This is a genomic window from uncultured Veillonella sp. (assembly GCF_934230905.1).
In the GTDB taxonomy this organism is placed as follows: domain Bacteria; phylum Bacillota; class Negativicutes; order Veillonellales; family Veillonellaceae; genus Veillonella.
The window spans coordinates 1-57,671 of record NZ_CAKQFJ010000013.1; the positions used below are offsets into that span (position 1 = coordinate 1).

Consider the following 57,671-nt stretch of genomic DNA (forward strand, 5'->3'; position numbering starts at 1 on the left):
TATCATAAATCTCGTTTGGCAGATGGTACAGAAATCAAAAAAGGTAAATTACGTGGTGTTGTATCAGAAGGTATGTTTTGCTCTGTTGCTGAATTCGGTATTTCTAGTGATTTGGTAAGACCGGAAGAAGCACAAGGCATTTATATTTTCCCTGAAGGCACACCAATCGGTTTAGATATTAAAGAAGCTCTCATGCTTAACGATACTGTGTATGAATTTGAATTGACAGCTAATCGTGCAGACTGCTTCTCTATGGTAGGTTTGTCCCGTGAATTCGGCATCATGACAAATCAAAAGGCTTTATTCCCAGTTATTATGGTGAATGAAAATGGTGAGTCCATCGAAGGTAAAGCATCCGTAGCTATCGAAGCACATGATCTTTGCACGCGATTTACATCTCGTCTTGTTACGAATGTTACCATAGAACCGTCTCCATTGTGGATGCAAAATCGTTTGCGTAACAGCGGCATTCGCCCTATCAATAACGTAGTAGACGTAACAAACTACGTTATGCTTGAATTAGGTCAACCAATGCATGCTTACGATTATGATTGTGTAGCGGACCATACCCTTATTGCACGTCGTGCAAAAGCTGGTGAAACACTTACTACACTAGACGGTAATGAACGTGAACTCAATGAGTCCATGCTTATCATTGCTGATACAAAAGGCCCAATCGGCGTAGCAGGCGTTATGGGTGGTCTTATAAGTGAAGTAACAGATAAGACCACGAACGTATTATTCGAAGCTGCTGTATTTAATGGACCATCCATTCGTCGTACATCTAAAGCATTAGGCATGCGATCCGAAGCATCTGGTCGTTTTGAACGCGGTGTAAACCATAAATATACAGCATATGCTATCGATCGTGCTGCACAATTGTTACAACAAATTTGTCCTTCTTGTAAGGTGAGTGTTGGCGTTATTGATGTATATCCAGAACCAGTAGAACAACGCACTGTAACTTTCACAGCAGAACAAATCAATGACTATCTTGGCACTTCTATTGAAAAAGATAGAATGATTGATATTTTAACGAAGCTTGACTTTGGCATTACTGAATTTGGCGATACCATCGAAGCACTCGTTCCAACATGGCGCGATGATGTCACTGTTATGCCTGATATTGCTGAAGAAGTGGCGCGCATCGTAAGCTATGATAATATTGCCCCTACAATTCCTGTAGCAATACTATCCTCTGGCGGTATGACACCTAAAAAAGCGTTAACTAAAGAGGTAACGCATTATTTAGCACATGCAGGTCTAAGTCAAATTATTACATTTAGTTTCATGCACAAAGATGGTCTAACGAATATGATGTTACCAGAAGGTGACAGTCGTTATACGGCTATTCCCATCTTAAATCCTATTTCAGAAGAATTCCCATATATGAGAACTACATTGGTTCCAGCTGTTATTGAAGCAGCGAAACGCAATATTGCACAACAAAACAAGGATTTATGGCTGTTTGAAACGGCTAATGTGTATGAACCAAAGGCATTGCCATTAACAGAAGTACCGCATGAACGCCCTATGGCATGTGGTATTATGATGGGCAAGGTTACAGAGGCAGCATGGAATCAAGCACAACGGGACACTGATTTCTATGATGTAAAAGGCGTAGTAGACGGTTTACTAGCTAAATTAGGGTTAACTCAATTTGATATTCAACCATCTAGTGAAAGCTATTACCATCCAGGCGTAAGTGCTCATTACACAGTCAATGGTGTAACGATTGCAAACTATGGTGAATTACATCCACAAGTGGTTAAAAACTTTGATTTGTCTGGTAAAGTGTATATGTTTGAAATCGATTTGGAAGCAATATTGTCCCTTACAGTACCACCATTTAGATATCAATCATTCAGTAAATTCCCAGGTACAAGTCGCGACTTGGCAATCGTAGCGCCAGTATCTGTTACAAGTGGTGAAATTGTAGCGCTTATTAAAGAACATGGTGGAGAATACTTAGAATCCGTATCTATCTTCGACGTTTACGAAGGGGAACATATTGAAGCAGGCTATCGTAGCTTAGCTTATAACTTACAATTTAGATCGATGGAAGGCACATTAAATGATGAAGACATCGATGGTGCAATTCAAGCGATTATTGATGCATTAGCAACTAAAAATTGTAAATTACGATAAGTCATTGTGAAAGGGTTTACCTTATGGTAAACCCTTTTATGTCTATCTATCCCCTGTTGTATAATAGAAGGTATAGGTAATGAGTCAGAAAGGATTTATTATGGAATTATTGGCACCAGCGGGTACGATGGAAAATTTTATGGCCGCCTTGGAATCAGGGGCGGATGCTATATATTTAGGAGGCAAGGTCTTTAATGCACGGGCTCATGCAGCCAACTTTGGTATTGATGAATTGCGCGAGGCCGTACGGTTAGCACATATTTTAGATGTGTCTGTATATGTAACTGTTAATATTTTAATTGGCGATACGGAACTGAAGGACCTTGAACAGTATATTAAGGATTTAGATTCTATTGGTGTAGATGCCATCATTGTACAGGACTTGGCTGTTGCAGAAATTGCAAAACGCGTTGCACCGAATATACATCTTCATGGGAGTACACAAATGACGGCGGCTACACTTGATGCGGTTCGTTTTTATGAAAGTCTAGGCTTTACACGCGTTGTTTTGGCTCGTGAATTAAGTCTTAAGGAAATTCAACATATATGCAAACATTGTAAGGCTGAAATCGAAGTGTTTGTACATGGTGCATTATGTGTATGTTACTCCGGTCAGTGCTTGATGAGTTCTTTTATCGGTGGACGCAGTGGTAATCGCGGTGCCTGTGCACAGCCTTGCCGGCTACCGTATGAATTATTGGATTCTAAAGGTGAAAGTGTATTACCTAAACATGAGGCATATTTGTTAAGCCCAAAGGACCTCAATTATAGTGAGCATATGAACGAACTCGTAGCGGCTGGTGTTACATCCTTTAAGGTAGAAGGGCGTATGAAAAAGGTATCCTATGTTCGTCAAGTGATAGGTACTTATAGAGAGATATTGGATGAAGCATCGATTCACGAAAACCAACGTAACGCATTAGCCTCTGGATTTAATCGTGGATTTTCCACAGCTTATTTAGAAGATACGGTAGGACGACAAATGATGACCGTAGTGGCACCAAATCACCAGGGTAAGCCAATCGGCGAATCATATACGAAAAAAGGGGACGTTTACTTATCTTTAACGGAGCCTATTGAAAGAGGTTCATTAGTTAAAATATTACAATCCAATGGCAGTGTTACCTATTATACGGTAGATGACGAATGGACACGTGTATCCGATACGCTGTATAAAGGGCGACCTGCAGAGGGTTTAGCAGTAGGTCAACTATATTTGGCATCTACTCCGAAAAATACAAAGTCTCGAGGCTTGCAAGAATTTACCCGTAAATATGATATGTCTGTATATCTCGGTGTAAGTTCTAATGGTGAAACAAATTATACTGAATTAACTGCCATCCTAGACTCTGGTCTTGGTGTGACTGTTACCAATGAGTATGTGCCAGCTATTGCTAATAAAGTGCCCACATCGTTAGAGAAGGTAACAGAACAGTTAGGTCGATTGGGTAATACATTATTTAGGCTTTCTTATGTAGATATTCCTGATGGCCCTTATATGTGGCCTGCTAGTGTTCTTAATGCACTACGTCGTGATGCCGTAACTGCATTAGAAACAGCGTTAATTACACATCATGTAGAATCATGGCAAGGATTGCAAGTTATAGGCGATGTAGATTATGATTTCAAGGCACAACACAGCTTATCCTATGATACTTGTCCTATGATTTCAGCTCGTGTCGATGAAATAGAAGGTGTGAAAGCAGCAATTTCTGGTGGAGCACAGAAAATCATTTTTGGTGGTGATAGACTTAGTCGTACACCATATGCGTTATCTATATATGATGAGGTGGCCCGTTTATGTGCTCAATCTGATGTGATTTGCACCTTTGCTACACCACGAGTTGTGAAAGATGATGAAGTAGAAGCATATAAACATACATTAGAGGCAATCGTACAGGCTCATCCAGATAGTATTTCTGTTCACGTTCCACAAGCATTATTATGGCTCCGTGAATTAGGATATACAGGTGCCATTGAGGCTGATACAGGTCTTAATATTTTCAATACACCTACATTACATTTCTGGGAACAGTTACACATAAGTTGTGTAAATCCATCACAAGAGTTGACCTTAAAACAAATTACAGATATAGCTAAACATAGTCAGATTCCTATTGAGACGATGGTACATGGCTATACGGAAATGATGATTTCCGAATATTGTGCTATTGCAAGCTTTGTTGGCACAGGCAGTAAAGTAAACTGTCCTATGCCGTGTGTTAAGGAATCGTATTCGTTAAAGGATAGAAAAGGCGAAATATTCCCAATTCGTACGGATCCATACTGTCGTATGCACATCATGAATAGCCATGAAATGGATATGCGAGCCTATGTACCTATGTTGTTACAAAAAGGTATTTCTATATTACGCGTAGATGGTCGTCATATGAGGCCAAGTTATGTGAAAGATATTGTATCCCAATATGTTGGCATAGCAAAGGGTACGATGGAGGCACCACCTAAGAAAATAGATTCCCAAGGCGAATCTATTACACGGGGACATTATTTTAGAGGTATTTTATAGAACGAGGTAGTACATTGTTTAATGAAGATGTATTAGATTTTATAAAAATTAAAGAAGAGTTGGCTGGTCATTGTAGCTCTATTATTGCTAAAGAAATGGCTTTAGCATTGGAACCTATGACGAATCGAGAAAAGATTCAAGAGTCTTTAGATGAAACAGCTGAAGCACTGCGCTCTTGGCAAACAGAAATCGAGCAACCTTTAGGGGGGACTCGGGATATACGTGAATCTTGTAAAAAGAGTCGTAAGGATTTTGTGCTTTCACGAGAAGCCATATGGGATGTCTATATAACAATAGGTGCCTATAAACGTATGGCAAAGTTCTTTAGAGCGAAGTATATGGAATACCCATTATTGTCTTTATGGATGCAAGACATGCCGAATATGGACCGTGTGGAACAACGGTTAAAACGTGTATTTGATGAAAAAGGAGAATTACTCGATACAGCATCCCCCAAATTAGCAAGCTTGCGAAATACGATTAGTAAGACGCGAGACCGTATTAAACATGACATTCAAGCCATATTGCATGACAAAGATAATCAAAAATATTTTCAAGAAGCGATTATTACGCAACGTAACAATCGCTATGTAATTCCTGTCAAGCAAGAGTATCGTCAATATTTTGATGGCTTAATTCACGATCGGTCTGCAACAGGACAAACATTATATATTGAACCGATGCGACTTGTAGAGCTAAACAATGATTTGCAAGAAGCTTTAATTGGTGAGGAGCAAGAGGTATTACGCATTTATAAGGAACTTTCAGCCCTTATAAAACAACATAGTAATGATCTGATGGATGCCTGTGAAAAGGTATCTCATGTTGAGTTGGTTTATGGTAAAGCCAAACTCGGTATGGCTCAAAAGGCCGTGCAGGCCACATTGAGCGAAGGGCGTGATGTAAATTTGATGCGTGCTCGCCATCCATTGATTCCTGCAAATGCAGTGGTGCCTACAGATATTCGTTTAGGGACAGATTACCGAATTCTATTGATTACCGGCTCCAACACGGGTGGTAAAACGGTGTCATTAAAAACACTTGGTTTATTATCTCTTATGAACCAAAGTGGTTTATTCATTCCTGCTGATCACGGTTCTATATTGCCGATTTTTCACAATATTTTTGCAGATATTGGGGATGAACAAAGCATTGAAGCTAGCTTGTCTACATTCTCTGCACATATGACACAAGTGATTTCTATTATTAAACATTGTGGTCCTAATGATCTTGTGCTACTCGATGAACTTGGATCCGGCACAGATCCGGAGGAAGGTAGCGCCTTAGCTGTATCCATACTTGAATTCTTCCGGCAAAAGGGAACTCTCATGATGGTTAGCACTCACTATAATGAGTTAAAGAATTATGCGTATCATACGGCAGGTATTGAGAATGGTCACGTTGAATTTGATGAGCGTACTTTAAAGCCGACCTATCGACTACATATTGGCGTAGCTGGTAGTAGTCATGCATTAAGCATTGCAGCGCGTTTAGGGCTGCCAAAGGAAATTGTCAATCGTGCACGCGATTACAAGTCTAAATTTGGTAGTAGTGAAATGGAAACTGTTCTAACCGATTTGAATGAACAACTACGTAAATCATCGGAGCGTGAACGAGCTCTAAAAAAAGAATTAGACGAAACACGTCGCATGCGGGGGCAATTGGAAAGAGAAAAGAAACAGTTCAATGAAAAGCGCAAACAGATGTTAGCTAAGGCACAAGCTGATGCGGAATCGATGAAACGTAGTCTCCGCGTAGAAGGGGAAGCCATCATTAAACAGTTAAAGGCTCAATTCTCTGAGACAAATAAGGATAAGCGCCTATCCGCCATCAATGCAGCTCGTAAAGGAATCTCTAATGTTCACGTGCCAGAGGCACCGGTGAACGATGATCGTAAAACCCTATCCATTGATGCAGTTGCTATTGGTCAAGTTGTCTATGTTACATCTCTACGATCGCTAGGTACGATTTTATCTATTAAGGGCAATCGTGTTACTGTCGATATTAATGGTTTATCTGCTACTGTAAAAGTAAATGAATTGCAATCTACTACAAGAGAAGAATCTAATAAGATTCAACGTGACAATACTAAGGCTCAACCTAAAACTCGTAAGCGAGCAGGTAGCTCTGCTGTACAACGTCAAAAAGAGGTGCGTACAGAGATTAATATTCTCGGTCAAACTGTAGATGAAGCGGTAGTTTCAGTAGGGCGTTTTATTGATCAAGCTTTACTTGGAGGTGTTAATCAGGTTCGAATCATTCATGGTAAGGGGACTGGTGCGCTTCGTGAAGGTGTTCATCAGTATTTGAGAACGTTGCCAAATGTAGCTCATTTTGAAACTGCTGGTTATGATGAAGGTGGTGCAGGAGCTACTAATGTAGTTTTAAAATAATATTGATATCATTAAGATATACAAAAAAGAGTAGATTAAAATATCTACTCTTTTTTTGGTAAAAGAAAAGAGGCAAAACGCTGTGGTTTTGCCTCAGGTATAACCTACTAGTGGTTAGCGGTCTTTCCTTTTTTCTTTTTTTGACTTAGATTGACTAGGTTTTGAATCGGATGATTCTACCTTAGATGAAGAATCATCATCTTTTGAGATTGCATCGTTTTTATCCTTATCATCCTTTTTGTCTTTGTCATCCTTTTTATCCTTGTCATCTTTTTTTGGTGCTTCTTTGGCCGGATTATAATGACCTTCGCTGACGGCTGCTTGAGCACTAGCAGGAACATTAAAGTCTGAAGCAGGAGTATTAGCTAATGCGGCTGACATAAATTGTCTCCACATCACTGCTGGAGTGGAACCACCAGTAATACCTAATGTTTCAGAACCGTAATCATCACCAATCCAAACAGCAGCAACTAAATCAGGTGTATAACCAACGAACCAAGCATCTTTTTCATCATCCGTTGTACCTGTTTTACCAGCTGCAGGTCTACCAATCGCTGCGTTACCACCAGTACCACCAGTAATAACAGATTCTAGCATATCTGTTATTATTGCAGCATCTTTTTCTTCAATGACACGTTTTTCTTGGATAGAATTTTCTTCCACAACTTGTCCATTACGATCTACAATTTTTATGATAGCTGTAGGCTGAACTTTGACACCACCATTGGCAAGTACACCATAGGCTTCTGTCATTTCTAATGGTGAAACACCATGAGTTAAACCACCAAGAGCAGTAGATAAGTTATTGTCTTCGTTCGTTAAAGTGGTGATACCCATTTTTTTAGCCAAATCAATAATCTTAGACATGCCGACTTCATCAGCAATTTTTACGGCCGGAACGTTACGTGAGTGTTGTAATGCATATCGATAAGTAATATTACCCTCGAAATTTCGTTCATAGTTTTGAGGACGCCATCCATTAAAATCGACAGGGCTGTCATCAACAATTGAACCTGGTGTTTTACCAGCTTGAATAGCTGCTAAGTATACAAATGGTTTCATAGCAGAACCAGGTTGGCGTTCTGCTTGTGATGCACGGTTAAAAGAGTCATCACCTCGACCGCCGACCATAGCAACAATATACCCATTATGTGGGTTCATAGCTACAATGGCACCTTGTGGTTGATGTAAACCATTTTTATCAGTATAAGCCGTTGGAAGATTTTGCATAGCTGCTACTGCAGCATTTTGAGCATCCATATCGAGAGTGGTATAAATTTTTAAACCATCTTTGTAGATTGCATCATCACCATATTTTTCAGAAATTTGAGCGATTACATAGTTGATAAAATAAGATGCATTATTATTTTCGTGAGTTTGTTCTTGTTTTGCAATCAAGCCTAAATCTGCTTCACGAGCTGCATCAGCTTTATCTTGAGTAAGATACCCATATTTAACCATTTGGCCCAATACAACAGCTTGGCGTTTTTTACCAGCCTCTAGATTATTAAATGGAGAGTAATAATTAGGGCTTTGAGGTAACCCAGCAAGCATAGCACATTGAGCTAATGTTAAATCGCGCACATCTTTACCAAAGTAAACATGAGCAGCTGATTGCACACCATATGCACCTTGACCAAAATAGATTTGATTCATATACATTTCAAGAATTTCTTGCTTAGTATAATGTTGTTCTATTTTTAGTGCTAATAAAGCTTCAGAAATTTTACGTTTAAGCGTTCTATCTTGTGATAGGAATGCATTACGTGCCAATTGTTGTGTGATTGTAGAACCGCCTTCGGCTACACCACTATGTACAACATTCACCCAAATAGCACGTAAAATACCGATAGGATCGATACCATGATGGCTATAAAAACGAGAGTCTTCAGTAGCTACAAAAGCATCTTGTAATTCCTTTGGTACTTCATTAATTGGAACTGGCAAACGATTCTCAGTGGAATGAACAGTAGTAATTAAATTCCCATGCACATCATAAATTTGAGAAGAAGCAGATGGTCGTACATTAGATACATCTGGCAGATTTGACATGGTAGCACTTATAAATCCACAACCACCACCAGCTACAATAAGAACAAGTAGTAATACAATCATCCAAACCGTTTTTTTAGGAGAAGCTTTTGGATTGCTCGGGGTAGGAGCTAGCTTACGACGAGCTCTTGTATTTGAGTTATTACTCATAGAGTCACCTCTTTTTTAAAGTAAATATAACGTAAAATATATTACGCAGTTATAAACATTATACCATAAATGACATAAAACAAACACTATATATAATTGTGAAAGCATACTTATAATGGTATACTATAGAGAACAGATTTTATGTAGGAGGATTTCCATGATTACAGCACAAGAACAAGTGCGCCAAATTACACATGGCGTATCTGGAATAATTAATGAAGAAGACTTAGTTAAAAAAATAGAACGATCCATTAAAGAAAATAAACCATTGGTCGTAAAATTGGGCCTTGACCCTACGGCTCCGGACATTCATTTAGGTCATACAGTGCCACTTCGAAAACTTCGTTTGTTCCAAGAGTTTGGCCATCAAGTGGTTATTGTAATCGGTGGCTTCACTGCACGTATTGGTGACCCTACTGGTAAAAGTGTAACACGCCCCCCACTTACCAAGGAAGAAGTATTAAAAAATGCGGAAACCTATAAGTCTCAAATCTTTAAAGTATTAGACCCTGAAAAAACAATCGTACGCGATAATAGCGAATGGCTGGAATCTATGAATTTTGCTGATGTACTTCGTTTGGCAAGTTCGTATACAGTAGCTCGTATGATGGAACGCGATGATTTTGACAAACGTTATAAAGAAGGTCGTCCTATCGGCGTGCATGAATTTATGTATCCATTGATGCAAGGTCAAGACTCTGTGGCATTGCATGCAGATGTTGAATTTGGCGGTACAGATCAAACTTTCAACTTACTTATGGGTCGTCATCTACAAGAATTGGCAGGACAAGAACCTCAAGTCGTTATTACTATGCCATTGCTAGAAGGCCTTGACGGCGTTCAAAAGATGAGTAAATCCTTGGGTAACTACATTGGCATCGATGAAGCACCTAAAGATATGTATGGTAAAGCAATGTCTATTCCTGATGAATTGATGATGCGTTACTTCATGCTCGTTACGGATATGTCTATTGAAGATCAAGAAGACATGGAAGAACGTTTGGAAAATGGTACATTACATCCACGGGATGCAAAAATGCAATTGGCAAAAACTATCGTTCGCTTATATCATGGTGAACAAGCAGCGCAAGAAGCGGAAGATGAATTTAAACGCGTATTCCAACAACATGCATTGCCAACAGATATTCCTGAATATGCTATTGATACACCTAGCGAAGCTATTTTCGTACCACAATTCTGTACGGATGCTGGTTTGACTGCTTCTAATGGTGAAGCACGCCGCTCCATTAAAGCTGGTGCGTTCAAAGTCAACGGCGAAAAATATGGCGAAGAAAACCTAGTTCTTGAAGATGGGATGATTGTTCAAGTAGGTAAGCGTAAATTTGTAAAAATTAAATTTAATTAGTTGATATTTTTGAGTCAATCATATTAATATAGAAACAATAGGGAGCTGATATAATTAGCTCCCTATTGTTTTAATTGAAGCTAATCTTTAATATTTTTAACACAAAAAACTTATAATTAAAGGCTATTTAGTTTAAAGTGGAGTATAGTATTGGAGAAACATTATACATGAAGAAATCGTTAGAATTATTGCTATTTAAACCTATATCTTCCGGTGCCACATATCTAATAAAAAATGAAACTATAAAATCAGCACTAACGTTATTTTGTATAGGTTGGATTACAGTACGTGGATTGTATTTAATAAATGGAATTCATGTTAAAGCTTGGCAAAGTATTCATATTTCATATCTAGATACATTTGTTGGTTTTAATTTATCATCCTATTTAATTGATTTTACTTATCGATTATTTCTTTCTATTTTGATTGCATTTATATGTTGGATTGTTATGCGAATTTGGGTTAAAGTAGACTTTTTAAAAGTTTTCATGGTAACCCTAGTAATATCTGCATTAAATTTTTTTGTTACTATTCCTAATATTTTAGTTTTTAATTTGGTTAAGAAGCTTTCTATTGATAGTCCTTTTTGGGGAAAAACTATATACGATTTTGTTCATTTTCTAGTAGGGCTATTTGAAATTTATGTATACTTTCTATTTACTGTACTCTTATACAGATTAACTAATTTAAACAAATGGAGCATAGCAATATTCTTAGCGTTATTGCTAGTAGGTATATCTATTGTTTTTAAGCCTTTAGTAGCTTTTTTCAGTTGACTATTAAATAAAGAGGAATTTAATGTTTCAAGATTCAATACGATTATTAGTACATCCTAATAAAGAGACGATACTAGATATAATTCAAAGTGTTACATTTAAAGGTGCAATATGCTTATATACGCTGGCTTGGGTTATCTTGCGAATAGTTATGGGGGATGCTGGTATTGATGTTCTTCATATTTTACCAATTCTTGATCATAAGCTAGTTTATGTTAATTACATAATAGTTTTTGTTGTAGATTATATTTACATAATGTTTAAAACTATAATATTAGCATTCTTGTTATGGTTATTATTAAAATGGTGGCATTCAACCTCATTAAAAAGTTTTATAGTAATGACAATATATTCAATGGGGCTTTGTTTTTTATTTGCTAGTATAAAATTTTATCTTCAGTTTTATTTTTTGAGTCTGAATTACTTAGATAATAATTGGAGTTTTATAATGTGGAATATTGCCGGTCTATTTGGTAATATTTTAATTTTCTATTCTTGGATATTATATTTAATGATATTGTATCGCTTAACAAATATTAATAAGTATTTATTAATCGTTTGCACTGCATTAATTTGTTATGCATTCTATGCAATGCAAATAACTATATCCATATAGTAGTTTTAGAGATGGCCGTTTATAATTTAAACGGTCATCTTCTTGTTTTTGTGATATATATTTGAAAATATGCCTATAAAAATTGACATAATTTTGATTAAGGTATACTATTTATATGTAAAAGGTTTAATGTGTTGCACTAATTACAAACAGGAGGTTCTCACATGAATCGCGAAACAGCTTATGTATTATGGTTTGATGAATTAAAACGTGAAGACGTAAATTTAGTAGGTGGTAAATCCTCATCCTTAGGTGAATTAACTTCCTCTACAAATGTACCTGTACCTTATGGTTTTGCAACAACTGCATATGGGTATCGTGAATTTATGAAAGAAACTGGCCTTGAAGATCGTATCCGTCAAGAGTTAGATGATTTAGATGATGTAGAAAACTCTGCATTACTTCGCGAAGTTTGTACAAAAATTCGCCGCATGATTTGCCAAGAAGAAATGCCTGCTGGATTGGCTGAAGCTATTCGCAAATCCTATGAAGAACTAGGTGAAAAGGTAGGCGAAAAAGATCCTTTCGTAGCTGTTCGTTCTAGTGCAACTGCAGAAGATTTACCAGATGCTAGCTTTGCTGGTCAACAAGATACATATTTAAATGTGCGTGGTGCAGATACAATTATTGAAAAAGTAAAAGAATGTTATGCATCTACATTTACTGATCGTGCAACATATTACCGTGTAAAACAAGGCTTTGACCATATGACAGTAGCGTTGAGTGCAGCTGTTCAAATGATGGTGTTCTCAAAAGCTGCTGGTGTTATGTTTACTGTAGACCTTGTAACAGGTAATGATAACAATATTCTTATTGAAGGTTCTTGGGGCCTTGGAGAATATGTAGTACAAGGTACTGTAACACCAGATAATTTCCATGTAGATAAACAAAAAATGGCTATTACTGATCGTATGATTAACGATAAAAATATTCGTCTTGTACGTAAAGCTGATGGTGATTGCATAGAAGAAATCGTTCCTGCCGACGAAGCTAAGCAACAAGTTATTTCTGATGAACAAGTATTAGAATTAGCTGAATACGCAAAAGCAATTGAAAAGCATTACGGTTGCTATATGGATATGGAATGGGGCGTAGATGAAAGAAATGGTAAAATTTGGATTCTTCAAGCTCGCCCAGAAACAGTATGGTCTAGAAAAGATAAGTCTAAACAAGTTGTAGATACAAGTGTGGCTACAACTACAGATCGTGAAATTTTAGTTAAAGGCTTACCAGCTTCTCCTGGTAAAGCTGCTGGTAAAGCACATGTCATCATTAATCCAGAGGATATTGATGAGTTTAAAGAAGGAGAAATCCTTGTTACTGCTATGACAGCACCTGACTGGGTTCCAGCTATGAAAAAAGCCAAAGCTATTGTTACAGATGCTGGTGGTATGACTTGTCATGCATCCATTGTTAGTCGCGAACTTGGTATTCCATGTATTGTTGGTACTAAGAGCCGTAGCCATGAAGCTACAACTTCTATAAAAGAAGGCCAAATGATTACTGTTGATGCAACTAATGGTATTGTTTACGATGGCGTGTTAGAAGATGTTGTTAAACCAGCTGCACCACAAGAACAAGCTGTTGTAGCGAGTGAATACATTCCTGTAACGGGTACTAAGATTTACATGAATTTAGGCGATCCAGATTTGGCTGAAAAATACGGTGTATTGCCTTGTGATGGTATCGGTTTGATGCGTGAAGAGTTCATTTGGACTACTTTCATTCATGAACATCCATTACATCTTATTGAAACAGGTCGCAGTGATGTAGCTGTTAATACATTGGCTGAAGGTATGCGTAAAGTGTGTCAAGCGTTAGCACCTCGTCAAGTAGTAGTTCGTTTAAGCGATTTTAAATCTAGTGAATACCGCGATCTTAAAGGTGGCGATAAATTTGAACCACATGAATCCAGTGCATTACTTGGCTGGCGTGGTGCTTCTCGTTACTATGATCCTAAATATACACCTGCTTTCAAATTAGAATTAGAAGCCATTAAAAAAGTACGTAATGAATTTGGTTTCAAAAATTTACAAGTTATGATTCCATTCTGTCGTACAGTTGAAGAAGCTGAATTAGTAACTAATTTGATGGCTCAAGAAGGCCTTGTACGTGGTAAAGACTTTAAAGTATGGCTTATGGCTGAAATCCCTGCAAATATTATTTTAGCGGATCAATTCAATAAATATGTAGATGGTTATTCTATTGGTTCTAACGATTTGACTATGCTTGTACTTGGTTGTGATCGTGATAATGAAACGATTCAACATATTTATGATGAACGTAATTTAGCTGTAAGAAGAGCTATTCGTCATTTGATTGAAGTGGCACATAAAGATGGTAAGACTGTATCCATTTGTGGACAGGCTCCTAGTGTATATCCAGAATTTTGTGAGTTCCTTGTTAAGAGTGGCATTGACTCTATGTCTGTTAATCCAGATGCAGTAAAAAATACTAAAAAAATGGTGGCTCAAATTGAACAACGTATGATGATGGATGCACTTACAGGTCGTGGCCGCCAAGATGTAGAAGACGTTGAATGGTAATAAAGATATACTTTATTTGATGTAAAAAAGAGGAGGCCTAATTGGCCTCCTCTTTTTCTAAATAAATACATAGGATATAATATTTATATGTGAAAGGGGGGAACGGGTGTGAAACTTTCAAAACGACAAGAAGCGATAGCTCATATTGTACGTGAAAAAGGTCCTGTTACTGGTAATGCTATAGCTGAATATTTAGATGTAACACGTTCAGCGTTGCGTTCTGATTTGGCGGTGCTTACTATGATTGGCGTTCTTGAAGCAAGGCCTAATGTGGGGTATTATTATGTTGGATTGTCGTCGAAGGATCAAACTGCTGAAGTTTTAAGATCATTTAGTGTTCGTGATATGCTTTCACAAGCCGTTATCGTATCGCCAGAGACTAATTTATATGATACGATAGTGACTATTTTTACCGAAGATGTGGGGACAATTTTGGTTTGTGAAGGTTCTTATTTGCAAGGTGTTGTTTCACGTAAGGATTTACTAAGGGCCTCGATAGGTCAAACAGATGCACATACGATGCCTATCTCTATGATTATGACACCCGTTAGTAAAGTCATTGTTGTAGAACCATCAGATTCATTGGCTGTGGCAGCGCAAAAAATGATCGATTACGAGGTTGATTGTTTACCTGTAGTTGTTAGAGAAGATGATGAGTCACAAGATAGTCCCAAAAGACGATTGAAAGTGGTTGGACGAGTGTCCAAGACAACCGTAACTAAAGCTTTTTTAGAATGTAGTACTCAAGAGGTATAAAGAATGGCAGAAAAAATTATTTATGCGATGTCAGATTCCTTAGGTGAAACTGCAGAGGCTGTTGCAAGAGCGACAGCAAGTCAGTATGATAAGGAACAAATTGAAATTGTTCGTATACCATATATTGAAGATAAAACTCAAATTGATGAAATTATTCGAGATGCTAAAAATGGCAATCACGTAATTTGTCATACAATTGTGTCTTTAGAATTACGCAATTATTTACATGAAAAAGCGGAAGAAAATAATATTCCTGCTGTTGATATTATGGGGCCTGTATTGGATGCAGTAGGTACAGTGGCGTCCACTAAACCACGAATGACAGCTGGTATGGTTCATAAACTGGACCAAGAATATTTTAAAAAGGTAGAAGCTATCGAGTTTGCTGTCAAATATGATGATGGTAAGAATCCATCTGGTTTTGAAAAAGCTGATGTTGTGATTATCGGTGTATCTCGTACGAGTAAAACGCCTTTATCCATGTTTTTAGCCTATAAAAAAATCAAGGCTGCTAACTTACCTCTAGTTCCAGAGGTACCATTGCCAGAGGAATTATTTAAGATTCCACCTAAGAAAATTGTTGGTTTGATTATTGACCCATATAAATTGAATAATATCCGCAGTGAACGATTGCGTGCCATTGGCTTAGAAGATGAAGCTAATTATGCTTCTATTGAGCGCATTAATTCAGAATTAGAATATGCTAAAGCCATTATGCGTCGTCTACATTGCCAAGTACTTGATGTTTCTAATAAATCTATTGAAGAAACAGCATCTCTTGTTATGCAATTAGTAGATAAAAATCGTATGGCTACAGGAAAATAAATAAGGGAGGCGAAAGCCTCCCTATTATTAAATAGTATATTGTTAACATTTTTTGATAAAGAGGTACTATGAATATTAGAGAACGTATAGAAGAAAGAGAAGATATGATCTTATCTCCCTATGCGGCGAGAAGCAGTATGGCATTGCGCGATATTGATGAAGAACCAGATCCACTACGTACCGCATTTCAACGGGATCGGGATAGAATTATACACAGTAAGTGTTTTCGTCGCTTAAAACATAAGACACAAGTATATATTGCACCTGGTGACCATTATAGGACAAGAATGACGCATACCCTTGAAGTAGGGCAAATTGGTCGTACTGTTGCACGTGCTCTTAGATTAAATGAGGATTTGGTAGAAGCTATTGCAATGGGACATGATGTAGGTCATACGCCTTTTGGTCATGTCGGAGAATATGCATTGCGCGATATGGTGGGCCATTTTAACCATAATGAACAAAGTTTGCGCATGGTTGAAGTATTAGAGAAACATGGCAATAGACAAGGTCTTAATCTTACAAAAGAAGTGCGGAATGGTATTCTAGGTCATACGGGACCAATCATACCATCTACATTAGAAGGACAAATTATAAGGGTTGTTGATCGTATTGCTTATTTATGTCACGATTATGATGATGCACAACGGGCTGGTATGCTAGAAGCTAATGATTTACCAGAAGAAGTGCGATTTTATTTTGGCGATACTCCGTCTAGTATGATTACGGCCATGGTGAAAGATATGGTTGAACAATCGTTGGATAAGCCAGTGATTCAGATGTCTGCTGATATTGAAAGCACGATGAATGTTTTTAGACAGTTTATGTTTAAAAATGTATATCTAGCACCTGCATTAATTCCTGACCGTAATAAGGCAGCTCATGTAGTAAAAAATTTATTTACATACTTTATGGAGCATCCAGGTGAAATAGAAACCTATGTAGAACGAAAGGGTGTGTATTCCACTGTTGATATTGTCGATTATGTGGCAGGATTAACAGATCAATATGCTATAAAGCTATTTAAAGATTACTTTATTCCCAATATTACGCTGTAATAGGGAAACAAAAAGACCGTTACCATTTGGTAACGGTCTTTTTGTTTAAGAGTACATGTACTATTTATTTTACGCGCGTGTAATTTTATTAGAACGAAGGCAGCGTGTGCATACATTTACTTTTTTTGTAGCACCGTCTACAACCGCCCGTACTCTTTGAATGTTCGGTTTCCAAGTTTTTCTTGTGCGAATGTGAGAGTGACTCACGTTCATACCGCTAGATGTGGATTTGCCACATACTTCGCAAAGGTTTGCCATAGTTTCCACCTCCAAGCTTAATCTATAACATAACAAAAGTATATTATCATAAAGCCAAGGTTTAAGCAAGTGTTTTTACTATATGCATTGATATTTTATGAAATATACTACAATATTTGGTATACTATAGCTAATATTGTAGTCGAAATCCATGAGATATGGCAAGAGAAATATAAAAATGGATATATTTTCACTATATTCATTAATTATGTTATATGTGAGGCATTATGATGAACGAAGCACTGACCTCTATTAAGGGAATTGGGCCTGGTCGAGAAAAACAACTTCATAAATTAGGCATAGATACCGTATCTAATTTATTGGCGTATTTTCCACGTTCCTATGAAGATAGACGCAAAATTTATTCCATCAAAGAATTGGCAACTGGTATGACCGCAGGTGTGGTAGGTACTGTCGTATCCATTATGGAAAAACGTCCACGGCCTCGCTTATCTATTTTAGATATTACCATTACAGATGGCACTGGCTCCATGAAGATTGTCTTATTCAATCAAGGATATAAAAAGAACTTTTACAAAAAAGGGCAACGTCTCTATGCGTATGGAAAGGCAGAATTTCAATATGGCTCTATGCAGATGAATTCTCCGCAAATAGAAAATCTTGGTCCTGATGCTATGCCCGATACAGGGATTGTCCCGATTTATCCCTTGGTGGATGGCGTTTCTCAATATGTTGTGCGCGGGTCTATTCGAAATTGGTTTGAAGCGCATCATACAATGGTTGAAATTTTACCGCCTGAAATCATGGATCGTCATACAAGTATGAAACGTTATGATGCATTTAAAGAGATGCATTTTCCTTCGAGTAGTGAAAGTTATGAAAAAGCACGATATCAATTAGCCTATGAAGAACTATTTATCATGCAGTCTGGGTTGGCTTTGCTTAGGAATAAAGAGCAGTGTCATGTAGGGCCTAAGATGGAGTCAGATGGTACATTGATGGAACAATGTAGAACGAATTTACCCTTTCAGCTAACGGGTGATCAAGAACGTGCGGTTACAGAAATTTCACAAGACATGCAAGATGAACGGCCGATGCAACGATTATTACAAGGTGATGTGGGATCAGGTAAAACTGTTGTAGCTACATTGAGCCTTGTGAAAGCCGTAGAAAATGGATACCAAGCTGTTATCATGGCACCTACAGAAATCTTAGCGACTCAACATTTTGAGGGGATAACTGAATTTTGTAAAAATTTGCCTATTAATATTGCATTGCTTACAGGATCCACACCTAAAAAAGAAAAGGATAGAATTTATGAGGAGTTAGCAAATGGAACTATTCAATTGATTATCGGTACCCATGCGCTCATTCAGGACAAGGTTCAATTTAAGAACTTAGGATTAGTTATTATCGATGAGCAACATCGTTTTGGTGTTAATCAGCGTGCGGCTTTACAACATAAAGGGGTATATCCTCATGTTTTAATTATGACGGCTACACCGATTCCTAGAACGATGACGCTATCCGTATATGGAGACTTAGCTGTATCTCTCATTAAGGAAATGCCTCCAGGACGTAAACCAGTAAAGACTTATGTGGTGGATAGCTCATATAAAGAACGATTGCGTGTGTTCTTTGGTAAGGAAATGAAAGCAGGTCATCAAGTATATGTAGTCTGTCCTTTAGTTGAGGAGTCGGAAAAACTAGATTTACAAGCAGCAGAAGAACTTTTTTGGGAATTAAAAGACTATTTCTACAAAAGTTTTGAAGTAGGTCTCGTTCACGGTCGGATGAATCCAAAAGAAAAAGATGAAGTTATGCAACTCTTTCATGATGGACGAATTCAATTGCTCGTGTCCACAACTGTTATTGAGGTTGGCGTGAATGTTCCTAATGCGACAATTATGTGCATAGAAGGGGCTGAGCGCTTTGGATTATCACAATTACACCAATTACGTGGTCGCGTTGGGCGTGGGAACATTCAGGCATATTGTATTTTGGTTAGCGATTCAAAAGGTGATGTCAGTCAAGAGCGATTGCGGTTAATGGAATCTACACAAGATGGATTTGAATTAGCGGAGCAAGATTTGTTATTACGTGGATCTGGTCAGTTGTTTGGCTTAGCACAATCTGGATTACCTGACTTACGAGTTGCTAATATTGTTAAAGATATAGATATATTAGTCACAGCACGTAATGATGTGTTGTCATATATACGTGACTTTGGTATCGAACAATTAGAAATTTGTATGAAAGAAGAATTAGAAAAAAGATTTGGTGAAAAATTTCTTAGAATATTGTATAATTAAGTGGTAGGGCTAATAATTCTATAAGGTGCGATAATACTAGGTTTTATCTAGGTTTTCCCCTTGTATATAATAGCCTATTCTCGTATAATAGAAAAAACAATATTTTTGTATCTATGGAGGTGCCATATGCCATTAATTCATGTTGAACTCGTTGAAGGTCGTACAAAAGAACAAAAAAAACAATTAGGTGAAGCAATTACTAAAGCCGCTGTAGAAATCGTAAAGGTTCCTGCAGATGCAGTAAAAGTTATTTTTGTTGATATGAAAAAAGATGACTATATGGAAGGCGGCGTATTGCGGTCTGAACGCTAATGAAAGCTACGATTATCCGTTCTAGCCTTAATGGCTAGAACGGGTCGTAGTTTTGTTTTTTATTATACGAGAAAGGAAAGACAAATGAGAGACGATAAATTTGGTATGCGTGGATTAACTTTTGATGATGTATTACTAGTGCCAGCTGCATCTGATGTATTACCATATCAAGTAGATTTAAAGACACAACTGACACGTGATATTTCACTAAATATTCCTATGATTAGTTCTGGTATGGATACTGTTACAGAATCTCGTATGGCTATTGCAATGGCTCGTGAAGGTGGTATGGGCGTTATTCATAAGAATATGTCTATAGAGGAACAAGCTCACGAAGTAGATACAGTGAAACGTTCAGAACATGGTGTTATCGTTGATCCAATTTTCCTAAGCCCTCAGAATCTTTTGGCCGATGCAGAAGAATTGATGCATAAATATAAAATTTCTGGTGTACCTATTACAGAACATGGTAAACTAGTAGGGATCATTACCAATCGCGATATGCGTTTTGAAACTGATTTGACTCGTCAAATTGGGGCCTGTATGACAAGTGAAGGTTTAGTCACAGCTCCTGAAGGAACTTCCTTGGAGATGGCTAAATCTATTTTAAGTAAACATCGTATTGAAAAATTGCCATTAGTTGATAAAGCTGGTAACTTAAAAGGCTTAATTACGATTAAAGATATTGAAAAAGCTACAAAGTATCCTAATTCTGCTAAGGATGCTAGTGGTCGTCTTTTGGTTGGTGCGGCTGTTGGTGTATCTAAAGATATGTACGACCGTTTGGATGCACTTGTAGCAGCTAAGGCTGATGTTATCATTGTTGATACTGCTCATGGCCATTCTGCAGGTGTATTACGTACATTGAAAGAAATCAAACAAGCCTATCCACATATTCCAGTTATTGCTGGTAATGTTGCAACCGCAGCTGGTACAGAGGCTCTCATTGAAGCTGGTGCAGATGCAGTAAAAATTGGTATAGGTCCTGGTTCTATTTGTACAACTCGTGTAATTGCTGGTATTGGTGTTCCTCAAATTACCGCTGTATATGAATCCGCTAAAGTGGCAAAACGTTATGGTATTCCAATTATCGCGGATGGTGGTATTAAGTACTCTGGTGATATTGCTAAAGCAATTGCAGCCGGTGCCAATGTTGTTATGATGGGAAATATTCTTGCTGGCACTGATGAAAGTCCAGGAGAAACTGTTATTTACCAAGGTCGTTCCTATAAAGTATATCGTGGTATGGGTAGCTTAGGTGCTATGAAACTTGGTAGTAAAGATCGTTATTTCCAATCAGAAGCTAAAAAATTAGTTCCTGAAGGAATTGAAGGCCGAGTACCTTATAAAGGTATGTTGGCAGATACTATTTTCCAAATGGTTGGTGGTTTACGTGCTAGTATGGGATACTGTGGTTGCCATAATATTAAAGAAATGATTGAAAATACTCAATTTATTCAAATTACGGCAGCAGGCTTGAAAGAAAGTCATCCACATGATGTAAGTATCACCGTAGAAGCACCGAACTATAGTGGTTTATAATGGAGTATTATTTTGAGTAAACGTATTTCGGTATTATCCGTCCCTATTGATTGCATTACAATGGATGAAGCAGTTTCAAAAATTATAGAGATGACGAAGCAATCAGGGCTACATCTAGTAGCAACTGCCAATGCTGAAATGGTTATGCTAGCAAATCAGGATCCCGTGTTACATGGGATCTTGAATTCCGCTAGTTTGGTTGTTCCTGATGGAGCTGGTATATTGTGGGCAGCAGAACGTATGGGTGAAAGTGTACCTGAACGTGTTACTGGTGTAGATATTACCAAAGAATTGTTTAAAAAAGCTGCGAGTAATCAAATCCCCGTATATTGTTTAGGTGCTGCTCCTGGGGTAGCACAACAAGCAGTTTCTAATTTACAGGCAATGTATGGTACCATTAATATTGCTGGTATTCATGATGGTTTCTTTAATGAAGAAGAGGAACAACGTATTATTAAAGATATTGAAGTTTCGGGTGCTAAGCTAGTATTTGTTGCATTAGGTGTGCCAAAACAGGAACAATGGATTTCAGAAAAATTATCCTCTTTACAAGGCGTTGTGGCCATTGGTATAGGAGGGTCTTTTGATGTGTTGGCTGGAAATATTCCACGTGCACCTCATTGGATGCAACGTAATCGTTTAGAATGGTTGTATAGATTATATTTAGAACCTAAACGTATTGGCCGAATGTTGGCCATTCCAAGGTTTATGTGGACTGTTATTAAGAATAAATAGGGGAGTTTAGTTGTGCCTACAGGACCAATAATAAAAGAAGGATTTCCTTTAATCGGAGTGATGCTTATCATTACGATTATAGCTGCGTATTTTGGATATTATAGTATTGCAATCATCACATTTATTTTGGCATTATTTTTTATGAATTTTTTTAGAAATCCAAAACGCAACATTCCTACTGATCCGGATGCTATATTATCGCCAGCTGATGGAAAGGTAATGGAGATTGAAGATGTATATGAAGACTTGTATTTACATCGAGAATGTAAAAAGGTAACAATATTTTTATCTGTTTTTGATGTGCATGCCAATCGAGCTCCTATTGAAGGTAAAATTACATATCGTCATTACACGATGGGAAGTTTTTTACCTGCTTTTAAAGAAGAGGTAGGATTTGAAAATGAACGCCACACAATTTGTATAGAAAATGATAAAACAGAAGTGCTAGTTACTCAAATTGCAGGCTTATTGGCCCGTCGTATCGTTTCCTGGACGGATCTTGATAGTATATTAGAACGTGGTCAGTTATATGGCATGATTAAATTTGGTTCGTGTACTGAAATTTATATGGATAAAAATGTAGAAATCTGCATTAAAAAAGGTCAACATATCACTGGTGGAGATACTATTATCGGGAGGTTGCATCATGAATAAATCAATCATTCCAAATTTATTTACTAGTTCTAACTTAGCTTTTGGTGTTATTGGAATAACATTAGCTGCTACGGGGAATACCTTTGGAGCGGCAATTTGTGTAATACTTTCATTAATTGCAGATGGTTTAGATGGTCGTGTTGCTAGGGCTTTAGGGGTTGCAGGGCCTATGGGGCGCGAATTAGACTCTTTGTCTGATGTTGTTGGATTTGGTGTTGCGCCAGCTTATATGCTCTATGTTAATGATTTGCAAGGATTAGGTTGGCTTGGATATGTTCCATTATTGGCGTTTGCTGTTTTGGGTGCATTTCGTCTAGCTCGCTTTAATATTAAAACTGATGATATTCATGGTTATTTTGAAGGTCTTCCTATACCAGCAGCTGGCTGTCTAGCTGCTACCTATGTCTTGTGTGGTGTGCGAGTGCCACAATTAGTTCTTTTTGTGGCTATGATTCTTGTTGGAATTTTAATGGTCAGTGAAGTTAAGTATCCCGATTTTAAAGGGAAAAGTGCAGTTCGTATTAGTAAAATAGCTCTTGTATTGGTAGCGCTTCTTATTATTGCTGCGTTAGTATATGATTGGCATACTTGGGCTGTTATGATTTTTACTGGTTATGTGTTGTTTGGTCTGTTTAATACAGCGTTGAATATAGTGCGTAAATAGACTGTGGAGGGTTGGCTTATGGATTACCTACTGGATCTGATAATGATTCCTATGCAGGTAATAATCGTAATTTATACGGTTTATTATTTCGTACTTGCTGTTATAGGTATGTGGCGATCTCGAGTTCATAAAAACTATACACCGAAAAATTCATTTGCCATTGTTGTGTGTGCTCATAATGAAGAGGCTGTAGTTGGAGAACTTGTAAAAAATTTAAAAGGGTTAGATTATCCTGATGAGTTATACGATATTTTTGTCGTAGCAGATAATTGTACTGATAAAACAGCGGAGGTAGCTAGTGCTGCTGGAGCGAATGTACATGAACGTTTTAATAAAGACGATGTTGGCAAAGGTTATGCCATGGGATGGATGTTTGATCGTGTGGATAAGATGGATAGAAAATATGATGCTTTCCTTATTTTTGATGCCGATAACTTAGTACATCCTCAATTTATGTTGGAAATGAATGATCATCTTGAAAAAGGTGAGTCTGTAATCCAAGGTTATTTGAACTCTAAAAACCCAACAGATTCTTGGGTCGCTGGCACTTTTTCTATCATGTTTTGGATGGTTAATCATATGTGGCATCTAGCTAAATATCGCATTGGTTTATCTACTGCTTTAGGTGGCACAGGAATGTGTATTCGTACATCTATTATTAAAGAATATGGCTGGGATTGTACAAGCTTAACAGAGGATATGGAGTTCTCCATGAAGCTATTAACACATGGCCTTAAAACAACATGGGCTCATGATGCTATTGTGTATGATGAAAAAGTAACTACTATGATGGCCTCTTGTAAACAGCGTTTGCGTTGGGCACAAGGTCAATTTGACTGTGCAGATCGCTATATTCCTAAGTTATTTGCAGCAGGCATTAAGCAAGGTAATATTGTTATTTTAGATGGTATTTTGCAAGTTAGTCAGCCTTATTTTTTACTGTTGACGACTATTTATTTGGTATTATCTTATATCAATGCCTATGTACCGATTTATACCAATATTTTATATCAAATTATGCCTATGTCTGTATGGCAAATTATAGGTATTGGCCAGTATTTATTCCCGCTTATTGTGCTATTAAAAATAAAAGTACCTCCTAAAATTTGGTTCTATTATTTATTGTATCCAATTTTTGTATATTCTTGGGTTCCAGTCAATATTTTAGGTTGGTTCCGTCGGCATAATAAGGAATGGTCTCATACGGTGCATACTAGAGCAGTTGGTTTAGGTGATGTAAAACTAACTCGTATGGGTAATATGAATAAAAATAATAAATAGGAGAATATATGCATATTTTAATGTGTAATGATGATGGAATTTTGGCGGCAGGTCTTCGTAATTTAGCTGATTATTTAAGTCAATTCTATCGTGTCACTGTTGTAGCACCTATGGTTGAACAAAGTGCAAAGTCTCATGCTTTAACAACTGAAATTCCTTTAAAATTAGATGCATATAGTGAAGAAGATGCTAATCCTAGATTATATGGTTTATCGGGAACACCATCAGATTGTATGAAGTTTGGACTAAGCTATCTTCTAGCCGATGATATGCCAGACCTTGTTGTGTCTGGCATTAATCACGGTTTTAATTTGGGATCTGATGTGCTATATTCTGGCACTGTATCAGCAGCAATGGAAAGTTCTTTTTATGGTATTCCTGGATTAGCTTTATCCGTAGAAAGATATTCAGATGAGCGTGGGGCTGAAATGCATCCATTTATTTACAGTTTAATTGAAACTGTATTTAATGAGCATCATTTTGAAGGCCTATTAAATGTTAACTTTCCTAAAACAGGTTTATGTGATTGGGACCATTTTAAATTAGTTAGTCAAGGACTTCAAACTTATAGTAATATAATTGATGCGCGTATTAATTCACGAGGTCAAGATTATTACTGGTTGGCTGGTGATTTAGATTGTGGAAAAGAAGCTGTTCCAACAGATGTTGAATATGCTCGAAAAGGCTATATTACAGGTGTAACATTGACTTGGAAGCAGCAAGATAATGAATCAATGAATACGTTAACTAATATTTTAGAAAAAATATAATTTTTTTGTTGACAGACATTTTGTATTCCTATATAATTACAAATGTTCCGAGATGCCGGAGTGGCGGAATGGCAGACGCACTTGACTCAAAATCAAGCGGGTAACACCGTGTGGGTTCAAGTCCCACCTCCGGCACCAAATACGAGCGGAAACGCTTGCACAGGTGATAAGAGTAATCTTATCACCTGTTTTTTATTTATACATTTCCAATAAAATGATAGAGGATGTTATGGATATACAACATATTATGGATTATTTACCAACAACATATACTTTGCAACAGGGGGAATCATCAAAAACAATGGTTGATTTGCAGCTATTAAAGGAGATACCTATTGATAGTTCTGTTAATCAGTGTCAAGGATTTTGCTATAATTCAAAAAAAGATGTATTTGTATTGGCTTGTATTAATTCCGAAAATTCACGTCAAATCATATACGAACTTGATCCAAAGACATTTGAAATTGTAGGGACCTATAGGTTTCATAATTCTACAGAATTAGCACATATGAATACACTTACATATAATCCGGATACAAACTTGTTATATACGACGAATGCAACGGTTGATGGACATCGTATTACTACAATTAATGCAGATACAATGTCAATTGAAGATACGATTACAATTTCTGAGCGTGTATTTAATTTAGCTTATGACCAAAAAAATAAAGAATTTATATCAATTGTACCTATTGATGCAACAATGAGACGTATTAATTACTATACACCTCAATTTAAATTAATACAGTTTAAAGATATAGATGCTCATAATAATGATTTTAATAATAATGGGGCTTTTGCTAGTGCTGGTCAAACTATATTTGCAACGTTGTCTACAGTGGTTACTATCGATAAAGATGGTAATGTTTCTAGAATAATTCCATTTCAAAAAGGATTAGAAATAGAAGATTTAGATATGCGTCATAATATAATGTATGCAGCTGTTAATATGAATCATAAGGTTTTTATTTATAGTATGCTAAACTATTAATAGACTGCATTTCATCAATGATTAATCTAATCAAATTGTGTATAATAAAATAATAGATAATCGACATATAAGAGGTTATGATATGAGATTAGGCACAGATATAATAGAAATTGATCGAATTAAACAAGCCATAGAACGGTCGGATCGTTTTCGACAGCGTGTATATACGGAACATGAAATCGCTTATTGTGAAAACAAACATACAGGGGTATACCAATCCTATGCAGGCATTTATGCAGCAAAAGAGGCTTTTATGAAAGCGCTGGGAACGGGATTACGATACGGATCATGGCAAGATATTGAGGTGTGCCATGATGAATTTGGAGCACCATATCTAAGCATAACAGGGGCTTTCAAAAAAATTATTCAAGAACGAATATGTACGGAATCTATAGTTTCTATTAGTCACTGTCGCGAGTATGCTATGAGCACTGTCATTATAAAGGGGTAATTTATGTACAGTTTAACGAGAGAAGCATCACAACATATTGATGCGTATGTACCGCGTCATCTACATGTACCTTTAGAATTGCTTATGGAAAATGCAGGTCGAGGTATTGCAGATGCATTGGTAGATGTAGAAGGGGACCTTTTTCATGAGGATCCCATCACAGGTATGGTCTTATTCGTATGTGGCACTGGTAATAACGGAGCCGATGGACTTGTAGCAGCTCGTCATTTGATGGAACAAGGGATTCCTATTACGATTGCTTTGGTAGGCAATGTATCACATGGTAGTGAGCTATTTACTAAACAACTAACCATGGTGCGGGCCTTGGGAATTGATATTGTTTCTTTTGAAAGTTTTAGTGATTGGTCCCGTGTTCATGTTGTTGTAGAAGGTTTGATGGGAACTGGTTTTCAAGGTGAGTTACGGGAATCTGTAATTTCTGTACTACATGACATCGATGTGGAACGCAATCAATATGGATTTTCCTTATGGGCTATCGATGTGCCAGCCGGTGTTGATGCTACTACAGGAGAGGCTTCTGATTATGCATTATCCTATGATACGACGGTGACCTTTGGATCTGTTAAAGAGGGGCTATTGTTATATCCCGGCAAATCTTTGGCCGGTACAGTAATAATTGCACCATTGGGAGTACAATGGGAATTAGCATTAGGACCAGAGGCGCCATTTAATACATCTCATTACGTCTTGTATGACCATTTAGCTTCATTGCTCCTCAGTGATCGTATACCACAGGCACATAAAGGTGTTAATGGTAATGTATTAATTGTTGGTGGCTCTGATTCGATGGTAGGAGCTCCTATTATGAGTGCTGAAGCTGCCGTGCATACTGGGGCTGGTAAGGTTTCATTAGCAGTCCCCAAAAATGTAAGACCTATTGTACAGTCTAAATGCATACCAGAAATTATGGTGTTGCCATTAGAACATTCAGGTTCCATTAATTTAAAATCCTATGATGTTGTTGCGGTTGGCCCCGGATTGGGACGCACAGATGAAGCTAAAGTATTGGTAAATTCTCTGCTAGAGCGACAAGCGGGACATATGGTTATTGATGCTGATGGATTATATGCTCTTGGTACCATAGGACATGTTTATGCACATGGGGATAAGACTATTACTTATGAAGGTAATATACACTTTAACAACTGTATTATGACACCTCATTTAGGAGAGTTTAGTCGTCTTATTGATACATCCATTAAATTTATAGAGAAGCATTATGTAGAGTTAGCGATTCAATTTGCTGTAGCTCATAATGTAGTGCTCGTTTTAAAAGGAATTCCTAGTTTAGTGGCATTTCCTACTGGTGAAGTATATATTAATACGCAAGGAAATCCAGGAATGGGTACCGGCGGAATGGGTGATAGTTTAACGGGAATTATAACTGCCTTTGTAGCACAAGGTTATTCTTTACAGTCTGCGGCCTTATTAGGTGTCTATGTACATAGTCGAAGCGCTGATATATTGGCTGAAGAAAAGCCTTGGGGCTATACGCCAAGCGATGTAAGCCAATCTGTTGGTTTAGTAATACAAGAGTTATTGAAAGGATAGTTATATGACGCGTTTACAACGAATCGTACTATATATTGTAGCTTTGTTGATTCCGTTATTTGTATTGGTTGGATGTTCCAAGGGAGATATATCTCAAGCTACAACGCAAGCCGTATCTGCATCATCTAATTATTCTATTGATACAAAGCAGACAACTGCAGAAGGTCATGTTGACATCTATATGCTCGATATAGGACAAGGTGATGCAATACTTCTCAAAGTTGGTGATGAATATAGCATGATTGATACGGGCGATATTGAGCACCGAGAGAATATTGTGGCGCAATTACAAAACATGGGTGTTACAAAATTAAAAAATGTTATTATTACACATCCTCATGCGGATCATATGGGTGGTTTCTTAGCGATTGCTAAGGCTATGCCTATAGAACATGTATATGATGATGGTATTTCTGTTGATAATAATATGTATAAAACATATGAAAAATGGATTGAGAAGAAGAATATTCAACGAACTACGTTAAAGAAAGGTAGTACTGTTGATTTTGGTCATGGTGCAGTATTTGTAGTATATGCGCCTTGGGATGATACATTAGTAGATAAAAAAGGGCAACCGGATTTAAATAATAATTCTATTGTTGGTAAATTTATATTTGGCAAATTTTCTATGCTCTTTACTGGAGATGCAGAGTTACAAGAAGAGCAACGACTTATTAAAGAGCAAAATAGTAAACTTTTTGCTCGTATTTTAAAGGCTGGTCATCATGGATCACGCACTAGTAGCTCTGAAGATTTTCTAAAATCTGTAAAACCAGAGAGTGCATTAATTTCTTGTGGGTTATATAATAAATATGGTCATCCTCATGATGTAACACTACGTCATTTGAATGAACATAATATTGCTATTTATCGTACAGATACGATGGGACGTATTCATATAAGTACGGATGGGAATGAATGGCAAATTTCTACAGAACGATGATAAATATGTGTAATCCGTATACATATCTTCATGTTTGTATGAAATAATTTATCTATAATCTAACATTAGTTTATGGATAGATTGGAACGATGAGACGAAAGATTTAGTATCATCGGCTCATCTCTATGGTTTGGACAAAAAGTATGTCAGTTAGATTGGAGTGAATGTATTGCGTAAACTATTTTTAATTTGCTTTGCTTTTCTCATGGCTTTACCATTGATGTTAAGTCAAGCAAAGGCTGCTAATTTACAGGATGCTCGTTGGGTGACGAGAACTGATGCACCTGTACCATATGTTCGTATGGTTATAGATTTATCTGCTCCTGTGAAAGCTGCGGCATCCATCAATAAAGATGGAAAGACAACAACAGTTACTTTGAAGAATACAAAGCTGAAAACGCAGAAGAATAATATTTATATGGATTCTTCTATTGCTAGTTCGGCTCAACTTTCACAAGTAGGAAAAGATGTAGCGGTTACTATTAAAACCCCATATGCTTTGGATACTAACGATGTGAAGGTGTTTTCTTTAAAGAAGGATACGGTAAATCAAAAACCGTATCGTATTGTTGTAGATGTACAAAAGAAAGGTGTGGCTCCAAAACCTATTAATTATGGTAAGAAACCATCACCTGTTACGGCTCCAGCTAGTAGTAAAGGTTCTGGGATATACTCCGTATCAGGAGGATTATCTGGCAAGGTAATTACTATTGATCCAGGTCATGGTGGCAGTGATCCAGGAGCTATTGGACCTACTGGTTTCCAAGAAAAGAGTGCAACTTTACCGATTGCTAAATATTTGAAATCAGCTTTAGAAGCTCGTGGAGCCAAAGTATTCATGACTCGAACAACAGATGTCGATGTGTATGGTCCTAATGCAAGTGGTGTTGATGAGTTAGGTGCCCGTGTTAATGTGGCGAATTCTCATAATTCTGATGCTTTTGTAAGCGTTCATATTAACTCTTTTAATAACCCGAGTGTAGGCGGCATTGCTACTTATTACTATGCTAAGACTGGTAATGATGCTCGATTAGCGCAAAAAGTACAAAGTCAAATTGCAAATGTACCTGGATTTAATGGTGATAGAGGTATTCAAGAAGGTAATTTATATGTATTAAGACATACAAATATGCCAGCTATTCTTGTAGAATTAGGATTTATATCTAATCCTAATGAAGAAAATGCATTGAAGAGTAATCAAACTGAACAAGATTTTGCTAATCGTATTGCTGCTGGTATTGCTAGTTACTTTGGAGGCTAAGATTGAATATTCGAAATCAAATGGCAGTAGTTGCTTGTATCGGTATTTTAGTTTTTACAGCTGGCTGTAACTCAAGTCAAGTATCTAATACAGGTTCTTCTACAACGGTAAGCCAAGAGGTAAAGGTCAACAAAGACGCTGAAGCAACTAAAGCTTCTAGTGAATCTGTTAAAATGGTATTCTTTGTTCCCACTGAAGATGGTTCGGGAGTAAAGCAACAATCTGTGGATATTTCAGCGGATAAGGTAACGCCGAAGGCTGCATTACTGGCCATGTTAAAAGCTGATCGTCAACAAAAGTATCCTATCTTTGATAAGGCTATAGAAATCAATTCTGTAACAGTTAAAGATGGCATTGCTTCTGTAGAGGTAAATAAAGCATTTGTTGATGGCAAAGGTGGCGACTTAACTGTTAAGTTGCAAATGGCTGCTATCGTTAATACATTGACATCTTTTGATAATATCAATGGAGTGCTCTTTGTATATGATGGTAAAAAAGTTCCTGTAGTAGGATCATTTGATACAAAGAATCCTATTAAACGGATGGAACAACTTATAAAAAAATAATACAAAAATCGACCTCATTAGTACGATGAGGTCGATTTTTTTTATTCTTATATATGTTACAATACATATAGTGCATAAGATAAAAAAGGTGATATCGTGGAACTTAAAACTCTTGGTGAATTTAATTTTATACAAAGTATTGAATCGGGCACAATATATGACACAAGTACGTTAGTATGTGGTATTGGTGATGATTGTGCAATTTATAAAGCTACAAAGGCCTATGATCAGCTTGTAAGTACAGATACAATGGTGGAAGGCGTTCATTTTAGTTTTCATTATATGTCTCCTTATGATGTAGGCTATCGTTTGATGACGGCTAATTTAAGTGATATTGCTGCTATGGGAGGGCTACCTCGTCAGGTCGTATTATCTGTAGCTGCACCAGGTCATATAGATACACAAATTTTAAATGAAATTTACAAAGGTATTAAAGACCAATGCCAAAAATATCGCGTAAATCTTATCGGTGGTGATACAGTTAGTATAGATGGACCTATGGTGTGGACTATTACTATTATAGGTGAGGTTCCTAGTGGTAAAGCGGTATTAAGAAGTGGCGCTAAACCAGGAGATGTAGTTGGGGTTACGAATTACATTGGTTATGCTGCGACAGGTTTGGGGGCTTTGTCATATAATTTTAATGGATATCCTATGACAATAATTGGTCATCAACGACCGGAACCACAAATTGAATTAGGTCAATTATTACGGGAACTAGGTGTTCATAGTATGAACGATATTAGTGATGGCTTAAGCAGTGAGTTAAATGAAATTGCAAAGGCATCACAAGTTTCTATTGTTATCGATGAATCTCTTATACCTTTACATGAAGAAACTTATAAATTGGCTGAAGCATTGCATACTAATCCTGTAGATTATGCTTTGTTGGGTGGAGAAGATTTTCAGCTCGTATTTACAGCTCCAAAAGAACTTTCACGTGAATTAGAAGAGTTGGGAGCTATTACACTTATTGGTGAAGTTATAGAAGGAAATCCAATAGTACAATCGGTAACTAAAGATAAAGATATACGCTTATTAGAAGCGAAAGGATATAATCATTTTCATGAGTAAATATAAAGTTACATTAGAAACACATTCTGTAGAGGATACACAATGTTTTGGTAATCAATTAGGACAGTGGGTAAAACATAGTGGTAATCCACTCTGTATTGCTTTAATTGGAGATTTAGGGACTGGTAAGACACATATGTCTCAAGGAATAGCTAAAGGACTTGGCGTTATGGAAGAGATTACAAGCCCTACATTTTCTTTGATGAATACATATATGACATTATTGGGGGAAATATACCATTTTGATTTATATCGTATGGATTATGTAAGCGAATTGGAAAATATTGGGTTTTATGAATTTACAGAGGATCAAATTTCTATTGTGGAATGGGCTGATAAATTTATAGATGAATTACCTAATGAAACGTTATGGATACGCATTATTTCTCTTGATGATTGTTCTAGAAAGATTACATTAGAAAGTAATTTACTTGATGTTGAAACATTGAGTGCTTTAGGAGGTAAGTATGTGGTTGGGAATTGAAACAAGTTCTGTCGTTTCCAGTGTTGCTGTCATGAATGAAAATCAGTTGCTTGGTGAAATCACTATACAGGCTGGGCTTACTCATTCTGAGCAATTAGTTCCACATATTCAATCACTATTAGAGATGGCACGTGTACAAAAAACTGATTTGAAAGGTATTGTTGTTGCTAGTGGTCCTGGTTCCTTTACAGGATTGCGTATTGGTATGGGAACAGCAAAAGCTATGGCTTATGCATTACGTATTCCTTTATATGGTGTTATGACTATGGACAGTTTAGCTAGGAATATTCCATATACTACTGATACAATATGTACAGTTATTGATGCTCAAAAAAAACATGTATATGCTGCACTATATACATATGAAGATAGTCAATTGAAAATAATTGAATCTCCTTTTGTAGTAGAAGCTGTTTCTTTAGTAGCACGATTAAGAACTCAGCAGAATCGTGTAATATTTGTTGGAGATGGTATTAAGCGTATTGCTCCGTTAATAGAAGATGATGAATCATTAATTATTAGCAATCCTATATATCGTATTCCTAAGGCGAGTTCATTATTGTTAAGTGCTCAATCTTTAATTGAACGAGGTGAATGTGCTAATCCTATGGATATGGTACCCTACTATATTAGGCGTTCTGAAGCAGAAGTATTATGGGAAGAAAAGCATAAGGATAATCCAGATATGTTAAAGGTGAATCCTACAGTTACTGTAATCGAAGCGGCAGGAGATGAGTAGTCATGACAGTCCGTAGAGCAACGATTGAGGATGCAAAAGAAATTTTTGCTATTGAAATGGATTGTTTTTCTGTGCCCTGGAGTTTAGACTCTATTGAAGCAGAATTAATTAATCAAGAGAAGAAATTGTATTATGTTATAGAAGACACAGAAGGTGTCGTGGGATATGCTGGAGCGTGGCTTGTGTATGATGAAGGGCAAATTACGAACATAGCTATACGTCCATCGGCAAGACGTCAGGGGTTTGGTGCTACATTAACACGTGCATTGATAGAAGAATGTTTTAAACGAGGCATGCATGAAATCTTTTTAGAGGTACGTATATCTAATTTATCTGCATTATCTTTATATCGTCAGTTAGGATTTACTGTAAAAGGTATGCGAAAAAATTATTACTCAGAGCCCAAAGAAGATGCGTATATCATGTCTCTTATTAAAGAGGAAAGAAAATGAGTATATATACTTTAGCATTAGAAAGTAGTTGTGATGAAACGTCGGCAGCTGTACTAAAAGATGGTCGCACAGTACTTTCCAATGTCATATCGAGTCAAGTGCCTATACACCGAAAATTTGGTGGAGTAGTACCGGAAATTGCATCACGGCATCATATAGAACAGGTTATTCCGGTTATTGACCAAGCCTTGGAGGATGCTCATGTTACATTGTCTGATATTGATCATATTGGTGTGACTTATGGCCCTGGATTAGTAGGGGCATTATTAGTTGGTGTAGCAGCTGCAAAAGGATTATCTTTCGCTACTGGAATCCCACTAGTGCCTGTTCATCATATGGAAGGACATATTTTTGCTAACTTTCTTGCCAATCCTACATTGGAACCGCCATTTTTAAGTCTTGTTGTTTCTGGTGGTCATACTATGTTAGTTCATGTAAAAGGTTATGAAGAATTTCATATTCTTGGACAAACACGAGATGATGCGGCTGGAGAAGCTTTTGATAAAATTGCACGTGTTATGGGATTTCCTTATCCTGGAGGACCACATATTGATGCACTAGCTAAAGAAGGTAATGCAAATGCCATTGATTTTCCTAAAGCTCTTAGTGAACCAGGAAATTTTGAGTTTAGTTTTAGTGGCTTAAAGTCAGCTGTTCTTAATTATTTAAACAGTAAATCTCAAAAGGGTAAAGCGATTAATAAGGCTGATGTGGCTGCATCATTTCAAAAGGCTATTGTTGATGTCCTTGTAGAAAAAACTAAGAATGCAGCACATACATTGGGTGAGAATAAGATTACTATTGCTGGCGGAGTATCCGCTAATCAAGGCTTACAACGTGCATTGGAAACCATGTGTAAAGAAGAGCATTTTACTTACTATAAACCAGGTAAAATTCTTGCTACAGATAATGCTGCTATGATTGGATGCCGTGCTTACTATATGGCACAAGCTGGTAAGTTCTGTGATTTACATTTAAATGCTAAGCCTAGCATTCCGATTGGTACGGTTGCATGGGTAGAAGGTAAATAGAATGGTTGAACATATATATGATGAGCTGGTTAAGGCGACTAATTTATCAAGTTTACAGGTAGCACTTTTACTTCATATTAGTCATATGATTAGATTTGGTGAATCTGTAAGTAAGCATAAGATAATTTTATTTACATATATTTCAGATAATGACCTTAGTGAGATGATATGTATTTCGGCGTCGGATGATTCATTAGTGACCTCTCGGATAGCCAGTTCTGATATGTGGAAAAAGTTGATTAATTCCGGTAAGTGTTTTCAGCAATCGACACAGTCTGGTTTTGAATACCTATTTCCCATTGTTGATAATGGCGGTAAAACCATTGGGGGAATTTCTTTTTCCCATGTTGCACCCTCTAATGAAATGGAAGGACAACGGGGATTTATAGTGGCTGATACAATGCAACGATTGATGTTGACAGCTACAGATGAACAGATTAAAGAATATGAGCCCATATCGTATTTAGATGGGCTCATCATTTTTGACCAAAATGGTACTATTTTATATGGAAATGATACAGCATTACATTTAGCAGATATTGTTGGTGTGGATCGTAGAGTGGTAGGTACATCTATATTTGGTAGCACTTTAAAAATATCTGCAATTCAACGTGTACTTGCGGATAGAAATTATTTTGTATCAGAAGAAATATATCATAATATGGTACTTAGACAGCATATGATTCCTATTCCTATGGGACGCAATGAATGTCGCTGTTTTTTAATTCTTCATGACTGTACTCGTGAAAGTAAACAGCAGCAAGAGTTACTTGTTAAAAATTCAATTATCAAAGAGATACATCACCGTGTTAAAAATAATTTACAAACGGTAGCAGGTTTACTACGGATGGAAGCACGTCGTTCAGATCTATTAGAGGTAAAATCAGCATTACAAGAAGGGATTTCTCGTATTGAGAGTATGGCTCTAGTCCATGACTTAGTATCTCATTACGATGAAGATTACATTTCTATAAGATCTATATATGATGAATTATGTCGATTATTACGGCAAAGTATGCTAGACCGTAACCAACATGTAGAGTTCCGTTACCAAGGTGATGATTGTATTATTTCGTCTCATCAAGCAAGCTATATTTCACTTATATTTAACGAACTTATATCCAATAGTATTATTCATGGATTAGCTGGATCTGATGGAGTTATCTCATTATTAGTATCAAGTAATGATAATAGTATTATCATTACTTTCACAGATTCAGGTAAAGGGTTGCCACATGATTTTGATATGGCTAAAAGTAAACGTTTAGGTATGCAGATTATTAATAATTTGGTAATTCATGAATTACAAGGTCGTATGACGATTGAAAATGGTGATATTGGTGTTATTGTAACTATTCATATTCAAAAGGAGCAATAAATGCGAATTCTAATTGTCGATGATGAATCTCTTATTCGAATGGATATACGGGATATATTAGAATCAGAAATGCATGAAGTTGTGGGAGAAGCCTCTAATGGCGTAGATGCTATATCGTTGTGTAAAGAGTTAAAACCTGATGCGGTGTTAATGGATGTAAAAATGCCTAAATTAGATGGAATTGAGGCAGCACGTCAAATTGGTTATAATCATTTGGCCCCAGTTGTTCTTTTAACTAGTTATAGTCAACAAGATTTAGTGGCAAAGGCTCGAGAATCTGGAGTATATGGATATTTAATAAAACCAGTCAGAGAAGAGCAATTAATTCCCACACTAGAAATGGCGTGTGGTCGCTTTTTAGATGATTTAGAATCTCGTCAGCAAATGGCTAATCTAGAGAAAACACTAGAAGAGAGAAAGTTAATTCAAAAAGCTACGGGCATTCTTATGGATTTATATAAAATTACGGAGGACGAAGCTTATAAACGGATTCGTCAATTAAGTATGAAAAAACGTGAGTCTATTGTTAGTATATGCAAAATAGTTATTGAACAGATGACTTCTAAATAATGTAATGGACTCTGTAATGTTTAGCTTATTAAAAAATAGTATTATAATCATCAGTCTTCTATATAATAAATTGGCTTATATAGAAGGCTTTTTTTATATAGTAGTACCTATAAATAATTAAAAAGTCAAAAAATCAAAATTTGTACTTGCATTTATTTTGACATAGGTTATAATAATACATGTGATTAGCACTCGATAAGTTAGAGTGCTAATGAATTATAAATAATACATAGTAAATAAGGAGTGACATTATATGTTAAAACCATTAGCTGACCGCGTTCTTATCCGTTTAGAAGCAAAAGAAGAAAAAACTAAAAGTGGTATTTTCCTTCCTGATACAGCAAAAGAAAAACCTCAAGAAGGTGTTGTTGTTGCTGTAGGTGCTGGTAAAGTATATGACAATGGTCAACGTGTAGCTCCAGAAGTTAAAGTTGGCGATACTGTTATGTTTGCAAAATATGCTGGTAGCGAATTAGAAATAGATGGCGCTACTCATTTGATTATTAGTGAACGCGATATCTTAGCAGTATTATAATAGCTAATCTATAGCTTCAAGGCTATACATATTAATGATACATTCTATATTGCCTTAGGGCATATATTTCTTTACATTGGATAGTGTTACTATCTAGGAGGTAATACATATGGCAAAAGAAATCTTGTTTAATGAAGAAGCTCGTCGCGCATTAGGTCGTGGCGTTGATCAATTGGCAAATGCTGTAAAAGTTACATTAGGACCAAAAGGCCGTAATGTTGTATTGGATAAAAAGTTTGGTGCTCCAACAATCACTAACGATGGTGTAACGATTGCTCGTGATATTGAACTTCCAGATCCATTTGAAAACATGGGTGCTCAACTAGTTAAAGAAGTTGCTACTAAAACTAATGACGTAGCAGGTGACGGTACTACTACTGCAACAGTATTGGCACAAGCTATGATTCAAGAAGGTATGCGTAATGTAGCAGCTGGTGCTAACCCAATGATTTTGAAAAAAGGCATTGAAACAGCCGTAAAAACTTTGGTTGAAGAAATCAAAAAACGTTCTATCAAAGTTTCTGGCAAATCTGAAATTGCTCAAGTAGCTAGTGTATCTGCAGCTGATGAAGAAATTGGTGGTTTGATTGCAGAAGCTATGGAAAAAGTAGGTAACGATGGCGTTATTACTGTAGAAGAATCTAAAGGTTTGCAAACAGCATTAAACGTTGTGGAAGGTATGCAATTTGATCGCGGTTATATTTCCCCTTACATGGTAACTGATCCTGATCGTATGGAAGCTGTTATGGATAATCCATACATCTTGATTACTGACCGTAAAATCAGTGCTATTGCTGATATGTTGCCAACACTTGAAAAAGTTGTAAAAGTAGGCAAAGAACTTCTTATCATTGCTGAAGATGTAGAAGGCGAAGCATTGGCAACATTGGTAGTTAACCGTTTGCGTGGTACATTCAAAGCTGTAGCAGTTAAAGCTCCTGGCTTCGGTGACCGTCGTAAAGCTATGCTTGAAGATATCGCTATCTTGACTGGCGGTACTGTAATTACTGAAGATATGGGCCGTAAACTTGATTCCGTAGAACTTACTGATCTTGGTACAGCTCGTCAAGTTCGCATCACTAAAGATGAAACTACAATTATTGATGGCGTAGGCGATAAAGACGTTATCGCTAAACGTGTTAGCCAAATCCGAGCACAAGTTGAAGAAACAACTTCTGAATTTGACCGTGAAAAATTACAAGAACGTCTTGCTAAATTATCCGGTGGTGTTGCAGTTATTGAAGTAGGTGCTGCTACAGAAGTTGAAATGAAAGATAAAAAACTTCGTATCGAAGACGCATTAAATGCAACTCGCGCTGCTGTTGAAGAAGGTATCGTTGCTGGTGGTGGTACAACATTCATCGATATTATTCCTGCATTGAACACATTGGAAGCTACTGGTGATGTTCAAACTGGGATTAACCTTGTAAAACGTGCAGTAGAAGAACCACTTCGTCAAATTGCTTACAATGCTGGTCTTGAAGGCTCTGTTGTAGTTGAAAAAGTTAAAAATACAGAAGCTGGCATCGGTTTCAATGCTTTGACTGAAGAATACATTGATATGGTGAAAGCTGGTATCGTTGACCCAGCAAAAGTTACTCGTTCAGCTCTTCAAAATGCTGCATCTATCGCATCTCTTGTATTAACTACTGAAACAATCGTAGCTGATAAAGTTGAAGAAAATGCTGCAGTTGCTCCTGCAATGCCTCCAATGGGTGGTATGGGCGGTATGATGTAATCAACTGCTTTTTGCGATAAATAGGTAATATATTAAGATCCTGATGAATGTTAGATTTTTACATTCATTAGGATCTTTTTACTTCTTTAGTAAGGAATTGTCAAATTGATTTCATCATAAATTTATGATATAATTCTATAGAATTTCATATAAGAGTCTTTGTTTGACAGACACTGTTATATAGCATATAATTTTTACATCTAAAAATATCTATATATTGAAGAGGTGTTTCTATGTTGAACTTTTTATTTAAAAGTAAACCTGATTATATTAATTTCGGTCTTCTATTCTATCGCTTCGCTTTAGGTATTTCTATGTTTTATCATGGATACTTAAAATATATAAGTGGAGAACAAGGTCTCTATAAGGTAGGGGCTATGTTATCAGCATTAGGCGTGCCAAGTGGTTTTGAGGTTATATTAGGTACTATCGCATCTTATGCAGAGATGGTTGGTGGTATTCTTATTATTATAGGTCTGTTTACTCGCATTGGTACCCTTCTTCTTGTAGGTACATTAGCAGTGGCAACCATATTAAATCTTAATGGTAATTTCTTTAGTTGGGATTATCCGTCTCAATTGGCTTTTGGGGCAATTATGTTGTTCTTTGCTGGTGCAGGTCGCTATAGTTTAGATAAGGCATTATTTAAATAATCAGTTAATTAGAAGACTCATCATAGATGAGTCTTTTACTATGTAGAGAGGTCATTATGAATCAAAAAACAGTTCCATTTACATCTGAACAATTAGAATCAATTATTGCTAAATATCCAACACCATTTCATATTTATGACGAAGAAGGTATCGTTAATAATATGAAGAGATTTATCTCCGCATTCTCTTGGAACAAGGGTTTTAAACAATATTTTGCTGTGAAAGCTACTCCCAATCCATATATTATGCGTGTATTACAAAAACTAGGAGTAGGGGCAGACTGTTCTTCATTAGCAGAATTATTACTTTGTGAAAAGGTGGGGATTACAGGCCATGACATTATGTTTACATCTAATGACACACCTTATGTAGAATATAAAAAAGCTTTAGAAATCGGGGCTATCATCAATCTTGATGATATTACTCATATTGAATACTTAGAAAAACATCATGGATCTTTACCAGATACATTCTGCGTACGTTATAATCCAGGTCCTTTGAAAGAAGGGGGCAATACGATTATTGGTCTTCCAGAAGAAGCAAAGTATGGTATGACTCGTGAACAAGTATTCGAGGCATATAAACAATTACAAGCAAAGGGCGTTAAACATTTTGGTCTACATACTATGGTTGTATCTAATGAGCTTGATATTGATGGTTTAGTAGGTACAGCTGAAATTTGTTTTAACCTTGCTGTAGAAATTAAAGAAAAATTAGGCATCGATGTCGAATTTATCGATCTTGGTGGTGGCGTAGGCGTAGCATATAAACCAGAACAAACACCTGTTAACTTTGAGACCTTGGGTGAGCGTGTTCATGAAGCTTATGACAGAATTATTAAAGGCAATGGCCTTAAAGATATTGCACTAGCATATGAATGTGGTCGTATGGTGACAGGACCATTTGGTTATCTTGTTTCTACTGCTATTCACAAGAAAGATATTTATCGACACTATATCGGCCTTGATTCTTGTATGGCAAACCTTATGCGTCCAGCTTTGTATGGCTCCTATCATCACATTACTATTATGGGAAAAGAGAATGCGCCAAAGGATCATGTATATGATGTAACTGGTTCCTTGTGTGAAAATAATGATAAGTTTGCTATTCAAAGAGAATTGCCAAAGATTGATATTGGAGACCGTGTTATTATTCATGATGCAGGTGCACATGGCCATTCCATGGGTTTCAACTACAATGGCAAATTACGTTCTGCTGAATTATTATTGCATAAGGATGGATCTGTTACGCAAATTCGTCGTGCCGAAACATATGATGATTTATTTGGCACTTTGGACTTCTCTAATTTATAATATTGAGAATTAAATAGAGTTGAGAATTACTATTAATAAGTTGTAAGATATACGAATATATAGGGATTTTTTTTAATTCCTGTATATTTTAGTAGGAATATCTTGCTATCATTTAGATAAGAATGTATAATGAATGTAGATTGTTATGCACATACTTGCTAAAGTGGCGAGAGAATACGGCGGTATCACTTTTGTGCGTACCGCCGTTTTTCTATGTGACTATAAAGTTTTAATCATATAATTAGAGTATCTGATAAGAAGGAGTGAAATATTTTGGCTGAATTACTTCAGATTAAAGATTTAGAAGTGTCTGTAGAAGAGAAAAAAATTCTTAAAGGCATTAATTTGACAATAAATAAAGGTGAGATTCATGTTGTAATGGGTACGAATGGGGCCGGTAAATCTACATTGGCAAATGCTATCATGGGTAACCCATTATACACGGTTGATAAAGGTTCTATTGTATTTGATGGTAAGGATATTACGGAAGATGCTGTAAATGACCGTGCAAAAGCAGGTATCTTTATGTCATTCCAAAGTCCAATTTCCGTACCTGGCATTACTGTAGAAAACTTTATCCGTACTGCAAAATCCACAATTACAGGAGAAAATGTACGTGCGTTGGCTTTTAAAAAAGAATTGAAAGAAAAAATGGATGAATTATCCTTTGATACATCCTATGCACAACGCTATGTAAACGAAGGTTTCTCTGGTGGGGAACGCAAGAAGAACGAGATTCTTCAAATGTCTATCTTAAATCCTAAATTAGCTATTCTTGATGAAACTGACTCTGGTCTTGACGTTGATGCTGTTCGTATTGTATCTGAAGGTGTTAACCGTTTTCACAATGAAGATAATGCAGTGTTAATTATTACTCACCATAATCAAATTCTACAAAAATTAAAACCTGACTTTGTACATGTGTTGATTAATGGCAAAATTGTTAAAACTGGTGATGCTTCATTGGTTCGTGAAATTGAAGAAAAAGGTTACGACGCATACAAAGCATTAGCATAGGAGGCAACATGGAAGAAAGAAAGAAAACCCAAGTTGCGGATATGGATCGTGGCGTCTATGATATAAAGAATAATTTTGAGTATTCCTATATTGCTGATGCTGGCTTGACAGAAGAAATTATCCGTGAAATTTGGTCTAATAAAAATGAACCTGAATGGATGCTTGACTTCCGTTTGAAATCCTTAGAGATTTATAATCGCATGGAAATTCCTAATTGGATTCCTGATATTTCTGGTTTAGATATGGAACATATTTATACATATGTAAAACCTAAGGTTGATATGAAGGGCGATTGGAATGAAGTGCCTGATGACATTAAGAGTACATTTGATCGACTTGGTATTCCAGAAGCAGAAAAAACATCTCTTGCTGGTGTAGGTGCTCAATATGACTCTGAGGTTGTATATCACAGTATTCAAGAAGATCTTGTTAAACAAGGTGTTATTTATACAGATATTGAAACTGCTCTTCATGAACATGAGGAAATTGTAAAACAATATTGGATGACATTGATTCCTCCTACAGATCATAAATGGGCGGCTCTTCATGGTGCTGTATGGTCTGGTGGTTCCTTTGTATATGTGCCGGCAGGCGTTCAAGTAGATATTCCTTTGCAATCCTATTTCCGTTTGAATGCACCAGGTGCTGGTCAGTTTGAACATACTATGATTATTGTAGAAGAAGGGGCAAAAGTACATTTTATCGAAGGATGCTCCGCTCCTAAATATGATGTTTCTAACCTCCATGCTGGCGCAGTTGAATTGTTTGTTAAAGATAATGCTACATTGCGTTATTCTACAATTGAAAACTGGTCTAAGAATATGTATAACCTCAATACAAAACGTTGTGTTGTAGGTAAAGGTGGTACTATTGAATGGGTATCTGGTTCCTTTGGCTCTCATGTGTCCTGTTTGTACCCAATGAGTATTCTTAATGGTGAAGGTGCTCATGCAGAATTTACAGGTGTAACATTCGCAGGGGAAGGTCAATTCCTAGATACTGGCTGTAAAGTAGTTCATAATGCACCATATACAACCAGTAATGTAAACTCTAAATCTATCTCCAAATCTGGTGGTGCTGCTATTTATCGTGGCCTTTTGAAAATTGGTCCTAAAGCGGAACACGCAAAAGCAACTGTATCTTGTGAATCTTTGATGTTAGATGAAATTTCTCAATCTGATACTATTCCAGCTATTATTGTTGAAAATGATAATGTCGATTTAGGTCATGAAGCTAAAATTGGTCGTATTTCTGATGAAGCTATTTTCTATCTCATGACACGTGGTATTAGTGAAGAAGAAGCTCGTGCTATGCTTGTACGTGGTTTCGTAGAACCAATTTCTAAAGAATTGCCATTGGAATATGCCGTAGAAATGAATAATCTAATTAATCTTGAATTAGAAGGTTCAATCGGTTAAGGAGGTACTATGAGCGAATTACTATTTAATGAACTTCCTAGACCTACCTTTAGATGGTTGCGTGTTAACCATACTCCAGTGAGTCTTTGGGGAGAATCAGAAGAAACTAAATCTGTATTAGTAAAAGGAAATGACGCAGTTATCAGCCCATTACCAACTGGTACAGCTTTGATGAATACAAATTATAAAGGTGCTAATGGTGAAGCTTTGGCTAAACTTGTAAACGAGGCTGAAGGTTATGCTATCCATGTACCTGCTAAAGCGAAAGAAGTAGTGGGAATTCGCATTGATGCGAGTGCACGTATTGCTAGTCGTTTCCAATTTATCGTTGAAGATAGTGCTGAGTTAGAAGTCCAAATTTTCTTGGATGGTGGCACAAAAGAAGCAACAAATATTCAATATCTTAATGAATACGATGTAAAAGCGAATGCCAAGGTGGTAGTTAAAAAGGTAAACCTTTTAGACGAAACAGTCCAACACATTGAACATCGTTATACAAAGCTTGAAGAAAATGCCGATGTTGAATATATTAATGTCGAAATTGGCGGCAAAGAGAATATTTTAAACTATGATCATGACTTACAAGGTGAATCTAGTAAAATCGTACATGATATTGCTTATTTAGGTAATAAAGAGCAAAAATTTGATATTGCTATGTTAATGACTCATAGTGGTAAAAAATCCTTTAGTGATATCCACACCTTGGGGGCATTAAGCGATACTGCTAAAAAGTCATTCCGTGGTACTTTGGATTTTCTTCGTGGTGCTGTAGCAGCGGAAGGTGCTGAAGAAGATACATGTTTATTATTAGATCCTACTGTTAAATCTGTTTCTTTGCCATTGCTATTATGTAAAGAAGATAATGTGGTTGGGAATCATGCAGCTAGTGCCGGACAAATTGATCAAAATAAGTTGTTCTATCTTATGAGTCGTGGTTTTAGCGAAGTAGAAGCTAAACATATTATTGTAGAATCTATGATTCGTCCAATTATTGATAGAATTGGTGATGAAGTAATTGAAGAAGCTGCATTAAGTGCAGTACGAGATAAGATTTAAGAGGATTTACTATGAGATCTATTACAGAAGCATATAAGGATTTTCCTATTTTACATAAAGAGCATAATGGTCATCGTCTAATTTATTTAGATAGTGGTGCAACTGCACAAATTCCTCAAATGGTGATGGATCGTCTTACAGAGCATATGCTTCATCATAATGGTAATCCACATCGTGGTTCTCATATTTTAGCTATTGAAGCATCGGAAGCGTATGAAAATGCACGTGACCGAGTTGTAGAATTTATTAATGCTCGTGAACGAGAAGAAGTTGTTTTTACTCGTAATAGTACGGAGTCGATGAACCTAATCGCTCATAGCTATGGTGCTAATTTCCTTTCCAAAGGAGATAAAATCGTTATAACTGTTGCAGAACATCATGCTAATCTAGTTACATGGCAATATGTTGCTAACAAAACGGGTGCTACATTAGAATATATGTATTTAGATGAATCTGGGCATCTAAAAGATGGCGAAATTGATAAAATTGATACAAGTACTAAAATTGTGGCATTTGCACACGTGAGTAATGTACTTGGCATGGAATTTCCTGTGAAAGATTTAACTGAAAAAGCTCATTCTGTAGGCGCTATTGTTGTCCTTGATGGAGCTCAATCGACACCACACATGAAGGTGGATGTGCAAGCGTTAGACTGTGATTTCTTTGTATTTTCTGGTCATAAAATGTGTGCCTCACAAGGTATTGGCGTGTTATATGGAAAACGGGAATTACTTGAAAAAATGCCTCCTTTCTTACTCGGTGGGGATATGATTGAATATGTTAAGGAACAGTCTACTACATTCAATGAATTACCATATAAGTTTGAGGCTGGTACACCAAATGCTCATGGTGCTGTAACGTTACATGCGGCTATTGATTATCTAGAATCTTTTGGTATGGATACTATTGAAGCACATGAAGAAGAGTTAGTAGCTTATGTGTTACCTAAGATGCTTTCCATTCCACACGTTCATGTATTGGGTTCACAAAATCCTCGGGAAAAACATGGCGTTATTGCTTTTACAGTAGATGATGTGCACCCTCATGATGTGGCAACTATATTGGATGCTCAAGGTATTTGCGTACGTTCTGGACACCATTGTGCACAACCTTTGGGGGCGTTCTTTCATGTAGCAGCATCTACAAGACTTAGTATGTATTTATATACACGTAAGGAAGATTTGGATGCATTTTTAGAAGTATTAAAAACTGTCCGTTCGGTAATGGGCTTTAAAGATTAGGAGACATTTACATGGAAATGGATCAATTATATACGGAACTTATTTTGGAACATAACCAAGACAAGCGTAATAAACGTGAGTTAAGTGAGTTTACAGCTTCCGAGCATGGACATAATCCGAGTTGTGGTGATGATTTGACACTACAAATTGATGTACAAGATGGTATTATTAAAGATGCTGCTTATACTGGTTCTGGGTGTGCTATTAGCCAAGCATCTGCGTCTATGATGATTGATATTATCAAAGGAAAATCAGTGGAAGAAGCATTACGTTTAGTTGAATTATTCTTAGGAATGATTAAAAAAGAGGTTACTGATGAATCTAAACTCGAAGATTTAGAAGATGCTATGGCCTTACAAAATATTTCTAATATGCCTGCCCGTGTAAAATGTGCAGTATTGGCATGGCATACGTTGAAAGAGGCGTTAAAGAAATAGTTATGAATAAGACAATAATTTTTGACCTTGATGGCACTTTGACAGATTCTAAAGAGGGAATTTTAAAAAGTATTAAATTTGCTTTGGAATCATTTGGTTATGATATACCATCAGACGAAACATTATTATTATTTCTTGGACCACCTATCGTTGATTCACTACAAGAATACTGTGGGATGACATTAGAGCAAGCAGAAACAGTATATAAGAAGTTTGGTGAACGTTATGGTACAATTGGTAAATTTGAAAATCAATTGTACCCTAACATTGTTGATTTGTTAGCTAAGGTTAAAAATGAACATTACACAGTGGCTTTGGCTACAGCAAAACCAGAAATATATGCAAGAGAAATTCTAGATCATTTTTCTATTACCCCATATTTTGACGTCATTGTTGGCGCTAATTATAAAGAAGGTCTGATGCATAAAAAAGAAATCCTTCAAAAGGCAATTGACTTGTGTGGAAATCCTTTAATGGATGATACTGGACGACGTCTCGTATATATGGTAGGGGATAGAAAATATGATGTTGAATCAGGCAATGAATTGGGCTGTATTTCTATTGGTGTGACTTATGGATATGGTACTGAAAAAGAACTGAATGATGCGAATGCTGAATATCTATGTGATGATATAGATGATATTGTTATGACGCTAGATTTAGAAGAAATGCTTGTTCGTAGATAAGCTATATTATAAATGATCATATAAAAAAGCTAGAGTATTATCTCTAGCTTTTTGCATTATAAAAGACCTTGTTCGTTTAAACAAGGTCTTTTATGATTTATTTTTTTAATCCACTTTTTTTGGCTAATGATTTGATAACCTTAGCACTTTGCTTTTTTAGTTTACCACCAGTTTGTTTTAATTGAATGCGAGTGCGAAATACACGGCCTAAAGTAGTAATTTTGGTTTTACGACGAGGTTTCATATCTCGTTCGTTTCCAAAATCACCACGTTGAACAGTAGTAGCCTTTACTTTTTCTGAACCAAATGATTGACGTAAAGATTTCATAAACTGTGTGAGTGGAAGGGTACGATTGAAGGAGAATAAATCAACTGCTACATAACCTAGTTCTGGATAAGCATGCAATGTAAAGTGAAATTGTTTCGCTATAGCTAGTACAACTATTTCATCATCCATAACTTGATAAGTAATTTCGTCTAACTCAACATCTGCTGCTTCAAATGCAGCAGCTACACTTTCTTGTACGGCTGCTGCGGAAGAAAGCGAATCTTCATTGCAAGAGTATAAATCTAGTAATAATTGATGTCCTAACGGATCTGCCATTGTAGCACCTTCTTTCGTACATACGCTAATATATCTTTAATATTATACATTTATTTTTTCTATTAGTCCATTAACAGACATAATTGACTAATAATAAAGGTATTTTTTATATAGAGATATACTTAATAACGGAGTAGTTAAATAAAAGACAATATTTGATATTTAATTTGACAATAGTCAAATAGTCAAATATAATTAAATTATATTAAAAGAACAAAAAGACAAATAAAGATATAAATTTATGAAGAGGTGTTATTATGAGCGTTATAGCTGATAAAATTGAAAAATTTATACTTAATAAATTGACAGAAGAACAAGAAAAATTAGTTTTGAAGCGAAATGAGTTAGCTGACGAATTAGATTGTGCACCTTCACAAATTAGTTATGTATTAAGTACACGCTTTTCAAATGAACGTGGTTTTGACGTAGAGTCTAGACGTGGTTTAGGTGGGTATATTTTGATTCGTAAATTGGAGCCAGAGTCTTCAACTTTAGTTCCTGCAGTCACCACATATCGTATTTATGAAGGGCCTAATAGAGTGGAACGTTTGATTGATTTACGCGATGTGGATCAATCTTTATTTCAGCTTTTACAAGATAGTAAAATGACAAAACGAGAGGCTCAAATGATGCATAATGCATTTGCTAGCATCATTGAGAATGTAGATTATGAATCTAGAAATGATGCAATTCGTAATCTTTATGCATCTATGATAGAGACATTACGAAAGGAGTGATGTCATATGAAGTGCGATCATTGCCATACAAACGAAGCAACAGTGCATATGACAAATATCGTAAATAATCAAAAAACAGAACAACATTTATGTTCGTCCTGTGCTAATAAATTACAAAAAGATGGTAAGTTATCTCCTTTTAGCTCTTTCGTAAATGATATTTGGGACAATGACTTTTTCTCCAATGATTTTTTCAAGAATATGGTCTATCCAGACCATATGTTGCAATCACAGCAGTTGAAACGCTGTCCAAACTGTGGAAATACATTTGAAGATTTTAATCAATTTGGTAAATTTGGATGTTCTAGTTGTTATGAGTCTTTTAAAAATCAGATTACATCATTGGTACAGCGTATACAAGGATCAATTGAATATGAAGGACGTGTACCTAGTCATGGCCATACTGTGTTTAAAACACAGTATGAAATTAAGCAATTACGGCGTCAATTAGAGACGGCCATTGGTGATGAAAACTTTGAAGAAGCAGCTCAAATTAGAGACAAAATAAAAGCCTTAGAGTTAAAGATCGATAGTAAAGAAAATTGAGGAGGATAGTATGTTCGATAATATATTAGATTCAGTCCTTAGTCCATGGCTCCAACATACGACATCCGATTCAGATCATATTGTTATTTCTAGTCGTATACGATTAGCTCGAAATTTTAGAGATATATTATTTACCAATAAAAATGATGAAGCAGCGCTAAGTCATGTTGATTCTATTGTACGTGGTTTAGTTAGTACGTTAAAAGATTCTGACAATCAAGATTATTATTGTATTAGTCTTGATAAATTGTCTGATATAGAACGCTCTATTCTTGTGGAAAAGCATTTGATTAGTCCTGTTATGGCGGAAAAAATGCCATTTCGTAGTCTTCTTGTATCTGATGACGCATCGGTAGCAATTATGGTTAATGAAGAAGACCATTTGCGCATACAAACTATGGAGGCTGGTCTGAATTTAATGAAGGCTTTCCATCATGCAGAATGTATTGATAATGCTATTGATGAAAAGCAACCATTTGCATTTAATGAATCTTTTGGATATTTAACTGCATGTCCAACTAATGTTGGTACCGGTTTACGCGCCTCTGTTATGCTACATCTTCCTGCGCTAGCAATGACTGGACGTATTAATCGCCTTGTTCGTAGTATTGTTCAACTTGGCTATTCTGTGCGCGGTTTATATGGCGAAGGTTCTGAAGCATTAGGTCATGTTTATCAGGTGTCGAATCAACGTACGATGGGCATCAGTGAAGTCGATACGATTGAGCAATTGACGAAAATTATAGAAGGAATTATAGCAGAAGAACGAAAATGTCGCCAATCATTAGTGCACAATGACAAAGAGGGGTTTGAAGATCATTTATGGAGGTCTTATGGTATATTGCGATATGCAAGGTCTATAAGTGGTCAGGAATCATTAGAAAAATTAAGTGATGTTCAACTAGGTGTAGATTTAGATATCTTACCTGCATGGCCAATCGATAGTTTCAATAAGTTGGTGGCTATTACAAGGCCTAATTTTTTACTTAAATATATGGGAAAAGAAGAGCTAACGCCTCAAGGACGCGATAATTATAGAGCAACAATCATTAGAGAAACGTTTTCACAAAAATAATAATAGCCTTTCCTATTTTCTATGTTGTTAAAAAATACCATTCATGGATATATTCCATTTAATATAAATTGATAAAATGTACCTTCATTTAACGTATGAAGTTTATATAGAGAGTGCAAACTGATGTTTGCGAACGAGGTAATACAGATGATGCAACGATTTACAGATGATGCGCAACGAGTGTTATCCCTTGCCCAGGAAGCTGCCTTAGAACTAGGGCATGACTATGTGGGGACGGAGCATGTACTTATTGGGCTTATAAAGGTTAAAACTGGTGTTGCTGCAAAGGCTCTTAATGAGCTTGGTCTTAGTGTAGAGACTATTATTGAAGATGTTGAAGCGCACATAGGACGAGGAAATAAAAAGGCTACTTCCGTATATATGACCCCTCGTGTGAAACATGTGCTAGAGTTAGCTGTTGAAGTAGCTAATCGTATGAACCACAATTATGTGGGAACAGAACATATTTTATTAGGTTTGTTAAGCGATGGTGGCGGCGTAGCGGTCGGCTTGTTACGGAATCATAATATTCGCGCTAATGACATTGTTGAAGCAATTCGGAATATTTTAGGGTCTTATGGTAACACTAGTCATAATAGTGAAGATAATATAGAAAGTAGTTCATTAGGTGATCTTGCCGACTTTGGAACAGATTTAAATGAATCTGTTAAACAAGGAAAAATAGATCCTGTGATTGGACGAGATAAGGAGATTTCGAGGGTTATTCAAATTTTGAGTCGTCGTACCAAAAATAATCCAGTACTTATTGGAGAACCAGGTGTGGGGAAAACCGCTATTGCAGAAGGATTAGCACAACGTATAGTAAACGGCAATGTGCCAGAAATTTTACGTAATAAACGGATTATTTCATTGAGCATCAGTTCCATGCTCGCCGGTGCGAAATATCGGGGTGAATTTGAAGAACGATTAAAAAAAGCTATCGATGAAGTTCAAAAACATGACGATATGATTATATTCATCGATGAAATTCATACATTGGTTGGTGCTGGTGCCACTGAAGGGGCCATGGATGCAGCGAATATTTTAAAACCTGCATTGGCTCGTGGTGAGTTCCAAGTGATTGGTGCCACTACTTTGGATGAATATAAGAAACATATCGAAAAGGATGCGGCTTTAGAACGTAGATTCCAACCTATTTTAGTCGGTGAACCTTCTGAGGAGGATGCTCTTAAGATTTTAAAGGGACTACGCGACCGATATGAGGCTTTTCATAAGGCAAAAATTACAGATGCAGCATTGGAAGCTGCTGTATCATTATCAAGTCGATATATTACGGATCGATTTTTGCCAGATAAGGCTATCGATGTTGTCGATGAGGCAGCGTCCAAGGTGCGGATGAAAGTGTTTTCTGCCGCACCCGATGTCAAAGCATTGGAAACACAATTAGCAGATGTAAAAAAGGAAAAAGAAGCTGCTGTAACAGCTCAAGAATTTGAGAAGGCGGCTGAGATGCGTGATGAAGAACAGCGCATTGAAAAGGAAATCAACGATAAAAAACAAGTGGCTAAGGAAAATAGCGATGCTAAGTTAGTTGTTACTGACGAAGATATCGCATCTGTTGTAGCACAATGGACGGGTATTCCTGTTTCTAAAATCGCACAGGAAGAATCTGAATCATTATTACACTTAGAAGAAGAACTTCATAAACGCGTCATTGGTCAAGATGAGGCTGTTGTGGCTGTTTCCAAGGCTGTTCGACGTGCGAGAGCTGGTTTAAAAGATCCTAAACGTCCTATTGGATCGTTCCTATTCCTAGGACCTACTGGGGTTGGTAAAACAGAATTGGCTCGTGCCTTAGCTGTTGCTTTATTTGGTGATGAGACGGCGATGATTCGTCTAGATATGTCAGAATATATGGAAAAACATACTGTATCTCGCTTAGTTGGTGCGCCTCCAGGTTATGTAGGCTATGAAGAAGGAGGTCAATTAACAGATGCGGTACGCCGTAAACCATATAGTGTTATTCTTCTTGACGAAGTAGAAAAGGCTCATGCAGACTTCTTTAATATCTTATTGCAAGTTCTTGATGATGGTCGATTAACAGATAGCCAAGGTCGAACTGTTGATTTTAGGAATACTGTTATCATCATGACAAGTAATTTAGGTGCAAAAGCATTACATAAGAACTCTACAGAATTAGGTTTCTTGGCACCAAAAAAAGCAGAATCTCATACTAATGATTCTAAAAGAATAGATTTTAAAGAGGCTAAGAAGTCTGTTCTGGATGCAGTAAAACGTCACTTCAGACCAGAGTTTTTAAATCGTATCGATGAGATGATTGTGTTTCATTCATTAACGGAAGAGGACTTAACAAAAATCGTAACAATTTTGATGAGTGATGTAATAAAACGTCTTGGAGAACGTGATTTACATTTAGAAATTACACCTGAGGCTATGAAATTGCTCGTTAAAGAAGGTTCCGATTTTACTATGGGTGCTCGGCCTTTAAAACGCGTTATTCAACGCTTAATTGAGGACCCTGTATCCGATCTTATTTTGAAAGGAGAGGCGATAGCAGGAAAAACTATTAAAGCTAATGCAAAGGATAACGATATTGTTGTAACGATTTAATATAAATACAAAATTAATAGTTAATGACTACCTTTCATATAAATTATATCGGTTAAATGGTATACTATAGAATAATGATAGTAACCATGTAGTAAAATTATGCATAAAAGGTCATGAATGGTTATCATTCATGACCTTTTTATCTTTTATAACAGTTTTGAGGTATTATGGCAAAAGCAAAATCAGTATTCTTCTGTCAAAATTGTGGAGCGGAGTCTTCTAAGTGGATGGGACGTTGCCCACAATGTGGCGAATGGAATACATTAGTTGAAGAGATTATTAAAGAAACTAAACATAGCCGCACACCTTCACGAGGTGTGGGAAATCAAACAACAAAACCAACAGCTTTACCAGATATTGAAATTTCATCTATCGCTCGTGTCTCTACAACCTTTGGTGAAATCGACCGCGTATTAGGTGGTGGGATTGTTCCTGGGGCTCTTATGCTCTTAGGTGGTGATCCTGGTATAGGCAAGTCTACACTACTTCTTCAAGTATCCCAAAAGGTGGCCGATACGGTAGGTACTGTACTATATGCATCTGGAGAAGAGTCTCAGTTACAGCTTAAGCTTCGGGCAGAACGACTTCATATCAATAGTGAACGTTTACAAGTTATTGCTGATACAGATTTAGATCATATCTTAGAGCAGTCTGATGCAATGACGCCTTCTTTGTTAGTTATTGACTCCATTCAAACCATGTATACTGGAGATATTGATGCTGCTCCCGGTAGTGTCAGCCAAGTGCGAGAATGTACATCTCGACTCCTTCGCTTCTGTAAAGAACGAAATATCCCAACGGTAATCATTGGACATGTTACTAAGGAAGGTAATATTGCAGGGCCCCGTATGTTAGAACATATGGTGGATGTAGTACTTTATTTCGAAGGTGAACGGTCTTACCAATTCCGTATTTTGCGCTCTATCAAGAATCGTTTTGGCTCTACATCTGAAACAGGTATCTTTGCCATGGTTGAAGAAGGCTTACAAGAACTTTCTAATCCGTCCGCTTCTTTGTTGGCAGAACGGTCAGATGAGGAAAGCGGTAGCGCTGTAATGATTTATCTTGAAGGGGTTCGTCCTATTCTTGTAGAGGTACAAAGCCTTGTTGTTACGACTGCTTTTGGTATGCCTAGAAGAACCGCAATCGGTTATGACCTTAATCGTTTAATAGTGCTTTTGGCAGTATTAGAAAAACGTTGTGGTTTTACATTAGGTAATAAGGACGTATACGTGAACGTTATTGGTGGTCTCAAGGTAAATGAACCAGCTTGTGACTTATCTATGGCTGTGGCTATCGTATCTAATTTAAAAAATCGCATTGTTCCTACCGATATGGTTATTTTAGGTGAAGTAGGGCTCACCGGTAATGTTCGTAGCATTCCACGTATTGAACAGCGTATCAATGAAGCAAAGAAATTAGGCTTTAAAAAGTTTATTATTCCTGAAGGCAATTATAAGCAAATCAAGGATAATGATAGTTCTATCAAGATTAGAGGCGTTAAATCTATTCAAGAGTCAATGCAATTGGTGTTTTCTTAATTAGGAGGTGATTTGATGATTTATCGGATATTGCGCTATGTAATAGCCATTCTCGTGGGCACAGCGGCCTATGTTGGAATGGATAGCTTAGCACCTATTATCGATCCATATTTGGTCTCTCAATTTGAGTCCTTTGGGGATATGTCATTGACCATTGCACGTATTTCAGTATTAATTTTTGGTACTCTATTAGGCATCATTATTGGGTATTTAATTTCTTCATTTATTTTAAAGCAAGGCTTAGTCATTGCTAAACGTTTAGAACGCATTTTAACTCATATTCCAAATCAAGAATTGATTGCAGGTACCATCGGTTTATTATTCGGTCTTATTATTGCAAATTTAATTGGTGCTGCATTCCATGAAGTGCCTATTATAGGACCTTACATTCATATCATTCTTAGTGCTATCTTTGGATATAGTGGTCTTAAGCTCATGGCCCGTAAAGGCCCTGAAATGTACAATAATTATGTACAACAATGGAGTGGAGAAGGCACTAAAAAAACAAGTCGCTTTAAAATGTTATCCACTCATAAATCTGATAAAACTGCGAGCACACCAAAACTACTAGATACATCTGTTATTATTGATGGACGTATTAAGGAACTATGTAATACAGGATTTATTGAAGGCCCTCTAATGGTTCCCCTCTTTGTATTGAATGAGTTACAAATTATTTCTGACTCTGCTGATGCTACAAAACGAAATCGCGGTCGTCGAGGCCTCGATATTTTGAAAGAGATGCAAGATGCTAACAAGGTAGCCATTGAAGTGGTAGAAGATGATTATGATGATCTTACAGAAGTAGATTCTAAATTAATGCGTCTTGCTTTGGATAAGCAGTGGAAGTTGATGACTAATGACTTCAACTTAAATAAGGTGGCTCGGGTACAAGGCATTGAGGTGCTTAATCTGAATGAACTCGCCAATGTACTGAAACCAGCCCTCATTGCAGGCGAATGGATTCGCGTGCAAATTATGAAAGAAGGTAAGGAAGTACACCAAGGTGTCGCTTATCTCGATGATGGTACCATGATTGTTGTTGAAGATGGTAAACCTTATGTGGGTCAAACTGTAGAGGTAATGGTTACATCCATATTACAAACGAGTGCTGGGCGTATGATTTTTGCCCGTGTAGATGGAGGTAAGCATGAGTAAAGTCAGTTGTATCGTTTTAGCTGCTGGTGCAGGTCGACGGATGGGGTATAATGAAAATAAAATTTTTATTAAACTAGGTAATAAATCTATCATTCAGTGGACTCTAAGTCATATTGATACTGTTAAAGAGATTGATGAAGTTATTCTTGTTGTTGCTGATGGTGAATCATCTTATATGGAACAACATATTGCACCATTACAGCTTTCAAAATCGATTAAAATTATCAATGGTGGTAAAGAGCGACAAGATTCAGTTTATGCAGGATTACAAGCCGTTAATGATGATGCGTGGATTATTCTCGTTCATGATGGCGCTCGTCCTTTGGCAACATCTGAATTGTTTGAACGTGTTATAGAAGGGGCGCGTGCCCATGGGGCTGTAACTATTGGGGTACCATCTACAGATACGATTAAACGAGTTGATATTGATGGACAAGTATTAGAAACGTTAAACCGCACGGAGTTAATGAATATTCAAACACCACAATGCTTTCAAAAAGATATATTTAAAGAAGCTCATGAAAGTGCTAAACGCGATGCTTATATGGGGACAGATGATGTATCTTTAGTTGAGTATATCGGAAAAGATGTATATATCTTACCTGGTGATTATAAGAATATTAAAGTTACTACACCTAATGATATTGCCGTAGCTAAACGGTATTTGGGGATTAAGGAGCAACGTATGCGTGTAGGTTTTGGTTATGACATTCATCGACTGAAAGAAGGAAGACCCTGTATTTTAGGTGGTGTTCATATTGAGTCGTCAATCGGTCCAGATGGTCATTCCGATGCAGATGTATTGATTCATGCATTAATGGATGCCTTGCTTGGTGCTGCTGGATTACGAGATATCGGCTATTATTTTCCACCAGAAGATGATGCATATAAAGGGATTTCTAGTATGATTTTGTTAAAACATGTGAATTCCTTGTTGAAAGAAAGAGGTTTAGAAGCCTATAATATAGATATTATGGTTATTTCTGAAACACCAAAATTAAAGCCCCACATCGATACGATGAAGGCGAATTTACAGTCTGTTTTAGAAATTCCATTAGATCGCATTAGTATTAAAGCTACTACCAATGAAATGCTTGGCGCTATCGGGCGTCGCGAAGGCATTGCAGCACAGGCAGTAGTTTCCGTATATGAAGGAGAGGTTTAATTATGAAGGTACGTTTTGCACCAAGTCCAACAGGTCCATTTCATATTGGTGGTGCTCGATCCGCTTTGTTTAATTGGTTGTTAGCACGTAAGGAAAAAGGAACATTTGTACTGCGCATTGAGGACACCGACTTATCTCGTTCTACTCGTGAAAGTGAAGAAAATATTAAGGCATCTTTACAATGGCTCGGTATGAATTGGGATGAAGGTATCGACGTAGGCGGTGAAAATGGTCCTTATCGTCAAACAGAACGTCTTGATTTATATAAAGAAGTAACGCAACGTTTGCTTGATGAAGATAAAGCGTATGAATGCTTCTGTACTGCTGAAGAGCTCGATGAAGTGCGTCAAGCACAAATGGAACGCGGTGAAACTCCTAAATATAATGGTCATTGTTGCCATCTCACTGAAGCAGAGAAAGAAAAATATCGTGCCGAAGGTAGAAAACCTACTATCCGTCTTCGCGTACCATTGAATAAAACGTATGCATTTGATGATATGGTCCGTGGTCACGTGTCTTTCGAGTCTAATGGTGTAGGTGATTTTGTTATTGTGAAATCCGATGGTATTCCTGTATATAACTTTGCTGTTGTAATGGATGACCATATGATGGATATTACTCATGTTATTCGTGCAGAAGAACATTTATCTAATACACCTCGTCAAATAGCTATCTACGAAGCACTTGGTTGGGACATTCCTACATTTGGCCATATCTCCTTGATTCTTGGTAAAGATTATAAGAAAATGTCCAAACGTCATGGTGCTACATCTGTTGATCAATATAAACAATTGGGCTACTTGCCAGAAGCATTGGTAAACTTCTTGGCGCTTCTTGGTTGGGCTCCAGAAGGTGAAGAAGAATTCTTCACACAAGATGAATTGATTCAAGCTTTCTCCATGGATCGCGTTGCTAAAAATCCAGCAGTATTCGATATTGATA

At 36.7% G+C, this 57,671-nt stretch carries 52 protein-coding genes and 1 tRNA gene (1 of these 53 running past the window's edge); 50 read left to right on the forward strand and 3 right to left on the reverse strand.

Features of this window, described 5'->3' with window-relative positions; all coding sequences use genetic code 11:
• The 3 genes from pheT to Q0E20_RS04925 form a co-directional block, all read left to right on the forward strand.
• On the forward strand, positions 1–2,148 hold a 2,148-nt coding region (gene pheT / locus Q0E20_RS04915), incomplete at its 5' end, for a phenylalanine--tRNA ligase subunit beta (protein WP_295997120.1).
• A gap of 79 nt (positions 2,149–2,227) precedes the next feature.
• Positions 2,228–4,675: a U32 family peptidase gene (locus Q0E20_RS04920; protein WP_295997122.1), complete on the forward strand. Its 2,448-nt coding sequence runs from the start codon at positions 2,228–2,230 to the stop codon at positions 4,673–4,675.
• Between the two features lie 14 nt (positions 4,676–4,689).
• A complete protein-coding gene (locus tag Q0E20_RS04925) occupies positions 4,690–7,068 on the forward strand; it encodes an endonuclease MutS2 (RefSeq protein WP_295997124.1) in 2,379 nt (792 codons plus the stop codon).
• A gap of 114 nt (positions 7,069–7,182) precedes the next feature.
• Here Q0E20_RS04925 and Q0E20_RS04930 read toward each other — a convergent pair whose 3' ends face one another.
• Entirely contained in the window at positions 7,183–9,270 is a 2,088-nt protein-coding gene (locus Q0E20_RS04930; protein ID WP_295997127.1) for a transglycosylase domain-containing protein, read from the reverse strand.
• A gap of 157 nt (positions 9,271–9,427) precedes the next feature.
• Between Q0E20_RS04930 and tyrS the strand changes: the two genes are divergently transcribed.
• The 7 genes from tyrS (at position 9,428) to Q0E20_RS04965 (ending at position 17,213) form a co-directional block, all read left to right on the forward strand.
• Entirely contained in the window at positions 9,428–10,636 is a 1,209-nt protein-coding gene (tyrS, locus tag Q0E20_RS04935) for a tyrosine--tRNA ligase (protein WP_295997130.1), read from the forward strand.
• A 167-nt stretch (positions 10,637–10,803) separates the two neighbouring features.
• Entirely contained in the window at positions 10,804–11,412 is a 609-nt protein-coding gene (locus Q0E20_RS04940) for a hypothetical protein (RefSeq protein WP_295997134.1), read from the forward strand.
• Between the two features lie 22 nt (positions 11,413–11,434).
• Complete coding sequence (locus Q0E20_RS04945; protein ID WP_295997136.1) at positions 11,435–12,028, forward strand: hypothetical protein; 594 nt, start codon at positions 11,435–11,437, stop codon at positions 12,026–12,028.
• Between the two features lie 164 nt (positions 12,029–12,192).
• Positions 12,193–14,574 carry a phosphoenolpyruvate synthase gene (gene ppsA / locus Q0E20_RS04950; protein ID WP_295997139.1) on the forward strand — a complete coding sequence of 794 codons (2,382 nt, stop codon included), beginning with the start codon at positions 12,193–12,195 and terminating at the stop codon, positions 14,572–14,574.
• A 108-nt stretch (positions 14,575–14,682) separates the two neighbouring features.
• Positions 14,683–15,330: a helix-turn-helix transcriptional regulator gene (locus Q0E20_RS04955; protein WP_295997143.1), complete on the forward strand. Its 648-nt coding sequence runs from the start codon at positions 14,683–14,685 to the stop codon at positions 15,328–15,330.
• A 3-nt stretch (positions 15,331–15,333) separates the two neighbouring features.
• Positions 15,334–16,155, forward strand: coding sequence for a pyruvate, water dikinase regulatory protein (locus Q0E20_RS04960; RefSeq protein ID WP_295997149.1), 822 nt, complete (start codon positions 15,334–15,336; stop codon positions 16,153–16,155).
• 68 nt (positions 16,156–16,223) lie between these two features.
• On the forward strand, positions 16,224–17,213 hold the full coding sequence (locus tag Q0E20_RS04965; RefSeq protein WP_295997153.1) for a deoxyguanosinetriphosphate triphosphohydrolase: 990 nt from the start codon (positions 16,224–16,226) through the stop codon (positions 17,211–17,213).
• 69 nt (positions 17,214–17,282) lie between these two features.
• Here Q0E20_RS04965 and rpmB read toward each other — a convergent pair whose 3' ends face one another.
• Complete coding sequence (rpmB, locus tag Q0E20_RS04970; protein ID WP_005386334.1) at positions 17,283–17,471, reverse strand: 50S ribosomal protein L28; 189 nt, start codon at positions 17,469–17,471, stop codon at positions 17,283–17,285.
• 230 nt (positions 17,472–17,701) lie between these two features.
• Between rpmB and recG the strand changes: the two genes are divergently transcribed.
• From recG to Q0E20_RS05130, 32 genes are all read left to right on the forward strand, one after another.
• On the forward strand, positions 17,702–19,744 hold the full coding sequence (gene recG / locus Q0E20_RS04975) for an ATP-dependent DNA helicase RecG (RefSeq protein WP_295997274.1): 2,043 nt from the start codon (positions 17,702–17,704) through the stop codon (positions 19,742–19,744).
• A 126-nt stretch (positions 19,745–19,870) separates the two neighbouring features.
• On the forward strand, positions 19,871–20,056 hold the full coding sequence (locus tag Q0E20_RS04980; protein ID WP_295997155.1) for a 4-oxalocrotonate tautomerase: 186 nt from the start codon (positions 19,871–19,873) through the stop codon (positions 20,054–20,056).
• 84 nt (positions 20,057–20,140) lie between these two features.
• Positions 20,141–21,598, forward strand: a complete 1,458-nt coding sequence (guaB, locus tag Q0E20_RS04985) for an IMP dehydrogenase (protein ID WP_295997158.1) — start codon at positions 20,141–20,143, stop codon at positions 21,596–21,598.
• Between the two features lie 12 nt (positions 21,599–21,610).
• A complete protein-coding gene (locus Q0E20_RS04990) occupies positions 21,611–22,333 on the forward strand; it encodes a WecB/TagA/CpsF family glycosyltransferase (RefSeq protein ID WP_295997161.1) in 723 nt (240 codons plus the stop codon).
• Between the two features lie 12 nt (positions 22,334–22,345).
• On the forward strand, positions 22,346–22,987 hold the full coding sequence (locus Q0E20_RS04995; RefSeq protein WP_295997164.1) for a phosphatidylserine decarboxylase family protein: 642 nt from the start codon (positions 22,346–22,348) through the stop codon (positions 22,985–22,987).
• Positions 22,980–23,651, forward strand: coding sequence for a CDP-diacylglycerol--serine O-phosphatidyltransferase (gene pssA, locus Q0E20_RS05000; RefSeq protein WP_295997166.1), 672 nt, complete (start codon positions 22,980–22,982; stop codon positions 23,649–23,651). Before Q0E20_RS04995 ends, pssA begins: the two co-directional genes overlap by 8 nt.
• A gap of 18 nt (positions 23,652–23,669) precedes the next feature.
• Positions 23,670–24,932, forward strand: coding sequence for a glycosyltransferase family 2 protein (locus tag Q0E20_RS05005; RefSeq protein ID WP_295997170.1), 1,263 nt, complete (start codon positions 23,670–23,672; stop codon positions 24,930–24,932).
• A gap of 8 nt (positions 24,933–24,940) precedes the next feature.
• Positions 24,941–25,702 carry a 5'/3'-nucleotidase SurE gene (gene surE / locus Q0E20_RS05010; RefSeq protein ID WP_295997172.1) on the forward strand — a complete coding sequence of 254 codons (762 nt, stop codon included), beginning with the start codon at positions 24,941–24,943 and terminating at the stop codon, positions 25,700–25,702.
• A 54-nt stretch (positions 25,703–25,756) separates the two neighbouring features.
• Positions 25,757–25,840 (forward strand) — tRNA-Leu (locus Q0E20_RS05015).
• Positions 25,841–25,931: 91 nt separating this feature from the next.
• Positions 25,932–26,696 (forward strand): YncE family protein, encoded by a 765-nt coding sequence (locus Q0E20_RS05020; RefSeq protein WP_295997176.1) that lies wholly within the window; start codon positions 25,932–25,934, stop codon positions 26,694–26,696.
• Positions 26,697–26,778: 82 nt separating this feature from the next.
• Positions 26,779–27,147 carry a holo-ACP synthase gene (gene acpS, locus Q0E20_RS05025; RefSeq protein WP_295997180.1) on the forward strand — a complete coding sequence of 123 codons (369 nt, stop codon included), beginning with the start codon at positions 26,779–26,781 and terminating at the stop codon, positions 27,145–27,147.
• 3 nt (positions 27,148–27,150) lie between these two features.
• A complete protein-coding gene (locus Q0E20_RS05030) occupies positions 27,151–28,719 on the forward strand; it encodes an NAD(P)H-hydrate dehydratase (RefSeq protein ID WP_295997183.1) in 1,569 nt (522 codons plus the stop codon).
• Between the two features lie 4 nt (positions 28,720–28,723).
• Positions 28,724–29,662 (forward strand): ComEC/Rec2 family competence protein, encoded by a 939-nt coding sequence (locus tag Q0E20_RS05035; protein ID WP_295997186.1) that lies wholly within the window; start codon positions 28,724–28,726, stop codon positions 29,660–29,662.
• A gap of 169 nt (positions 29,663–29,831) precedes the next feature.
• A complete protein-coding gene (locus tag Q0E20_RS05040; RefSeq protein ID WP_295997189.1) occupies positions 29,832–30,923 on the forward strand; it encodes an N-acetylmuramoyl-L-alanine amidase in 1,092 nt (363 codons plus the stop codon).
• Between the two features lie 2 nt (positions 30,924–30,925).
• On the forward strand, positions 30,926–31,489 hold the full coding sequence (locus Q0E20_RS05045) for a GerMN domain-containing protein (RefSeq protein WP_295997192.1): 564 nt from the start codon (positions 30,926–30,928) through the stop codon (positions 31,487–31,489).
• Between the two features lie 96 nt (positions 31,490–31,585).
• The gene (gene thiL, locus Q0E20_RS05050) at positions 31,586–32,563 is read left to right on the forward strand and encodes a thiamine-phosphate kinase (RefSeq protein WP_295997195.1); all 978 of its coding nucleotides are present in this window, start codon (positions 31,586–31,588) and stop codon (positions 32,561–32,563) included.
• Positions 32,556–33,047 carry a tRNA (adenosine(37)-N6)-threonylcarbamoyltransferase complex ATPase subunit type 1 TsaE gene (gene tsaE / locus Q0E20_RS05055; protein WP_295997198.1) on the forward strand — a complete coding sequence of 164 codons (492 nt, stop codon included), beginning with the start codon at positions 32,556–32,558 and terminating at the stop codon, positions 33,045–33,047. Before thiL ends, tsaE begins: the two co-directional genes overlap by 8 nt.
• Positions 33,031–33,786 carry a tRNA (adenosine(37)-N6)-threonylcarbamoyltransferase complex dimerization subunit type 1 TsaB gene (gene tsaB / locus Q0E20_RS05060; RefSeq protein WP_295997201.1) on the forward strand — a complete coding sequence of 252 codons (756 nt, stop codon included), beginning with the start codon at positions 33,031–33,033 and terminating at the stop codon, positions 33,784–33,786. The genes tsaE and tsaB overlap by 17 nt, the downstream gene beginning before the upstream one ends.
• A 2-nt stretch (positions 33,787–33,788) precedes the next feature.
• A complete protein-coding gene (rimI, locus tag Q0E20_RS05065; protein WP_295997204.1) occupies positions 33,789–34,238 on the forward strand; it encodes a ribosomal protein S18-alanine N-acetyltransferase in 450 nt (149 codons plus the stop codon).
• Complete coding sequence (gene tsaD / locus Q0E20_RS05070) at positions 34,235–35,269, forward strand: tRNA (adenosine(37)-N6)-threonylcarbamoyltransferase complex transferase subunit TsaD (protein ID WP_295997209.1); 1,035 nt, start codon at positions 34,235–34,237, stop codon at positions 35,267–35,269. The genes rimI and tsaD overlap by 4 nt, the downstream gene beginning before the upstream one ends.
• 1 nt (position 35,270) lies before the next feature.
• On the forward strand, positions 35,271–36,647 hold the full coding sequence (locus Q0E20_RS05075; protein WP_295997213.1) for a sensor histidine kinase: 1,377 nt from the start codon (positions 35,271–35,273) through the stop codon (positions 36,645–36,647).
• Positions 36,648–37,217, forward strand: coding sequence for an ANTAR domain-containing response regulator (locus tag Q0E20_RS05080; RefSeq protein WP_295997216.1), 570 nt, complete (start codon positions 36,648–36,650; stop codon positions 37,215–37,217). It abuts the gene before it with no gap.
• 253 nt (positions 37,218–37,470) lie between these two features.
• Positions 37,471–37,752 (forward strand): co-chaperone GroES, encoded by a 282-nt coding sequence (gene groES, locus Q0E20_RS05085; RefSeq protein ID WP_004696047.1) that lies wholly within the window; start codon positions 37,471–37,473, stop codon positions 37,750–37,752.
• Positions 37,753–37,861: 109 nt separating this feature from the next.
• Positions 37,862–39,490: a chaperonin GroEL gene (gene groL, locus Q0E20_RS05090; protein WP_295997219.1), complete on the forward strand. Its 1,629-nt coding sequence runs from the start codon at positions 37,862–37,864 to the stop codon at positions 39,488–39,490.
• 233 nt (positions 39,491–39,723) lie between these two features.
• Positions 39,724–40,143, forward strand: a complete 420-nt coding sequence (locus tag Q0E20_RS05095) for a DoxX family protein (protein ID WP_295997222.1) — start codon at positions 39,724–39,726, stop codon at positions 40,141–40,143.
• A 56-nt stretch (positions 40,144–40,199) separates the two neighbouring features.
• The gene (locus tag Q0E20_RS05100; protein ID WP_295997225.1) at positions 40,200–41,456 is read left to right on the forward strand and encodes a diaminopimelate decarboxylase; all 1,257 of its coding nucleotides are present in this window, start codon (positions 40,200–40,202) and stop codon (positions 41,454–41,456) included.
• 273 nt (positions 41,457–41,729) lie between these two features.
• A complete protein-coding gene (gene sufC / locus Q0E20_RS05105; RefSeq protein ID WP_005378715.1) occupies positions 41,730–42,473 on the forward strand; it encodes a Fe-S cluster assembly ATPase SufC in 744 nt (247 codons plus the stop codon).
• Between the two features lie 8 nt (positions 42,474–42,481).
• Complete coding sequence (sufB, locus tag Q0E20_RS05110) at positions 42,482–43,891, forward strand: Fe-S cluster assembly protein SufB (protein WP_295997229.1); 1,410 nt, start codon at positions 42,482–42,484, stop codon at positions 43,889–43,891.
• 9 nt (positions 43,892–43,900) lie between these two features.
• A complete protein-coding gene (locus tag Q0E20_RS05115; protein ID WP_295997232.1) occupies positions 43,901–44,947 on the forward strand; it encodes a SufD family Fe-S cluster assembly protein in 1,047 nt (348 codons plus the stop codon).
• Positions 44,948–44,958: 11 nt separating this feature from the next.
• Positions 44,959–46,188, forward strand: a complete 1,230-nt coding sequence (locus tag Q0E20_RS05120; RefSeq protein WP_295997236.1) for a SufS family cysteine desulfurase — start codon at positions 44,959–44,961, stop codon at positions 46,186–46,188.
• 11 nt (positions 46,189–46,199) lie between these two features.
• Entirely contained in the window at positions 46,200–46,625 is a 426-nt protein-coding gene (gene sufU, locus Q0E20_RS05125) for a Fe-S cluster assembly sulfur transfer protein SufU (RefSeq protein WP_005378700.1), read from the forward strand.
• 2 nt (positions 46,626–46,627) lie between these two features.
• Entirely contained in the window at positions 46,628–47,311 is a 684-nt protein-coding gene (locus Q0E20_RS05130; RefSeq protein WP_295997242.1) for an HAD hydrolase-like protein, read from the forward strand.
• Positions 47,312–47,408: 97 nt separating this feature from the next.
• Here Q0E20_RS05130 and Q0E20_RS05135 read toward each other — a convergent pair whose 3' ends face one another.
• Positions 47,409–47,915: an S-adenosylmethionine decarboxylase family protein gene (locus tag Q0E20_RS05135; RefSeq protein WP_295997244.1), complete on the reverse strand. Its 507-nt coding sequence runs from the start codon at positions 47,913–47,915 to the stop codon at positions 47,409–47,411.
• Between the two features lie 257 nt (positions 47,916–48,172).
• Between Q0E20_RS05135 and Q0E20_RS05140 the strand changes: the two genes are divergently transcribed.
• From Q0E20_RS05140 to gltX, 8 genes are all read left to right on the forward strand, one after another.
• On the forward strand, positions 48,173–48,652 hold the full coding sequence (locus Q0E20_RS05140; RefSeq protein WP_295997247.1) for a CtsR family transcriptional regulator: 480 nt from the start codon (positions 48,173–48,175) through the stop codon (positions 48,650–48,652).
• Positions 48,653–48,658: 6 nt separating this feature from the next.
• Complete coding sequence (locus Q0E20_RS05145) at positions 48,659–49,198, forward strand: UvrB/UvrC motif-containing protein (RefSeq protein ID WP_295997252.1); 540 nt, start codon at positions 48,659–48,661, stop codon at positions 49,196–49,198.
• Between the two features lie 10 nt (positions 49,199–49,208).
• Complete coding sequence (locus Q0E20_RS05150; protein WP_295997255.1) at positions 49,209–50,273, forward strand: protein arginine kinase; 1,065 nt, start codon at positions 49,209–49,211, stop codon at positions 50,271–50,273.
• Positions 50,274–50,420: 147 nt separating this feature from the next.
• Positions 50,421–52,865, forward strand: a complete 2,445-nt coding sequence (locus Q0E20_RS05155) for an ATP-dependent Clp protease ATP-binding subunit (protein ID WP_295997257.1) — start codon at positions 50,421–50,423, stop codon at positions 52,863–52,865.
• Between the two features lie 167 nt (positions 52,866–53,032).
• Positions 53,033–54,406 (forward strand): DNA repair protein RadA, encoded by a 1,374-nt coding sequence (gene radA, locus Q0E20_RS05160; protein WP_295997260.1) that lies wholly within the window; start codon positions 53,033–53,035, stop codon positions 54,404–54,406.
• Positions 54,407–54,421: 15 nt separating this feature from the next.
• Positions 54,422–55,564, forward strand: a complete 1,143-nt coding sequence (locus tag Q0E20_RS05165) for a PIN/TRAM domain-containing protein (protein WP_295997265.1) — start codon at positions 54,422–54,424, stop codon at positions 55,562–55,564.
• Positions 55,557–56,729 carry a 2-C-methyl-D-erythritol 4-phosphate cytidylyltransferase gene (gene ispD, locus Q0E20_RS05170; protein WP_295997268.1) on the forward strand — a complete coding sequence of 391 codons (1,173 nt, stop codon included), beginning with the start codon at positions 55,557–55,559 and terminating at the stop codon, positions 56,727–56,729. Before Q0E20_RS05165 ends, ispD begins: the two co-directional genes overlap by 8 nt.
• Before the next feature lie 2 nt (positions 56,730–56,731).
• Positions 56,732–57,671, forward strand: part of the annotated coding region (gene gltX / locus Q0E20_RS05175; protein WP_295997271.1) for a glutamate--tRNA ligase (this coding region is incomplete at its 3' end). 507 nt of the annotated region lie beyond the right edge of the window; 940 of its 1,447 annotated nt are in view.

What these genes read in the sequence shown, in the direction of transcription:
- Q0E20_RS04920 (WP_295997122.1), top strand. Translation starts at nt 2,228, where the DNA reads ATGAGTCAGAAAGGATTTATTATGGAATTATTGGCACCAGCGGGTACG.
- Q0E20_RS04930 (WP_295997127.1), bottom strand. Translation starts at nt 9,270, where the DNA reads ATGAGTAATAACTCAAATACAAGAGCTCGTCGTAAGCTAGCTCCTACC.
- tyrS (WP_295997130.1), top strand. Translation starts at nt 9,428, where the DNA reads ATGATTACAGCACAAGAACAAGTGCGCCAAATTACACATGGCGTATCT.
- Q0E20_RS04940 (WP_295997134.1), top strand. Translation starts at nt 10,804, where the DNA reads ATGAAGAAATCGTTAGAATTATTGCTATTTAAACCTATATCTTCCGGT.
- Q0E20_RS04945 (WP_295997136.1), top strand. Translation starts at nt 11,435, where the DNA reads ATGTTTCAAGATTCAATACGATTATTAGTACATCCTAATAAAGAGACG.
- ppsA (WP_295997139.1), top strand. Translation starts at nt 12,193, where the DNA reads ATGAATCGCGAAACAGCTTATGTATTATGGTTTGATGAATTAAAACGT.
- Q0E20_RS04960 (WP_295997149.1), top strand. Translation starts at nt 15,334, where the DNA reads ATGGCAGAAAAAATTATTTATGCGATGTCAGATTCCTTAGGTGAAACT.
- Q0E20_RS04965 (WP_295997153.1), top strand. Translation starts at nt 16,224, where the DNA reads ATGAATATTAGAGAACGTATAGAAGAAAGAGAAGATATGATCTTATCT.
- rpmB (WP_005386334.1), bottom strand. Translation starts at nt 17,471, where the DNA reads ATGGCAAACCTTTGCGAAGTATGTGGCAAATCCACATCTAGCGGTATG.
- recG (WP_295997274.1), top strand. Translation starts at nt 17,702, where the DNA reads ATGAACGAAGCACTGACCTCTATTAAGGGAATTGGGCCTGGTCGAGAA.
- Q0E20_RS04980 (WP_295997155.1), top strand. Translation starts at nt 19,871, where the DNA reads ATGCCATTAATTCATGTTGAACTCGTTGAAGGTCGTACAAAAGAACAA.
- guaB (WP_295997158.1), top strand. Translation starts at nt 20,141, where the DNA reads ATGAGAGACGATAAATTTGGTATGCGTGGATTAACTTTTGATGATGTA.
- pssA (WP_295997166.1), top strand. Translation starts at nt 22,980, where the DNA reads ATGAATAAATCAATCATTCCAAATTTATTTACTAGTTCTAACTTAGCT.
- Q0E20_RS05005 (WP_295997170.1), top strand. Translation starts at nt 23,670, where the DNA reads ATGGATTACCTACTGGATCTGATAATGATTCCTATGCAGGTAATAATC.
- surE (WP_295997172.1), top strand. Translation starts at nt 24,941, where the DNA reads ATGCATATTTTAATGTGTAATGATGATGGAATTTTGGCGGCAGGTCTT.
- Q0E20_RS05020 (WP_295997176.1), top strand. Translation starts at nt 25,932, where the DNA reads ATGGATATACAACATATTATGGATTATTTACCAACAACATATACTTTG.
- acpS (WP_295997180.1), top strand. Translation starts at nt 26,779, where the DNA reads ATGAGATTAGGCACAGATATAATAGAAATTGATCGAATTAAACAAGCC.
- Q0E20_RS05030 (WP_295997183.1), top strand. Translation starts at nt 27,151, where the DNA reads ATGTACAGTTTAACGAGAGAAGCATCACAACATATTGATGCGTATGTA.
- Q0E20_RS05035 (WP_295997186.1), top strand. Translation starts at nt 28,724, where the DNA reads ATGACGCGTTTACAACGAATCGTACTATATATTGTAGCTTTGTTGATT.
- tsaE (WP_295997198.1), top strand. Translation starts at nt 32,556, where the DNA reads ATGAGTAAATATAAAGTTACATTAGAAACACATTCTGTAGAGGATACA.
- tsaB (WP_295997201.1), top strand. Translation starts at nt 33,031, where the DNA reads ATGTGGTTGGGAATTGAAACAAGTTCTGTCGTTTCCAGTGTTGCTGTC.
- rimI (WP_295997204.1), top strand. Translation starts at nt 33,789, where the DNA reads ATGACAGTCCGTAGAGCAACGATTGAGGATGCAAAAGAAATTTTTGCT.
- tsaD (WP_295997209.1), top strand. Translation starts at nt 34,235, where the DNA reads ATGAGTATATATACTTTAGCATTAGAAAGTAGTTGTGATGAAACGTCG.
- Q0E20_RS05075 (WP_295997213.1), top strand. Translation starts at nt 35,271, where the DNA reads ATGGTTGAACATATATATGATGAGCTGGTTAAGGCGACTAATTTATCA.
- Q0E20_RS05080 (WP_295997216.1), top strand. Translation starts at nt 36,648, where the DNA reads ATGCGAATTCTAATTGTCGATGATGAATCTCTTATTCGAATGGATATA.
- groES (WP_004696047.1), top strand. Translation starts at nt 37,471, where the DNA reads ATGTTAAAACCATTAGCTGACCGCGTTCTTATCCGTTTAGAAGCAAAA.
- groL (WP_295997219.1), top strand. Translation starts at nt 37,862, where the DNA reads ATGGCAAAAGAAATCTTGTTTAATGAAGAAGCTCGTCGCGCATTAGGT.
- Q0E20_RS05095 (WP_295997222.1), top strand. Translation starts at nt 39,724, where the DNA reads ATGTTGAACTTTTTATTTAAAAGTAAACCTGATTATATTAATTTCGGT.
- Q0E20_RS05100 (WP_295997225.1), top strand. Translation starts at nt 40,200, where the DNA reads ATGAATCAAAAAACAGTTCCATTTACATCTGAACAATTAGAATCAATT.
- sufB (WP_295997229.1), top strand. Translation starts at nt 42,482, where the DNA reads ATGGAAGAAAGAAAGAAAACCCAAGTTGCGGATATGGATCGTGGCGTC.
- Q0E20_RS05115 (WP_295997232.1), top strand. Translation starts at nt 43,901, where the DNA reads ATGAGCGAATTACTATTTAATGAACTTCCTAGACCTACCTTTAGATGG.
- Q0E20_RS05120 (WP_295997236.1), top strand. Translation starts at nt 44,959, where the DNA reads ATGAGATCTATTACAGAAGCATATAAGGATTTTCCTATTTTACATAAA.
- sufU (WP_005378700.1), top strand. Translation starts at nt 46,200, where the DNA reads ATGGAAATGGATCAATTATATACGGAACTTATTTTGGAACATAACCAA.
- Q0E20_RS05130 (WP_295997242.1), top strand. Translation starts at nt 46,628, where the DNA reads ATGAATAAGACAATAATTTTTGACCTTGATGGCACTTTGACAGATTCT.
- Q0E20_RS05135 (WP_295997244.1), bottom strand. Translation starts at nt 47,915, where the DNA reads ATGGCAGATCCGTTAGGACATCAATTATTACTAGATTTATACTCTTGC.
- Q0E20_RS05140 (WP_295997247.1), top strand. Translation starts at nt 48,173, where the DNA reads ATGAGCGTTATAGCTGATAAAATTGAAAAATTTATACTTAATAAATTG.
- Q0E20_RS05145 (WP_295997252.1), top strand. Translation starts at nt 48,659, where the DNA reads ATGAAGTGCGATCATTGCCATACAAACGAAGCAACAGTGCATATGACA.
- Q0E20_RS05150 (WP_295997255.1), top strand. Translation starts at nt 49,209, where the DNA reads ATGTTCGATAATATATTAGATTCAGTCCTTAGTCCATGGCTCCAACAT.
- Q0E20_RS05155 (WP_295997257.1), top strand. Translation starts at nt 50,421, where the DNA reads ATGATGCAACGATTTACAGATGATGCGCAACGAGTGTTATCCCTTGCC.
- radA (WP_295997260.1), top strand. Translation starts at nt 53,033, where the DNA reads ATGGCAAAAGCAAAATCAGTATTCTTCTGTCAAAATTGTGGAGCGGAG.
- Q0E20_RS05165 (WP_295997265.1), top strand. Translation starts at nt 54,422, where the DNA reads ATGATTTATCGGATATTGCGCTATGTAATAGCCATTCTCGTGGGCACA.
- ispD (WP_295997268.1), top strand. Translation starts at nt 55,557, where the DNA reads ATGAGTAAAGTCAGTTGTATCGTTTTAGCTGCTGGTGCAGGTCGACGG.